This is a genomic window from Salibaculum halophilum (assembly GCF_002094885.1).
Taxonomy (GTDB): Bacteria; Pseudomonadota; Alphaproteobacteria; order Rhodobacterales; family Rhodobacteraceae; genus Salibaculum; species Salibaculum halophilum.
The window spans coordinates 1-56,961 of sequence record NZ_MSIT01000001.1 but is presented as its reverse complement, the minus strand read 5'-3'; the positions used below and the strand labels follow the sequence as shown (position 1 = coordinate 56,961).

The following is a 56,961-nucleotide window of genomic DNA, read 5'->3' as shown; positions in this document are numbered from 1 at the left end:
CTGGTCCTTGATGAACTGCACGAGGCCATCCGGCGAGGCGAAGGTGTCGTTGTGGAACCGGATCGTCGCGCCCTTGGGGCCGCCGTCGAGGTGGCTGATCCCCGCGCGCTTGCACATGGCCTTGATCCGCACCACCAGCATCAGCGTGTTGACCTCCTTGGGCAGCGGGCCGAAGCGGTCGATAAGCTCGGCCGCGAAGCCTTCGAGCTCCACCTTGCTCTGCAAGCCCGACAGGCGGCGATACAGGCCCAGCCGCACGTCGAGGTCAGGCACGTAGTCCTCGGGGATCAGGACCGGCACGCCGAGGTTGATCTGCGGTGCCCACTGGCCGTCGTCGACCATGGTGGTCTCGCCCGCCTTGATCTTGGCGATCTGCTCTTCCAGCATCGACTGGTAAAGCTCGTAGCCGACCTCGCGCATCTGGCCGGACTGTTCCTCGCCCAGCAGGTTGCCGGCACCGCGAATGTCCAGGTCCTGGCTGGCCAGCGCGAAGCCCGCCCCCAGCGTGTCGATCGTGCCCAGCACGCGCAGGCGCTTTTCGGCCTGCGGGGTCAGGCGCTGGCGCGGGCGGTAGGTCAGGTAGGCATAGGCGCGCACCTTCGACCGCCCCACCCGGCCGCGGATCTGGTAGAGTTGCGACAGGCCGAACATGTCGGCGCGGTGCACGATCATCGTGTTGGCGGTGGGGATATCCAGCCCCGATTCCACGATCGTCGTGGCCAGCAGCACGTCGTACTTGCCGTCGTAAAAGGCGTTCATGCGGTCGTCGAGCTCGCCGGCGGCCATCTGGCCATGCGCGGTGACGACCGTCACCTCGGGCACCTCGTCGCGCAGGAAGGCCTGGATCTCGGGTAGGTCCGAGACCCGCGGCACCACGAAGAAGGACTGCCCGCCGCGGTAATGCTCGCGCAGCAGCGCCTCGCGGATCGTGACAGTGTCGAACTCGCTGACATATGTGCGGATCGACAGCCGGTCGACCGGCGGGGTGCCGATCACCGACAACTCGCGCACCCCCGACAGAGACAGTTGCAGGGTGCGCGGGATGGGCGTCGCCGTCAGGGTCAGCACGTGGATATCCGTGCGCAGCTGCTTGAGCCGTTCCTTGTGCTGGACGCCGAAGTGCTGTTCCTCGTCGATAATCAGCAGCCCGAGGTTCTGGAACTTCACGCTCTTGGCCAACAGCGCATGGGTGCCCACGACGATATCGGCCGTGCCCTTTGCCATGGCATCGCGGGTCTCGGCGGCCTCCTTGGTGCCGACGAAGCGCGACAGCGCCCGCACGTTGACGGGAAAACCGCGGAACCGCTCGGCAAAGCTCTGGTAGTGCTGGCGCGCGAGCAGCGTTGTCGGCGCGATCACCGCGACCTGCACCCCGGACATGGCGGCCAGGAAGGCGGCGCGGATAGCCACCTCGGTCTTGCCGAAGCCCACGTCGCCGCAGATCAGCCGGTCCATGGGCCGGCCTGATTCCAGGTCCTCGGTGACGTCCTCGATGGCCTGCAACTGGTCCTCGGTCTCCTGGTAGGGAAAGCGCGACAGGAACTGATCCCACATGCCCTCGGGCGGGGTCATGGCCGGGGCGGTGCGCAGCTCGCGTTCGGCGGCGACCCGGATCAGCCGTTCGGCCATCTCGCGGATGCGTTCCTTGAGCCGCGCCTTCTTGGCCTGCCAAGCGCCGCCGCCCAGCTTGTCGAGCAGGCCCTCCTCGTGGCCGTATTGCGACAAAAGCTCGATGTTCTCGACCGGCAGGTAAAGCTTGGCGCCCTCGGCGTATTCCAGCACCAGGCATTCATGCGCGGCCCCGGCGGCGCTGACCACTTCGAGCCCGAGATACCGCCCGATCCCGTGATCGACGTGAACCACCAGATCGCCCGGGGTCAGCGCCTGGGATTCGGTCAGGAAATTCTCGGCCTTGCGCCGGCGCTTGGTCTGGCGGATCAGACGGTCACCAAGGACGTCCTGTTCCGAGATCACCGTCAGGCGGCCCGCGTCCTGCGGCGCCTCGAAGCCGTGTTCCAGCGCCCAGACCACCAGGTGCAGCCCCCGCGGGCCGACCCGGGTGAAATCGCCGATGGGGATCGCCTCGGCGAGGTTCTCGTCCTCGATCAGGCCGGTCAGCCGCTCACGCGCACCATCGGAATAGGAGGCGATGACGACCGGGCCCTCTTGAAGTTTCGCGCGAATATGATCGGCCAGGGCCCCGAAAAGGCTTGCGCTTTCCTGCTGGCGCTCGGGCAGGAAATCGCGGCCCACACGCCCGCCCGCGTCGATCACCCCCGGCCCGGTCGCCTGTGGCAGGGCCGAGAACTGCAGAACGCGCATCGGGGCGGTGGCGGCCGCCCAGGCGTCGGGGTCGAGGTAGAGCGTTTCCGGCGGGGCGGGCTTGTAGACGGTATCAACCCGGCCCTTGGCGCTCATGGCTTCGCGCCGGGCGTCGTACTGATCGGCGATCGTGTCCCAGCGCGCCTGCCGCTGGGCTGCGTTGTGCTCGTCCAGCGTGAGCGTGGCCTCGGGCAGGTAGTCGAACAGCGTCTCCAGCCGCTCGTGAAAGAAGGCCAGCCAGTGCTCAAGGCCCTGATGCTTGCGCCCCGCGCTGACCGCCTCGTAAAGCGGGTCGTCGTTGCCGGCCGCCCCGAACTCCAGCCGGTAGTTCTGCCGGAACCGGGTGATCGCGGCCTCGTCGAGGATTACCTCGGACACCGGGGCGAGGTCGACCTTGTCGAGCTTTTCGGTGGTGCGCTGGCTGGCCGGATCGAAACGGCGCGCCCCGTCGAGGACATCGCCGAAGAGGTCCAGCCGCACCGGCCCGGTATGGCCCGGCGGGTAGATGTCGATGATACCACCGCGGATCGCGTAATCGCCCGGTTCGGTCACCGTGGGAGCCTGGGCAAAGCCCATCCGCACGAGGAACCCGCGCAGGGCCTCTTCGTCGATCCGCTCGCCCACGCGGGCGGTAAAGGCGGCCTCTTGCAGGACCGCACGGGCAGGGATGCGCTGGGTCGCGGCGTTCAGCGTCGTCAGCAGCACGAACCGCGCGGGCCGTTCGTGGACCAGCGCGGCCAGCGTGGCCATGCGCGCGGCCGAGATATCGGCGTTGGGCGACACCCGGTCGAAGGGCAGGCAGTCCCAGCCGGGGAAATGCAGCACCGGCATGCCGGGGTCGAAGAAGGCCAGCGCGGCGCGCATGGCTTCGAGCCGCTTGTCGTCGCGGGCGACGTGCAGCACCGGGCCGTCGCGCCGGGCCACTTCCTGCAGGATCAGGCGGGCGTCGAACCCCTCTGGGGCGCCGCCAACGGTGATATGTTCGGGTGCACTCATCAGCGCCTCACCTACCCCGCTGCCCTGCGGTGTCAATTCGCAATGCCTAGAAGCCGGGGCTGACGGCGAGGTTCTGATACATGCCGAACATGGCCGTGACGAAGATCGACACCATGCCGATGACCTGGGTCTTCAGCCGGTGGCGCCCCAGGTGCCGGTGCAGATCGGCACCTGCCGGATTTTCCTGCGCGATCCGCCGGGCCGCGGCAAGGCTGAGCGCCCCGACCATCGACAGCGGCAGCGCCAGCAGGAAGATTGCCTGCGCAAATTCGACTCCGTACCAGAAGGCGAGGATCGCCAGCGAGGTCAGGACGAAGGCCAGGAACCCCAACGTCACCGTCCCCGAGACGCGGCCGATATGCAGCAGGCGGTCGGCGTTGATGCGCACCAGTAGCTCCAGATCCTCCTGCGCCTTGCCACCGTGGCGCCGGGCGCGGGTGATCATGTCGTAGGGCACGCCCAGCACCCAGTGGTTGACCGAGGACCATATCACCGCAAGCCCGATCCAGAACCAGAGGTTCGAGAACGAGCGCATGTCGATGACTTCGAAAAGGGTGGATGTCCAGTTCACGGGGGATGGCAGCCTGTCGTGTTTTGCGGCAACCTATAGGCGCGCCCCGGCAATGCCCATACCCCGGTCCGGCAAAAAATCGGGGCGCGACCGCAGGTGTGACTGAAAGGCCAAGACCATGACCCAGCCCCGATTTCCCGCCGCCCGGCCGCGCCGGTTGCGGGCCACGCCGGCCCTGCGCGCCATGGTGCGCGAAAGCGCGCTGTCGCCGGCCGATTTCATCTGGCCGATCTTCGTCATGGCCGGTCAAGACGCCGAGGAACCGGTGCCCTCCATGCCCGGTGTCGTGCGCCGCACGGTGGACCGTGTCGCGCGGGCCGCCCGGCGGGCCGAGGCGCTGGGTATTCCGGCCATCTGCGTCTTTCCCTATACCGCGCCCGAGGACCGGACCGAGGATTGCGCCGTCGCCTGGTCGACCGACAACATCGCCAACCGCGCGATCCGCGCCATCAAGGACGCCGCGCCAGGGATCGCGGTGATGACCGATATCGCGCTCGATCCCTACAACATCAACGGCCAGGACGGCTATGTCCGGGGCGGCGAGGTGGTCAACGACGAAACCGTCGCCGCGCTTGTCCGCATGGCCCTGGCCCAGGCCGAGGCGGGGGCCGACATCCTCGGCCCCTCCGACATGATGGACGGCCGCATCGGCGCGATCCGCGATGCGCTGGAATCCGAGGGCCACCAGAAGGCAACCATCCTGTCCTACACCGCCAAGTATGCCAGCGGCTTCTACGGCCCGTTCCGCGATGCCGTGGGCGCCTCCGGCGCGCTCAAGGGCGACAAGACCACCTACCAGATCGACCCGGCCAATTCCGAAGAGGCGCTGCGCATGGTCGCCCGCGACCTGTCAGAGGGGGCCGACATGGTCATGGTAAAACCGGGGATGCCCTACCTGGATATCTGCCGCCGGGTGAAGGATCGCTTCGGCGTGCCGACCTTCGCCTACCAGGTGTCCGGCGAATACGCGATGCTGCGGGCGGCGGCGCAGAACGGCTGGCTCGACGGGCGCGCGACGATGATGGAAAGCCTGATGTGCTTCAAGCGGGCGGGCTGCGACGGCATCCTGACCTACTTTGCCCCCGAAGCGGCCGAGGTTCTGGGCGGCTGATTCTCGCGCAGGCCGGCGTCCGGGCATCTTTGTGCTGACAGGCGCGGCCCATGCGCCTATGCTAAGCCGCAAAAGCGGCAGAGACCGCCCCACAGGCACGAGGCGATATTATGAGCACCTATTCCCGACGCGGGTTCGCGCTTGGCGCACTGGCCACAACCGGTCTTGCCGCCTGCGGCAACGGCATCGGATCACGCGGCGGCGACCGCATCGACTCCCGCGTCGATACCACGCTGAATTTCATGTACGAACGTTTCCCCGGCACGCGTGACTTGGCCGAGAAGGCCTCGGGAATACTTGTCATGCCGCTGGTGACCGAGGCCGGATTCGGTCTGGGCGGCTCCTACGGGCGCGGCGCCCTTCGCATCGGCGACAGCACCGTCGACTACTACGCTATCGCGGGCGGCAGTGCCGGCTTGCAGATCGGCGCGCAGCAGTATTCCCACGTGCTGTTCTTCATGACCGACGAGGCGCTGATGGAGTTCCGCACCTCGCCCGGCTGGGCGCTGGGGGCCGATGCCGAGTATGCGGTCCGGTCCGAGGGCGGCAACCTGCGGGCCGAGACCACCACCCAGCTCGCGCCGGTCATCGCTGTGATCTTCGCCCAGGCGGGCCTGCGCGTCGGCGCCACCCTCGAAGGAACGAAGTACACCCGTATCATCCCCTGACATCAGGGGCCTGGCGCGCGCAATTCACGCCCGAAGGCGCGCGCCTGCGGGATCGAAGGGGGGCTCGGCCAGCACCACGCCGCGATGCGGCCGGCCAAGTATCATCACATCGACGGCCTGCCCTGGCGTGACATCGCTCAGGTAGGCCAGCGCCAGCGACATTCCCACCGAGTAGCCGTAGGCGCCGCTGGTCACGCGGCCCACGGGCGTGCCGTCGGGCAGAAAGATCGGCTCGCCGCCGGTGGCGTCGGCGCTGTCCACCTCTTGCACATGGACCAGTCGAAGTTCTTCACGCGGCGCATTATCCTTGACCTGCAAGTAGGCGGCCTTGTTCAGGAAATCCTTGTCCAGCTTGACCAGGCGATCCAGCCCGACCTCCTGCGGCCAGTATTCCGGTGAATACTCGCGGCCCCAGCTGCCATAGCCCTTCTCGACGCGCAGCGCCATCAGCGCGCGGCTGCCCACCGGCCCGCCGTCCTCGGCCTTGGCCGCGTCCAGCAGCGCCGCGTAAAGCCTGGGCTGATCCGCGGTGGCGCAGTGCAGCTCCCAGCCGAGGTCACCGGTGAAGGACACCCGCAGCGCCAGGCAGGTCACGCCGGCTACCTCGATCCAGGCCGAGCGCATGAAGGGCATGTCCGCAGTTGCCAGCGACGCATCCGTCAGCCTCTGCAGCGCCCGGCGCGACCCCGGCCCGGCGATGTTGAAACCGCACCAGCCCTCGGTCATGACCTCGAAGGTCGTCCCGGCGGGCCGCGGCACCATCTCCCAGAAGCGCTGGTGATAGCGTTCGGCCATGCCCGAGCCGATGACCCAGAACTCGTCGTCGCCCGGGCGTGTGACCGTGAAATCCCCCGCGATGCCACCGCGCACCCCGATCAGCGGCGTCAGGCAGGACCGGCCCACGGCGCGCGGCATCCGGTTGGCGAAGACGGCATTCAGCCAGTCCTCGGCCCCCGGGCCGGTGACGCGGTATTTCGCGAAGTTGGAGATGTCGATCACGCCGACGCTCTCGCGCAGCATCCGCGCCTCGCGCCCGACGCTGTCGAACCAGGGCTGGCGGGTGAACCCGGCGCTGTCGGGGGTCGCCGCGTCGAAATAGGCGGGATGTTCCCAGCCGTAGTTCAGCCCGAAAACCGCGCCGAGGTCCGTTTGCATTGCGTGGACGGGCCGTGTGCGCACGGGCCGGCCCGCGCTGCGTTCCTCGCCGGGGAAATGGACGGCGAAGCGGTGGGCGTACTGGTCGGCGACCCGCGCCTTGGTGAAGGCCGCATCGGCCCATTTGCCGAACCGGGCCACGTCCCAGGCGAACATGTCGTAGCGGGCCTCGCCGGTGGTGATCCAGTCGGCGGCCATCAGCCCCATGCCCCCCGACTGGCTGAAGCCGGGGATGATGCCGTTGCAGCAGAAGTAATTGCGCAGGTCCGGGTGCGGGCCGAAGAGGACATTGGCATCGGGCGACCAGATCATCGGCCCGTTGATGACGCGCTTGATCCCGGCCTCGGCCACCGCCGGCACGCGGTCGATGGCGCGCATCATGTTGTCCTCGATCCGGTCGAGGTCATCGGGAAAGAGGTCATGGGCGAAATCCGGCGGCGTGCCGTCCTCGGCCCAGAAGCGCACGTCGCGTTCATAGGCCCCGATCAGCAGGCCCTGGCCCTCCTGCCGCAGGTAGTATTCGCCGTCGCGGTCGGCCACCGACGGCAGGCGCCGGTCCAGCCCGGCGATCCGGTCCATGGTCTCGGTGACGAAATACTGGTGCTCGGTCGGTTGCAGCGGCAATTCGATCCCCGCCAGCGCGGCGACCTCGCGCCCCCAGAGGCCGGCGGCGTTCACCACCCAGTCGGTGCGGATCTCGCCCTTGGGGGTCTCGACGATCCAGCTGCCGTCGGGTTGCGGCAGCGTGGCGGTGACGGGCGTGAAACGCAGGATTTCCGCCCCCGCAGCCCGGGCGCCCATGGCATAGGCATTGGTCACGCCCGAGGGGTCGACGTTGCCGCCCTCGGGTTCGAACATGATGCAGCGCACCCCGTCGAAATCCACCAGCGGGTGCAGGCGTTCGGCCTCGTCGCGGCTGACCTCGTGGAAATTCATCCCGTAATAGCGCGCCTTGGCCGCCTGCAGCCGCAGCTGGTGTTCGCGCGCCTCGGTCTGCGCGAGGTAGAGCGAGCCGGGCTGGAACACGCCGCAGCCCTGCCCCGTCTCGGCCTCGAGATCCTTGTAAAGCTGCATCGTGTAGTGCTGGATGCGGCTGATGTTGGTGCTGTCGTGCAGCCCGTGGATGTTGGCGGCCGCGTGCCAGGTCGAGCCGCTGGTCAACTCGTCGCGTTCCAGCAGCACCACATCGGTCCAGCCCGCGCGGGTCAGGTGGTAGAGGATGGAACAGCCGATGACGCCACCCCCGATGACGACCGCCCTTGCATGAGTGCGCATGTTGTCTCTCCTTCGGCGCCAACCTGCGCGCGGGCGGTCACGATTCCTTTTCGCTTCGCGACGAATCCTGTCGCAACTGGGCTTTGGCGTGCGTTGGCGCGTCGCGCGCAGGTCGCCCGAAAGCGGGTCGCGGTTTTGCCCGGCTCGGCCATGCGGTATCAAAACGTGGAGTGAGGGGGAATGCGACGGAACACGACACGGTCTCGGCTCGGAGCGGACGCGGGAGCCCTCATGAAGAGCGCGACACAGCCTCCGCTGATCGGCGGCGATCCCGGCTTCGACGCGACCGCGGCGCGGAGGCACGGGTGAGCGTGGCGATCCTGATACCGGCGGCGGGGGCCTCGTCCCGGATGGCCGGGCGTGACAAGCTGCTGGAACGGGTGGACGGCCAGCCGCTGCTGCGCCGGATTGTGGCGCTTTGCATGCCTCACGGGCCGGTCTTTGTGACCCTGCCGGAGGCGGACCATCCGCGTGCCGCGGTCCTGCCGCAGGGGGCCCGCATCGTCGCGGTGCCCGATTGGCAGGAGGGCATGTCGGCGAGCTTGCGCGCGGGCAATGCCGCAATCCCGGCGGCACACGACCTGATCGTCCTGCCCGCCGACATGCCCGAGATCACCGGCGCGGATATCGCCCGCGTTGTCGCGGCGCGGGTCTCGGCTCCAGACGCCCTGATCTGGCAAGCCACGACGCAAGACGGCACACCCGGTCACCCGGTGCTTTTCGACGCCTCGGTGCGGGACGGCTTTGCCGGGTTGGGCGGCGATACCGGGGCGCGGGCGATCCTCTCGGCCCATGGCGGCCGGCGCCACCTCGTCCCACTGCCCGGCCAGCGCGCGCGCGTCGACCTCGACACCCCCGAGGACTGGGCCCGCTGGCGCCAAACCCGCCAATGAAATGAACCGGGGCGCCACATCGCGCCCCGGTCCGGTCTTGCGGCCCCGGGCGTGGACCCGGGGCGCAGCTGCATATCACTTCACGAGCAGTTTGGCCTCGTGCTTCTTGAGGGCACGGCGCGCGGACTGGTAGCCCTCCAGCCCCGGCTTGCCGGCCAGCTCCGGGAACAACTCGAAGATCTCGTTGCGCTGGCTGTTGCCAAGACCTTTGAGGCTGTAGTCGCCGGGCTGGAAGCTCTCGGTCCAGCAGCCGTTGGACAACACCACCTCGTGCCGGTCGAACATGAAATGGATGTAGCTTGTCTGCATCGCGTCCAGTTCATGCACACCCTCGCTGCCCACCAAGTGCTTGGCCGCGGCCAGAACCTCGCGCTCTTCGAAGTAGAGCTGCGTCAGGTCGCTGGCCACCAGCACGCGGTGGTTGGGCGAGACGACGGTGTCGCGCTCGGGCAGACCGTTGCCCAACGCCCCGGCCCTGATCAGGATCGGCTTGAGATGCGGATTGCGCGCCAGTTGCTGGCCCGTCATGTCCTTGCGGCCGACCCAGCGGATCTCCTGAATGCCGTTGTCACGGGTTATGATCCGGTCGCCCGCGCGCAAGTCCTCGACCAAGCGCTCGCCGCGCGGGGTGGCGATGGTGGTGCCGGGCGTGAAGCAGGGGATGACATTCTCGATCTCCTCGAAGGTCATCGTGGTGCCGTCCTGGAAGAACACGCGCCCGGATTCGGAATCCCCGGCCCCGCCGCCGACGCCGGGATCGGTATAGTCGATGTTCAGGACATTGGACCCGGTCAGGTCGAGCACGTCCACGTCGTCGGACTCGCCGTCGCCGTTCAGATCGGGGTCTTCGCCGCCAATGACCATGTCATCGGCACCATCGCCGGCGGTGTCCACGATGAAGAGATCATCTCCGAGGCCACCGTCCTGTTCGTCGGCACCCTGGCCACCGGTGAGGGTGTCCTCGCCCTCGCCGCCGGTCAGGTGGTCGTCGTCGACCCCGCCGTCGAGCGTGTCATCCCCGGTGCCGCCGACCAGCGTGTCGTCGTCGTCGGCCCCGAAAATCGTGTCGTCGCCCGCACCGCCGACCAGCGTGTCGTTGTTGTTGTTGGTGACGAGGTCTTCACCCGGGTCGTTGCTGTCGCCGTCGCCGTCCAGATCGTCGGGAAGGTTCAGCGCATCCGTCGGCCCCGGCGGCAGCCCGCCGTAGATGGTATCGTCACCATCGCCGCCGTAGATCTCGTCGTTGCCTTCGGACCCGGTGATCGTGTCGTCGCCTGCGCCGGCCTCGACGTAGTCGTCGTCGAAACCGGTGCTGATGTCATCATCCCCGGCCCCGCCAAACACAGTGTCGTCGTCATCCCCGGTGATGATGGTGTCATCGCCCGCGCCGCCCGAGACGATGTCCTTGTCGTCATTCGGGTCGGCATCCGCATGATAGATCCCGGGATAGCCGACATCCGGGCTGGGCAGGACCACGTCGGAACTGGTGTCGATGATATCGTCGCCGTCACCGCCATCGACGGTGTCGCTGCCGTTGCCGCCGGAGATCGTGTCATCCCCGTCGTTGCCCTCGATCACGTCATCGCCATCGCCGCCGACGAGCACGTCATTGCCCTCGGGGCCGGTCCCGGTCACCGGGATGGTCTCGAAGGTGACGTCCGAAACGTTGACCTGCTGGTCCGTGAATGCCTCGTTGTCATAGTCGATCGAGAGGTTGGACACCGGCCCGGCGATCGACACGAGGATCGAGCCCTTTTGCGCGGCCGGGATCACACCATCGTCGTGCTCGATGTCGCCGGTGGCCTGGTTGTCATCGACGATCTGGTCGCCGGTCTCCGAAGTGATCTCGACATCGACGGGATTGCCCTCGGCGTCCACGGCATTGATCGTGACGCGGTCGACATGCGTGTCGTGAGGGTTTGTCGCCAGGTCCACATCGTTGATGCGGAAGGTCACGTTCTGGACCTCGTCCCCGTAGGCCGGCGAGGTGGACGAGAAGTCGAGCGTGGTCGTCGACGTGTCGTCCCAGCCGCCTTCACCGCCCTTGCCGTAAAGCTCGAGGCTCGAGTCTGCGTCGAAGCCCTCGCCCGTCTCGACATACATCTCCTCGTCGGAAATGGTCGCCGTGGCGCCGTGGTCCTGCGGGTTATAGCCGATATCCACCGTGATGCCGCCGGCATCGTAGGTCGTGGTGCCGCTCAACTCGGTATGATCCGGGGCCACATCTTCCCAGACCAGCGTCTTGGCCTCGGGGGCGGGGTTCGCCACCCCGTCGGGGCCGTCCCCGACGATCTTGTCGTTGCCGGTGCCGCCGAAGATGGTGTCGTTGCCCGACCCGCCGGTCAGGTCATCATCGCCCGACCCGCCGTAGACCTCGTCGTCACCCTTGCCGGCCAGGACCGTGTCATCCCCGCCGTAAGCTTCGATCAAGTCGTCATCGCCGACATCTCCGGGCAGGATCGCGTCGTCATTGTCGACCATGTCGCCCTCGGGGTCGCCGGTGTAGGCCACGTCGATCACGTCGTCGCCGGCGGTGCCCTCTACGATGCCGTCGAGCTCGGCGGGCGTGTCGAAGTTCACGTTGTCAAGCGCGCCCGACCCGTAGAAGGTGACATCCATGGTCGCGACGCCCTCGATGCCGCCGAAATCGATGTCTTTCTGGCCGTTGTTCGAGGTCCCGTGGGTCTCGGCATAGAGGACATGGCCGTCTTCATCCTTCAGCTCGATACGCGCGCATTCCTCGACGTCGAGCAGGGTCAGCGAATTCATCGTCGAGGGATCCGAAAAGTCGAACCGGAGTGTGCCGCCGTCGGCCCGGTCGTCGGGCTCTGGGTGGTCGCTTCCCTCGTCGTCTCCTTCGTCGTCCTCTTCGTCGTCTTCTTCGCCGTCCTCCTCGTCGTCTTCCTCGCCGTCTTCTTCGTCGTCTTCCTCGCCGTCCTCTTCGTCGTCTTCCTCGTCGTCTTCCTCGTCGTCCTCCTCGTCGTCTTCTTCCTGGATGATCAGGACGTTGCCGAGGTTTTCGGTGGCCAGGTCGTCGTCGCCCCCGGTCGGATGGCTGGTGTCGAAGACCATTGCAGGCGTTTCATCGTCATTGACGTCGTCGTTCACGATCGACGAGATCGTGACCCCCTGCGCCTGGTATTCATCATCCACGACCGTTCCGGCATTCAGGTCATCGAAAGTCAGGTTCACGTTTGTCATCTCGGCGTCTCCCGTAAGCCACGCGCGCGGCCACTTGTCCAAAACATCCCCTCCGGAACACAGCCCGGATGGTGCCGACCCCAACGGGGCCAGCTGATCAATCATTGTCTTGTCACGACAGTGGAGCTGACACCCCAAGCTGCAGACAATCTGAAAACCGACTGTAGCATCGGCACGGTGCACCACGGCACCTCAGCCCCCGGGTTGAATGAGTAAACCCACGGCACGCTTTGAGAAAGGGAAAAATGTCGGAAAGATGTCCGCAACCGCCTGATTATGGTCGCGATTGGCTCTGGGCGACGGGCAAAAATCGCCGCTATACAAGTGGATTGTTTCGATTACGGAAATAACGACTGCCCAAAAGGACAGCCAACCCTCAAATCTGGCCCGAATTTTACCACCTGAAGGCGAGTTCACCGGTGATCGCGTCAGTCAGGCCGGGTGGGCTGGTGTCCTGGCTTTCTTCAAGTCGAGACAGAGCGGCCCGGCAACGGAAGTAAACAAGCCGTTATCGAATGCAGATCAATCCACGTGGCAATCCCGTATCTTTCTGCAAACGCGAACAATTTGATTCGCCTTCCGTAGGTTCCGCATCGTGAAATGTGGCGGGATCGTGATGGCGCGCCCCTGTCAGCGGCTGCTGTATTAACGCCGCGGACCCTGTGCGGCGCTGGTGCCGGTGGAGGGAATCGAACCCTCACGATGTTGCCATCGGGGGATTTTGAATCCCCTGCGTCTACCGTTCCGCCACACCGGCCGCCGAATTGGTCGATAACCGCGCGCCCGCGCGCGGTCAACGCGGAAACGGGGCCTCCACCTCTATTGACCCCCGGGGGGTTCCGTGGCCTAAGACGCTGCAACGATGCCTGCCATCCCGGACACCCGTATGATCCGCCGCCTATACGACTGGACCATGTCCATGGCCGACCACCCGCGCGCGCTCTGGGTGCTGGCCCTGGTGTCCTTCGTAGAAAGCTCTGTCTTTCCGATACCGCCGGATGTGCTGATGATCCCGATGATCCTGGCCGCACCGCGCCGAGCCTGGCTCGTCGCGGGCGTCTGCCTGGTGTCCTCGGTGCTGGGCGGGATGCTGGGCTATGCCATCGGGGCCTTCGCCTACGATTCCGTCGGCCGGCCCATCCTCGAGGCGCTGGGCAAGACCGAGTCCATGGCCGCCTTCAACCAGCGCTTCAACGACGTGGGCTTCTGGGCGGTGCTGGTCGCCGGGCTGACCCCTTTTCCCTACAAGGTCATCACCATCATGTCGGGTTGGACGGCGATGCCGCTGGGCACCTTCGTGGTGACCTCGATCCTCGCGCGCGGGCTGCGGTTTTTCATCGTCGCCGCGCTGTTGTGGAAATTCGGCGCCCCGATCCGCGATTTCATCGAGCGGCGCCTCGGGCTGATGTTCCTGCTGTTCTGCCTCGTGCTCATCGGAGGCTTTTACGTGGTGCGATACCTATGACCAGATCCGGATTGACCCTCGTGGCCGCCGGCGGATCATTCGCGTTGCTGGCCGGCGCCTTTTTCTTTCAGGCGCTGGGCTATCCGCCCTGCGCGATGTGCCTGTGGCAACGCTGGCCGCATGCGGCGGCGATCGTGATCGGGGCGGTCGCGCTGGTGGTCTGGCGCCCGGCGGGGCCCCTTCTGCTGCTGGGCGCGCTGGCGGCGGCCACCACGGCGGGTCTCGGTGTCTACCATACCGGCGTCGAGCGCGGCTGGTGGGAGGGGCCTGCCAGCTGCACCGGGGCGGGCGCGGGGCTGGGCGGCGACCTGCTGTCCACCGATATCGCGCCGGTGGTGATGTGCGACGAGGTGGCCTGGTCGCTCCTGGGGCTGTCCATGGCCAGCTACAACGCGCTGCTTTCCTTCGCGCTGGCCGCGCTGTGGGTGCTGGCAGCGCGCCGCTAACCGCGCCGCGTGGACAGCAGCAGGTTGGTTTCCGAGCGGGTGATGCCGTCCATCCGGCGGATGCGGAACAGGGTGTTGTCCAGTTCCACCAGCGTGCGCGCGCCAATCTCGGCGATCAGGTCCCAATGGCCGTTGGTCGAATGCACAGCCCGGACCTCGGGCATGACGGCAAGGGCACGCATCACCCGTTCGGTGCCGCGCCCCTCGATGCCCAGCATCATCAGGCCCCGCACCGGGTGGGGCGAGACGTCGGCGCGGGTCAGCACGGTGAAGCCGGCGATCTCGCCGCTGGCGCGCAGCTTGTCCAGCCGCGCTCGAACCGTGGCGCGCGTCACATCCAGATCATGCGCCAGTTCCGACAGGCTGGCGCGGCCGTCGCGTTGCAGGGCGGCGATCAGCTCATTGTCCAGATTGTCCATGATGTCTTACAGTTTTGTGCAATGATAACCCACTTTGCGCAATTTGACCAGTTCATGTCTGTGGTGTTCCGGGCGATCATGTCGGCATGGATCAAACGCACTGTATTCTCGTCGGCGCCCCCGTGGACAGCGGCAAGCGCCGCGCCGGCTGCCTCATGGGGCCCGACGCCTATCGCGTGGCGGGCCTGCCAGAGCAGTTGACCGCCCTTGGCCACAGTGTCGAGGACCGGGGCAACCTCTCACCTGAAACCCCGGCCCTGCCCGAGCACCCGCATATCCACGACCTGGCCGCCAATGTCGGCTGGACCCGTACCCTGGCGCACGCCGCGCGGCAGGCCGCGGCCGAGGGTCTGCCAATCTTCCTCGGCGGCGATCACGCGCTGTCGCTTGGGTCTGTCGCCGGCATGGCCGGTCACGCGGCAGAAGAGGGCCGGCCGCTGTTCCTGCTCTGGCTCGATGCGCATTCTGATTTCAACACGCCGAAATCGACCGAGACCGGGCACCTGCACGGCACGCCGGTGGCCTATGTCACCGGCCAGCCGGGATTCGATGACTTTCCACCGCTCGCCGCGCCCATCCCCACCGACCGCGTCGCCATGATCGGCCTGCGCTCGGTCGATCCGGCCGAACGGGCCCTGCTGGCCAAGACGGACATTGCGCTGACCGACATGCGCGCCATCGACGAACACGGCATCGCCGGGCCACTGGCGGCCTTTCTCGACAAGGTGCGCGCCGCGAATGGGCTGCTGCATGTCTCGCTCGACGTGGATTTCCTGGACCCCGGCCTCGCCCCGGCCGTGGGCACCACCGTGCCCGGCGGGGCCGGTTTCCGCGAGGCGCACCTCGTCATGGAGCTGCTGCACGACAGCGGCTGCCTCGCCGCGCTGGACCTCGTTGAACTCAACCCCTTCCTCGATGAACGCGGCCGCACGGCCAGCGTCATGGTGGACCTGGTGGCCTCACTCCTGGGGCGGCGCATCTTCGACCGCCCGACACGGAGCTACGCATGACCGATCCCTCCGAAAGGGCCCTCGTGCCTTTCGTTTCCGTCGAGAACATGATGCGCCTGGTCCACGAGACCGGGCTGGACGAGATGCTGCGCCGCCTGGCGGGCGCCATCGAGGCCGACTTCCTGCGCTGGGAAAGCTTCGACAAGACGCCGCGCGTGGCCAGCCATTCGCCCCTCGGCGTGATCGAACTGATGCCAACCGCGGACGGCACGCTCTACGGCTTCAAATACGTCAACGGGCACCCCAAGAACACGCACACCGGGTTGCAGACCGTCACCGCCTTCGGCCTGCTGGCCTCGGTCGAGACGGGCTATCCGGTGCTGCTGACGGAAATGACCCTGCTGACAGCGCTGCGCACCGCGGCCATGTCGGCGCTGGCGGGCAAACACCTGGCACCGCGCGGCGCCACCACCATGGCGATGATCGGCAACGGCGCGCAGTCCGAGTTCCAGTGCCGCGCCTTCGGCGCGATCTGCGGCATCGACACCGTGCGGCTGTGGGACAAGGACCGCGCGGCCACCGAGAAATGCGCCCGCAATCTGGCGGGCAGCGGGTTGACCGTGTTGCCCTGCGCCAGCGCCGAAGAGGCGATAGAGGGCGCGCAGATCCTGACCACCTGCACCGCCGACAAGCAATACGCCACGATCCTGTCCGACAACATGGTCGGCCCCGGCGTGCACATCAACGCCATAGGCGGCGATTGTCCGGGCAAGACGGAACTGGCGCCGGGCATCCTCGACCGGGCCTCGGTTTTCGTGGAATACCCGCCCCAGACCCGCGTCGAGGGCGAGATCCAGCAGATGGCAGAGGATCACCCCGTCACCGAGCTCTGGCAGGTCTTGGCCGGCAAGGCCGCAGGCCGCAAGGAAGCCGCGCAGATCACGCTGTTCGATTCCGTGGGCTTCGCGATCGAGGATTTCTCGGCGCTCAAGGTGGTCCGCGACGCCATAGCGGGCAGCGATCATTACCAGTTGCTGGACCTGTTGGCCGACCCGGACGACCCGCGCGATCTTTACGGGATGCTGGCCCGGGCCGTCTAAAGGGTTACAGCGACCTACGCGGTCTGACCGGCCTCAGTGGCAGGTCATCTCGCCCACGACGTTGCGCCATTCGCCCGGCGCGATCAGCTTGCGATGGGTAAACCGGACCGAGTGCAACCGGCCCTCTATCTCGGCCTTCCAGAAGTCGATGAACCCCATCAGCCTGTCGTGATCCGGCGCCAGGTCGTAGTCCTGCCAGATGAAGGTGTTGAGCACGCTGGGATAGTCCGGCATGCGGTAGAACATCTCTGCCGTGGTCAACCCGTAGCCGCGCAGCATCAGCTCCGTTTCTTGTGTCATATCCTGCTCCGCTGTCGTCATGGCCACTATGTGACGGCACCAGCGGTTAACCTGTCAATGAAAACAGGCTGTTGGCAGGGGTGCGCGGTGGCTGACAGCCGCGCGCCCCGGCCCCCATTGCACCCCATCCCTCGGGGGTGATATACCCTTTCAAACAATATCTTGACGGGTCCTGAAACGCGCGGCCCCAACAGGCAGACAACATGAGCGATACGCCCGAACCCCCGGAAAACGAAGACGAAAACCGGCCCGAGGGGCCGGGGAACGATGGCCCGTCGATCTCGATCTCGGACGAGATGAAGACCGCGTATCTCGATTACGCGATGAGCGTGATCGTCTCGCGCGCGATCCCCGATCTGCGCGACGGCCTCAAGCCCGTGCACCGGCGCATTCTTTACGCCATGCACGAGGCCGGCAACACCCACGACAAGCCCTATCGCAAGTCGGCTCGCGCCGTGGGCGACGTCATGGGGACCTATCACCCTCATGGGGACAGCGCGATCTACGACGCGCTGGTGCGCATGGCGCAGCCGTTTTCCATGTCGCTGCCGCTACTGGACGGCCAGGGCAACTTCGGCTCGATGGACGGGGACAACCCGGCGGCGATGCGCTACACCGAGGTGCGCATGGACAAGCCCGCCGGCGCGCTGCTCTCGGACATCGACAAGGACACGGTCGATTTCCAGGACAACTACGACGGCCGCGACCGCGAGCCCAGCGTGCTGCCCGCGCGCTTTCCCAACATGCTGGTCAACGGCGCGGGGGGCATCGCGGTGGGCATGGCCACCAACATCCCGCCGCACAACCTCGGCGAGGTCTGCGAGGCCACGCTGGCGCTGATCGAGGACCCCGACCTGTCGAGCGAGGCGCTGATCGACTACGTCCCCGGCCCCGATTTCCCGACAGGGGGCACGATGCTGGGCCGGTCGGGCGCGCGCAAGGCCTACCTGGAGGGGCGCGGCTCGGTCGTGGTGCGCGCCAAGGCACAGGTCGAGGAGTTGCGCAAGGATCGCTGGGCCATCGTCGTCAACGAGATCCCCTTTCAGGTGAACAAGGCGACGATGATCGACCGCATCGCCGAGGCTGCCCGCGACCGCAAGATCGAGGGCATTGCCCACGTGCAGGACGAAAGCGACCGGTCGGGCGTGCGCGTGGTGGTCGAGCTCAAGCGCGACGCCACCGCCGAGGTCGTGCTCAACCAGCTTTACCGGTTCACGCCGATGCAGACCTCGTTTGGTTGCAACATGCTGGCGCTGAACGGGGGCCGGCCGGAAACCCTCACCCTCCGCAAGTTCCTGAGCTATTTCATTGACTTCCGCGAGGATGTTGTCGCGCGCCGCACGGCCTACCTGCTGCGCAAGGCGCGCGAGCGCAGCCACGTCCTGTGCGGGCTGGCGGTGGCCGTGTCCAACGTCGACGAAGTGGTCGCGACGATCCGCTCCTCGGCCGACGCCCCCGAGGCGCGGCGCCGCCTGATGGAGCGGCGCTGGCCCGCGGACGATATCGTTGAATACCTGCGCCTGATCGACGACCCGCTGCACCCCGTCAACGACGACGGCACCTACAACCTGTCGGAAACCCAGGCCCGGGCGATCTTGGACCTGCGCCTGCAGCGCCTGACCCAGCTGGGCGTCAGGGAAGTGACCGAGGAGCTCGAGGACCTGGCCGGCAAGATCAAGGACTACCTCGATATCCTGGGCAGCCGCGACCGCATCATGGGCATCATCGCCGAAGAACTGCGCGAGGTGCGCGACCAGTTCGCCGTGCCGCGTCGCACCCAGATCACCGAGTGGTCCGGCGACATGGACGACGAGGACCTGATCGAACGCGAGGACATGGTCGTCACCGTCACCCAGGGCGGCTACATCAAGCGCACCGCGCTGGCCGATTTCCGCGCCCAGAAGCGCGGCGGCAAGGGCCTGTCGGGCGGCAGCCTCAAGGAGGACGATGTCGTCACCACGCTTTTCGTGGCCAACACGCACACCCAGCTGCTGGTCTTCACCACCGACGGGATGGTCTACAAGCTCAAGACCTGGCGCCTGCCGCAGGGCGGGCGCACTTCCAAGGGCAAGGCCATCGTCAATATCCTGCCGATCCCGGCCGGGGTTTCCATCGCCGCCATCATGCCGGTGGACCGCGACGAGAAGGACTGGAACGACCTGCAGATCGTCTTTGCCACCAGCGCGGGCGACGTGCGCCGCAACCGTCTGTCGGATTTCACCAATGTGAAATCCAACGGCAAGATCGCCATGAAGCTGCCCGAGGGCGTTAGCCTGGTGACCGCGCGCATCGCCTCGGAGGACGACGATGTCATGCTGGTCACCGACGCGGGCCGTGCGATCCGGTTCCGCGCGACGGATGTGCGCGTCTTCCAGAGCCGCGATTCGACCGGCGTGCGCGGCATCCGCCTGCCCGCCGGGGCGAGCGTCGTGTCGATGTCGGTGATCCGCCACCATGCGGCCAGCAGCGAGGAACGCACCACCTACCTCAAGATGCGCCGCGCCATGGCCGGGCTGACCGACGAGGCCGAGGTGGACGAGGACGAGGTGGCGCCGAACGCCCCGGCCGAAATCGACTACCCGGCGATGTCGGCTGCCGAGGACCTGATCCTGACCATCACCGCCAAGGGTCTGGGCAAGCTGTCGTCGTCGCACGACTACCCGGTGCGCGGGCGCGGCGGCCAAGGTGTCACCGCCTGGGAAAAGGCCATGCGCGGTGGCGATATCGTCGCCTGTTTCCCCGTCGACATGGACGACCAGATCATGCTGGCCACCTCCAAGGGCCAGTCGATCCGGGTGCCGGTGGACGGCATTTCCTTCCGCTCGCGCAGCGCCGGCGGCGTCAAGGTCTTCAACACCGGCAAGGGCGAAGAGGTCGTGTCGGTGGCCTGGATCGCCGACCAGGCCGCGGATCAGGCCACGGGCGAGGACTGACCACGCGGCCCCGGGGTTTCCCGCGGGCCGCGGCAACACTATTTGAGTGCGCATGACACAAACACTTCACATCGTCGGCGGTGGCATGGCCGGGTCCGAGGCCGCCTGGCAGGCGGCCAACGCGGGCCGCCGCGTGGTCATCCACGAGATGCGCCCGGGGGTCGAGACCTTCGCCCATCGCACCGGCCACCTGGCCGAGATGGTCTGTTCCAACTCCTTCCGCTCGGACGACGACGAGCAGAACGCTGTCGGCCTGCTGCACTGGGAAATGCGCCAGGCGGGCGGGGTCATCATGACCACCGCCGACGCGCACAAGCTGCCCGCGGGCGGCGCGCTGGCCGTGGACCGTGACCCCTTCGCCGAGGCCGTCACCGCCAAGCTGACGGCGCATCCCAATATCAGCGTCTCTTACGAGGAGATCGACAGCCTGCCCGACGACGGCCACTGGATCATCGCCACCGGGCCGCTGACCTCGGGCCCGCTGGCCGAGGCGATCCGGGCCGAAACGGGCGCCGAGGCGCTGGCCTTCTTCGATGCGATCGCCCCCATTGTCTATGCCGAGACCATCGACATGGGGCAGGCCTGGGAACAGTCGCGCTATGACAAGGGCGAAACCGAGGTCGAGCAAAAAGCCTACATCAACTGCCCGCTGTCGCGCGACCAGTACGAGGCCTTCATCGATGCGCTGCTGGCCGCCGACAAGACCGCCTTCAAGGAAGGCGAGACGGCCGGCTACTTCGACGGCTGCTTGCCGATCGAGGTCATGGCCGAACGCGGCCGCGAAACCCTGCGCCACGGCCCCATGAAGCCCATCGGCCTGACCAACCCGCACGCGCCCGCGGAAAAACCTCATGCAGTGGTTCAACTTCGCAGGGATAACGCGCTGGGAACGCTCTATAATATCGTCGGCTTCCAGACCAAGATGAAGTATGGCGCGCAAGGGGATGTCTTCCGCATGATCCCGGGCCTGCAGGACGCGAAGTTCGCCCGCCTCGGCGGTATCCACCGCAACACCTTCCTCAATTCGCCGACGCTGCTGGACGGGCAGATGCGGCTGAAATCACGGCCCAACATCCGGTTCGCCGGCCAGATCACGGGCGTCGAGGGCTACGTCGAAAGCGCGGCCATGGGCCTTCTGGCCGGGCGACTCGCCGTGGCCGAGATGACCGGCACCGCCCTGCCGCCGGTGCCCCAGACCACCGCCATGGGCGCGCTGGTCACGCATATCACCGGCGGGGCCGAGGCCAAGACCTTCCAGCCCATGAACGTCAATTTCGGGCTGTTCCCCCCGGTCGAGGGGCTCAAAGGCGGGCGGCGCGGCCGCAAGGACCGCTATCGCGCCTACACCGACCGCGCCAAGGCCGACTGGCGGGCCTGGCTGGCGGCTACGGCACTGGACGCCGCCTGACCCTGCCACTAGCCTGCCCGTCATGACCGATGACACTTCAACCCCCGCCAACCTCTGGACCCCGCGGCCCGTCGAGGAGACGATCGACGTCTACCGCGACTGGGCCGGGGCCTACGACTCCGATCTGGAAACCTTCGACTATCGCACGCCGGACCGGCTGACCGCGGCCTTGGCCCGCCATGTGGCCGCGGAGACCACAGTGCTCGATTTCGGCTGCGGCACAGGCATTTCCGGCGCCGCCCTGCTGCGGGCCGGGTTCGCCCACCTGCACGGCACGGATGTCGTGGCCGAAATGGTCGAGATCGCCCGCGACAAGAACCTCTACGACGACCTCTGGGTCGGCGCCCCCGGCGCGGCCCTGCCACGCAATTATGACGCCATCGTCGCCGTCGGCGTGGTCAGCCTCGGCGCCGCCCCGCCCGAGACGCTCAGCCTGCTGATCAGGCACCTGACGCCGGGCGGTATCCTGGCCATGTCCTTCAACGACCCCACGATCGAGAACGGCACATATGACGCCGTGCTCGACGCCCATGTCGCCGCCGGGGACGTCGCGCTGCTCTCGCGCGAGCACGGCCCGCACCTGGCGGCCAAGGACATGGGCTCGGACGTGATCGTTCTGCGGCGGGGATGATCACGCGCTTTGCGCCCTCGCCCACGGGGCGGCTGCATCTGGGCCACGCCTTTTCGGCGCTGACCGTCTTGCAGGTGGCGCGTGACATGGGCGGCACGGCGCTGTTGCGGATCGAGGATACCGACAGCACCCGCTGCCGCCCCGAGTACGAGGCCGCGATACAGGAGGATCTGCGCTGGCTTGGGCTGGACTGGCCCAACCCGGTGCGGCGGCAGTCCGACCACCTGGCCGAGTACACCGCCGTGCTTGATGCCATCGCGGCGCGCGGGCTGCTCTACCCCTGTTCCTGTTCGCGCTCGGCCATAAAGGCGGCGGGCGCGCGGCCCGGGTGGGACGGGCTGGTCTATCCCGGCACCTGCCGCCACCGCCCGCTGTCAGATGCGCGGCCCGGCGACGCGCTGCGGCTCGACCTCGCCCGCGCGCTCGACCAGGCCGGCCCCCTGCCCGCCTTTACCGAGATCGGCCCGCTGCACGCAGGCCGGCACACCCCCGACCCGGATCAGCTGATCGGCCTGATCGGTGACCCGGTGCTGCGGCGCAGGGACAGCGGCGATCCGGCCTATCACCTCGCCTGCCCCGTCGACGACGCGGCGCAGGGCATCACCCACGTCGTGCGCGGGGTCGACCTCTGGCACGCGACCTTCCTGCACGTGGCGCTGCAGGCGCTGATGGGTTGGCCGGTGCCCGTCTATCACCATCACGGGCTGATCCACGACGCCAGCGGCAAGCGCCTGGCCAAGATCGACTCCGCGACATCGCTTGCCAGCTTGCGCGCCGCGGGCGCGACCCCGGCCGACATCCGCGCGCGCGTTGGACTCTGACACCGCATCATCCGGGCCGATAAACGCCAGACCAAGGCACCCTAGCCGTCAACCGGGCGCATCAGCTCCCGCTCCGCCTCGCCGGTGACAGAGGTATAGAAACACGACCGCCGGTTGGTGTGGCAGGCCGGCCCGGTCTGGCGCACCACCGCCAGCAGGCAATCGCGGTCGCAATCGACGCGCAGGTCGACAAGCTCCTGCACGTGGCCGCTGCTCTCGCCCTTGGCCCAGAGGGCCTGCCGCGAGCGCGACCAGTAGGTGACGCGGCCGGTGGCCAGCGTGGTCTCGACGGCCGCGCGGGTCATCCAGGCCATCATCAGTACGGTGCCGTCCGTGGCATCCTGCGCGATACAGGGGACAAGCCCGTCGGCGTCAAAGGTCAGCGTCGCGGGATCGAAGGCCATGTCGAATTTCCTTTGGCATCTGGGATCGGCCAGCCTATTTATTGGGCAAGACAGCCGAGGGCAAACCCATGACCGCAGAAACCGACATGATCAAGCTCTACTCCACCCGGATTCTTGGGCTGGCGGCGGAGATTCCACGGCTAGGGCGGCTGGACGCCCCCGACGGCAGCGGCCGGGTGCGCTCACCGCTTTGCGGGTCCACCGTGTCGGTGGACCTGCGTGTCGCCGAGGGCAAGGTGACCGACTACGGCCAGGACGTGAAGGCCTGCGCGCTGGGCCAGGCCGCAGCGGCCGTGGTGGCTGCCAATGTCATCGGCACGACCGAACCGCAGGTGCAACAGGCGCGCGACGCGCTGCACGCCATGCTCAAGCAGGACGGCCCGCCGCCGGCGGCACCCTTCGACGGGCTGGAAGTGCTGCAACCGGCGCGGGACTACAAGAACCGTCACGCCTCGATCCTGCTGGCGCTGGATGCCACGCTGGAGGCCTTCAAGGCCGCGCGCGAGGCCGACTGCGCCTGACAGGCGCTTCCCCGAACAGAAAAAACCGCCGCGCCCCGGGACAGGGGAACGCGGCGGCAGGTGTGCGCCCCGAAAGTCCGGCCGCGGTCGGGAGAGGCAGATCCCGGGCGGTGTGCGGCGGAGGCAGAGCCGCCGTGGAGGGCCGTCATGGCATCGCGGATGGGACAGGCGATGCGGAACGACCGGCCCGGGGCGCGCGGCAGATCACAAGAACGCGGGCAGGTGCAGCGACACAACCAGCAGGACCATCAGTGCGGCCGCGCCAAAGGCATCGGCCACCAGTGTGTCACGCGAACGGGCGATCGCCTGTCTGATTTCCCGGGCCATTTCGGTGCTCCTTCTCACATCTTTGTTGCCACTTTGTTCTCATTAACCACGCCTTAACGCAAGAACTTTTTAAGAACATTCGTGAACAAAAAGACCAGTTTGCAGCTAACCCACTGATATCAAACGGATCGCCCGGTCTTGTTCCATGAGCCAGAGCAGCACGCGCGCGGCCTGTCCCCGTTCACTGCTCAGATCCGCGTCGTCGGCCAGCAGCTTGCGCGCGTCCTGCTGGGCCAGCGCCATCAGGGCCGACTGCCGCTCGATATCGGCGATGCGGAAACGGGGCAGCCCGGATTGCGCTGTGCCGATCACGTCGCCCGCGCCGCGTATGGCCAGGTCCTCTTCCGAGATGCGGAACCCGTCCTCGGTCTCGCGCAGGATCTCCAGCCGCCGCCGGCCCGGCTCCGACAGGGGCGGCTGATACATCAGCAGGCAGGTGGACTGCGCCGCGCCACGCCCGACCCGGCCGCGCAATTGGTGCAACTGGGCCAGGCCGAAGCTCTCGGCGCGTTCGATCACCATGATTGAGGCATTGGGCACGTTCACCCCCACCTCGATCACCGTGGTCGCCACCAGCACGCCCGTCTCGCCGGCCACGAAGCGGGCCATGGCGGCGTCCTTGTCGGCCGGGTCCATGCGGCCGTGAACCAGCCCGACGACACCTTCGCCCAGCGTGGCGCGCAACCGTGCGAACCGGTCCTCGGCGGCGGTCAGTTCGCTGACCTCGGATTCCTCGACCAGCGGGCAGACCCAGTAGGCCTGCCGCCCCTCGGACACGGCCTTGCGCAGGTGCTCGGTCACCTCGTCCAGGCGCCCGGTGCTGACCACGCTGGTGGTGACCGGCGTGCGCCCGGGCGGCTTTTCGTCCAGCACCGAGACGTCCATGTCGCCGAACTGCGCCAGCGCAAGGGACCGCGGGATCGGCGTGGCGGTCATGACCAGCACGTCGACCGCGGCCCCCTTGGCCCCCAGTTGCATGCGTTGCGAGACGCCGAAGCGGTGCTGTTCGTCCACGATGGCCAGCCGCAGGTCGTGAAAGGCGACGTCCTGCTGGAACACCGCGTGGGTGCCCACCAGGATGCCGATCTCGCCGCTTTCGAGCGCGGCGAGCTTGGCGCGCCGCTCAGCGCCCTTGTCGCGGCCCGTCAACAACGCCAGCCGCACACCGGCCGAGCGGGCCAGGGGCGCCAGCCCCTCCATGTGCTGGCGCGCGAGGATCTCGGTCGGGGCCATCATCACGCCCTGCCCGCCCGCTTCGACCGCCGTGAGCAGCGCCAGCAGCGCCACCAGCGTCTTGCCCGCGCCCACGTCGCCCTGCAGCAGCCGGTTCATGCGCTTGGGAGCGGCCATGTCGGCGGTGATCTCTTCGACCGCGCGGGTCTGCGCGCCGGTTGGCGCATAGGGCAGATCGGCCAGCACCGTGGCGCGCAGCCGGCCGTCGCCCTGCGTCACCCGCCCCTTGCCGCGCCGCTGCGTGGCCCGCGCCAGCGCCAGCGTCAGTTGATGCGCCAGCAACTCATCATAGGCCAACCGCTGCCGCGCGGGCGCGGTCGCGGCCAGTTCGGCCCCCGACAGCGGCGCATGGGCTGCCTCCAGAGCGGCGCGCCACTCCGGCCAGGCCTCGCGCGCGCGCAGGGCCGGGTCGATCCATTCGGGCAGGTCCGGCGCCCGAGCCAGTGCCGCCCCGATCGCCTTGGCCATCACCCGTTGGGTGACCGAGCCGGTCAGCGGGTAGACGGGTTCGAACGCGGGGATCTGCCCGGCCTCGTCGGGGCGCAGGATATGGTCCGGGTGGACCATCTGGGCGATGCCATCGAAATGTTCGACCTTGCCCGAGATCACCCGCCGCTGGCCGCTGGGCAGGATGCGGCGCAGATACTCGCCCCGGGCATGGAAGAAAACCAGTTGAAACGAGGTCTGCGCGTCCTCGACCGTCACGCGGTAGGGCCGGCCGCGCTGGGCCGGCGGGCGGTGCTCGCCCACCACCACTTCGACGGTGCAATGCGCCGGCGGGACAAGATCGCGCACGCTGGCCCGGCGCGACCGGTCCACGCCGCTGTAGGGCAGCGTGAAAACCATGTCGCGCGGTTTCTCGATGCCGCCCGCCTCCAGTCGCTGGGCCAGTTTCGGGCCGACCCCGTCAAGCGTCGTCAGCCCGGCAAAGAGCGGAAACAGAATTTCCGGGCGGCCGCTCATGCCGCGCCGATCAGCGCCAGCCAGCCGTCCTCGTCGAGCGTCTCGACGCCCAGCGCGGCGGCCTTGTCGGCCTTCGAGCCGGCGCCCGGCCCGGCCACGAGCAGGTCTGTCTTGGCGCTGACCGAGCCCGCGACCTTGGCCCCCAGCGCCTCGGCGCGGGCCTTGGCTTCGGCGCGGGTCATCTTTTCCAGGCTGCCGGAGAAGACCACCGTCTTGCCCGCCACGGGGCTGTCCCCGGCGCGGCGCTCCGGCGGCGTGATCTCTATCAGTTCCGCGATCAGCCGGTCGATGGCGGCGCGTTCGTGGGCATTGGCAAAGGCATCCGACAGCGACAGGGCCAGCACCGGGCCGATGCCGTCGGCGCCGATCAGGTCGTCCCAGGCCTCGGATGCCGCAACCGGGGTCTCGGCCGTCTCGAGGGTGCGTCGGCGCGCTTCGGCAACGCGGGCCCGGCGGCCCTCCTCGGCTGCACGGCGGCGTTCGGCGTCGGCGGCCTCGTCGGCGGCGCGATGGGCCAGCGCGGCGGGTCGGGCGCTGTCCAGTGCCGCCGTCATCGCCGCCCAGCCGCCGTAGTGCCGCGCGAGGTCCTGCGCGGCGACCTCGCCCACGTGTCGGATGCCAAGCCCGAACAGCAGACGGGCCATCGGGATTTTCCGCTTTTCCTCGATGGCCTGGAACAGGTTATTCGCGCTCGTCGCGCCCCAGCCGTCGCGGTTGGCCAGTTTCGAAAGGTTCTGCGAATCGCGGCGTTGCAGCGTGAAGATATCCGCCGGCTCTTTCACCGGCAGCTGGTCGTCGTGGTAGAAGGCCTCGACCTGCTTGGCGCCCAGCCCTTCGATGTCCATGGCCCCGCGCGAGACGAAATGTTTCAGCTTTTCCACGGCTTGCGCGGGGCAGATCAACCCGCCGGTGCAGCGGCGGACGGCGTCGCCCTCTTCGCGGATCGCGGGCGAGCCGCACTCGGGGCATGTGTTGGGCAGGCTGTACGGCACCGCGTCCGCGGGCCGCTGCGACAGGTCCACGTCCGCCACCTTGGGGATGACGTCGCCGGCGCGGTAGACCTGCACCCAGTCGCCCGCGCGGATGTCCTTGCCGCCGCGGATCGCCTCGCCCGAGGCGCCGCGCCCGGCGATGTAATCCTCGTTGTGCAGCGTCGCGTTGGAGACGACGACACCGCCCACCGTCACCGGCTGCAAGCGCGCCACCGGCGACAGCGCCCCGGTGCGGCCGACCTGGATGTCGATCCCCTCCAGCCGGGTCCAGGCGAGTTCGGCGGGAAACTTGTGCGCGATGGCCCAGCGCGGCGTGGCCGAGCGATAGCCCAGCCGGTGCTGCAACGCCAGATCGTTGATCTTGTAGACCACGCCGTCGATGTCGTAACCCAGCGTCGCGCGTTGCGCCTCGATCTCGCGGTAATGGGCCAGCATGTCCTCCACCGTCTCGCAGATCCGGGTCAGCGGGTTGGTGGAAAAGCCGAAACCGGCCAGCCGGTCGAGCGCGCCTTTCTGTGTCTCGGCCAGTGGTGCCGACAGCTCCCCCCAGGCGTAGGCGAAAAAGCGCAGCGGGCGTGATTTCGTGATGCCCGCGTCGAGCTGGCGCAGCGACCCGGCGGCGGCGTTGCGCGGGTTGGCGAAGGTCTTGCCGCCCATGTCGGCCTGCCGCGCATTCAACGCCGCGAAATCGTCGTGGGCCATGTAGACCTCGCCGCGCACCTCCAGCACTTCGGGCGCCGCGTCCAGCCGCGTGGGGATCTCGGCGATGGTGCGGGCATTGGCGGTGACATTCTCGCCGGTCGCGCCGTCGCCGCGCGTGGCGGCATGGACCAGCGCGCCCCCCTCGTATCGCAGCGACAGGCTGAGCCCGTCGATCTTGGGTTCGGCGGTATAGGCCAGCGGGGCGTCGGGGCCGAGGTTGAGGTAACTGCGGATCGACTGGTCGAAATCGGCGACATCGCCGGCGTCGAAGGCATTGGCCAGCGACAGCATCCGCACCGCATGGGTAATCTTGCCGAAGGCCTCGGCCGGGGTGGTGCCGACCTTGTCGGAGGGGCTGTCGGCGCGCTTGAGCGCCGGAAAGCGCGCCTCGATCGCTGCGTTGCGCTGCTTGAACGCGTCGTACTCGGCGTCGCTCATCTCGGGGGCATCGTCGCCGTGATAGGCGGCGTCGGCCCGCGCCAGCAGCCCGGCCAGGCGGGCCAGTTCCGCCGCCGCATGCGCCTCGGTCAGGGCCTCGGGCGCGAGGGTCGCCTCGTCGCCTGTCGCGGTCGTGTCACTCACCGTCGGTCCCCCGTCGTTCACCTGCCGTAAGTGATAGGGGGGCGCCCCGGCATCGTCCAGCCCGTCGCCGCCGCCGCGGCGTCAGGCCCCGACAGCGACCTGTTCGGAATCCGCGCCCTGATCGGGGTCGCGCAGGACATAGCCGCGGCCCCAGACGGTCTCGATGTAGCTGTCGCCGCCCGTCGCCTCGGAGAGCTTCTTGCGCAGCTTGCAGATGAAGACGTCGATGATTTTCAGCTCGGGTTCGTCCATGCCGCCGTAAAGGTGATTGAGAAACATTTCCTTGGTCAGGGTGGTGCCCTTGCGCAGGCTCAGAAGCTCCAGCATCTGGTATTCCTTGCCGGTCAGATGCACGGGCTCGCCCCCGGCCTCGACCGTCTTGGCGTCCAGGTTCACCGAGACCTTGCCGGTGCGGATGACCGACTGCGCGTGCCCCTTGGAGCGGCGGATGATGGCGTGGATCCGCGCGATCAGTTCCTCGCGGTGGAACGGCTTGGTCAGGTAGTCGTCTGCCCCGAAGCCGAAGCCCTTGAGCTTGGACTCGGTCGCGTCCTCGCCCGAGAGAATCAGGATCGGCGTCTCGATCCGGGCCAGGCGCAGCTGGCGCAGGACGTCGTGGCCGGGCATGTCCGGCAGGTTCAGGTCCAGCAGGATAAGGTCGTAGTCGTAGAGCTTGGCCAGGTCGATGCCCTCTTCGCCCAGCTCGGTGGTGTAGACGTTGAGGTTGGCATGGCCCAGCATCAATTCGATGCTCTTGGCGGTGGTCGGATCATCCTCGACGAGCAAGACGCGCATGACTGTTCTCCGTTCGTTCGTGCGTTAACCAAACCTAGGGGGCAGAAGGTTAACCACACGTTACCGTCCGGTTGTCAGTTTACGAATCTACCTAAGGTTGTCTATATTTTCGAAGTGCGGTGGCCTTGAGCGCCGCTTCCCCATGTCTGAGGACGGCCGACTCCCACTCGGCCAGTTCCTCTTCGGACAGGCCGTAGGTCGATTTCGCCCACTCCCGCGTGATCAACCCATGGGCCACCGCACGCACCACGGCCGCCTTGCGCGACGCCACCCAGCGCCGCGTCGTCGCCTCGGGCAGGTCGGCGCGCGTCATCACCGTGCCGTCCGGCAGGGTGACCGCGCGCGGCCCCTCCGTCTTGCGCAGATACATGTCCTCACCCCTCTGTCGTGACTGAACATGCCGTTCAGGTGCCGCGATCTCGGCTAAGGCGGGGTAAAGGCGCCCCTTGAGAGTATCTTGCATTTTCCTATATTGCGCCCGTCTCCGGCAAAGGTCGCTTCCATGTCCCTCGACACCGCGCTCAACTCGCTCGGCCTGCCCAAGGCCCCCGCAGACACCCGTGTCGTGGTGGCCATGTCCGGCGGCGTCGATTCCTCGGTCGTGGCGGCCATGCTCGCCGACGAGGGCTACGACGTGGTCGGCGTGACCCTGCAGCTTTACGATCATGGCGCGGCGCTGGCCAAGAAGGGCGCCTGCTGCGCGGGCCGCGACATCCACGATGCCCGCCGCGTGGCCGAGGAGATGGGCTTTCCCCACTACGTTCTGGATTACGAAAACATCTTCCGCGAGGCGGTGATGGACGAGTTCGCCGACAGCTACCTTGGCGGGGCGACGCCCGTGCCCTGCATCCGCTGCAACGAGCGCGTCAAGTTCAAGGACCTTCTGGAGACGGCCAAGGACCTGGACGCCGACTGCATGGCCACGGGCCACTATATCCAGCGCCGCATGGGTGCGCGCGGGGCCGAGCTGCACAGTGCGGCGGATGCGACCCGCGACCAGTCCTATTTCCTGTTCTCGACCACGCAGGACCAGCTGGATTTCCTGCGCTTCCCGCTGGGCCACCTGGCCAGCAAGGACGAGACCCGCAAGCTGGCCGCGCGCTACGGCCTGCGCGTGGCCGACAAGCCTGACAGCCAGGATATCTGCTTCGTGCCCGACGGCGACTATGCCGGCGTCATCGAAAAGCTGCGCCCCGGCGCGGCCGAACCGGGCGAGATCGTCGATCCGGCGGGCAAGGTGCTGGGCACGCACAAGGGCGTCATTCATTACACTATCGGCCAGCGCCGCGGGCTCGGGATCGGCGGGCTGAGCGAACCGCTCTACGTGGTCCGCCTCGACGTGGAAAACCGCCGCGTCGTGGTCGGCCCCAAGGACATGCTGGCGACCCGCACCGTGCCGGTGCGCGAGGTCAACTGGCTGGGCGATGGCGGCTTCACGGATGCCGGCGAACGCGAGATCGCGGTCAAGGTGCGCTCCACCCGGCCGCCGGCCCCGGCGGTGCTGCGCCCCCTGTCCGACGCGCAGGCCGAGGTCGAGCTGCTGACCCCCGAGGAAGGCGTCAGCCCCGGCCAGGCCTGCGTGTTCTACGACACCGAGAGCACCCGCATCCTCGGCGGCGGCTGGATCTGGCGGGGGTAACGGCGCGTGCGGCGGCGAAATGCGCGCCTCTGCCGCGCGCAGCGGGTGCGACAGCTGCATTGGTCGAAGCTCAAGCCGCGGACTTGACGGTGTCGGTGAGTGCGGCCGGCTTGGGGCGATGCAAACCGCTACCGTCGCGTCCGAACCCACGACACTTCCGGCAAATTCACACCGCTCAACCACCTTTGCCGACGCGCTTGGGCAGACCCCGTCCAAACCGCCGGCAGGTCGCACATGAGGTGCACCGGCACGCCGGGTTGATCCGTGCCGGGGTGATCCGCAAGCATGGGGTCGATTCGATCCTCCGGGGGCCTGTCCCAATCGGCCGGCCGCGTCGGCCGCCTCCGGCTTCAACACTGGGAGCCTTACCATGAAACCTATTGCCGATCTCGTCCGCCTCACCGCCGCCGTCACCCTCGCCGCCACCCCGGCCGCCGCCCAGGAGAGCGGGGCGCCGTCCACGATGCTAATTCTCGACGGATCGGGGAGCATGTGGGGCCAGATCGACGGTCAGGCCAAGATCGGGATCGCCCGCGGGTCGATCGACCGGATGCTGTCGGACTGGCCCGAGGACCGCGCCCTCGGCCTGATGGCCTACGGCCACCGGCGCGAGGGAGATTGCGACGACATCGAGGTGCTGGCCGCCCCCGCCCCGCTGGACCGTGACACCCTCGGCAGCCTGATGGACGGCATCAGCCCGCGCGGCAAGACCCCCATCGGCGCGGCCGTGCGCGCCGCGCGCGACAGCCTTGGCGCGAACGACGCCGGCGCCTCGGTGGTGGTTGTCACCGACGGGCTTGAAAACTGCGGCGCCGATCTCTGCGCGCTGGGCGACGAACTGGCGCAATCGGGCACGCCCCTGACCGCGCATGTAATCGGATTCGACGTGGCGGATGCGGATGGCCAGCTTGCCTGCCTCGCCGAGGCGACGGGCGGGCAGTATCTCAGCGCGAACAACGCCGCCGGCCTGACCGATGCCCTGCAGACGGTCAGCCAGCCCGCGCCGGACCCGGCGGGGCCGCTTTACGTCGATGACTTCGACCGCGCCGAGCTGGGCAGCGACTGGGCGGTTCAACAGCCCGATCCGAACGGCTTTATCCTCGACAAGGGTGCGCTGATGACCATGACCGTCGCCAACGGCTATCTGGGCAAGCCCGACCAGCCCAACGTCTTTTCCTGGACCGCCGCCGAACTGCCCGGGGGCGACTGGGAAATCGCCGCCGACTTCACCGCCCGCATGGGCGAGGTGAAGACGCTGGGCGGCCGCCGCGCGATCCTGCAGGTCGGCCGCTATGCCGACCCCGACAACTACGTCGTGGCCGAGGTCTACCGCCAGGGCAATTCCAACGACGACATGTGGCTCAAGCTGCTGGCCGTCACCGGCGGCGACGAAACGAGCGATGGGCTGGAGATCGCCAGCGATTCCTGCTGTCCGCGCGATTACGACCTCGGCCGCATCCTGTCCGACTTCGAGGAAAAGGGCGCCACGCTCAGCCTGGTCAAGAGCGGCCGCGACTATCGCGCGCGGCTCGAAATGAACGGCTGGTCCATGCAGCCGGACGGCCCCGAGGTGCTGGAGACCGAGCCGGTCACCGTGCTGCGCACGCAGGGGCCGCCCGCGATCTTTGCCGGCACCATGGGCCCCGAACAGACGGTCGCAGAGTTTGACCGCGTCGAGATTACGGAGGTGCAATGACGCCGGTCGCGCGTTTCCCCGTCCTTTTCGCCTGCGCCTGTGCCGTCCTTGTTTCCACAGGCCCCGGCGCGGCGGCGCAGCCCTGCTCGTCGCCCGGCGATGCGGACGCGGCCGGGCTTTACCCGTTGCCGGAGGGGGACGAATGGGGCTTTGTCGGACGCGACGGCGAATGGCGGCTTGCGCCGGCGTGGCGGCGGGTCAGGCCCTTTTCGGAAGGTGCTGCAGCGGTCGAAACCGCCGCGGGCTGGGGCCTTATAGACCGCAATGGCGATTATATCGTTGAGCCGGGCGCGCAGGATGCCGACCGCGTGGTGATCGCGGGGCAGGATTACGCGCTGTCACCCTACAAGCCGATGTCGCAGGGCTGCAGCGCGGCCACGCCTGCCGACGGCATGCCCCACTATGTCAGCGCGGCCGGCGGCACCTGGACGCCGCCCGCACTGGCGGATGCCGAGGTCCTGGACCTGGGCAGCTTTTCCGAGGGCTTGGCCTGGGTGCGTGTCGCAACGGACGACGGCTCCAAGGTCGGGTGGATCGACACGTCCGGTGACTGGGCAATTGCCCCTGAGTTCCACGCGGGCGGCGATTTCTCGGACGGGCGCGCGGCCGCCGCGATCAACGAAGGCTTCTGGGGCTATATCGACACCTCCGGTGAGTTGGCTTTCCCCCGCAAGTTCGTCTTGCAGGAAGCAGGTCCATACGCCGGCGGCCTTGCGCCGGTGCGCCGAAAGAGCACTGTCGGCTACATCGACACATCGGATTGGGCGATCGAAAAGATGACACTGGCCGATGGCGGCACGCGCGAGATCGAGGCGGCCGCGCCCTTCTCGAATGGGCGCGCAGCCGTGCAGCCCGGCCCCGTCTGGATCGACACCGAGGGCAGGGTCGCGGTCGATCCGCAAGCGGGATCGCGTCTGACGATCTGCAACGAGGCCCGTCTTCCATCCTATCACCGCGGGCTGTTGCCTCTGGTTGTCGGTGACGGGACCAATATCTGCGGCAATACCCCCGACATCAGTTACGAAGGGCCGGGCGACCCCCGCATCGGCCCGGAAACCATGCTCTGGCACTTGCCGTGGGCGCGCGACAAACTGGTCTGGCTCGACACCGATGGCGCGACGGTCATAGATTCGACCGCCTGTCGTCGCGCGCCGGGTGTGGCCGCATTGCCAACGACCACGGACAGCGGCGATCTTGCGCCCGGGGCCTATCGCATGGCGCTTTCGGGGGCGGTCGAGGGCGATGTCGCCCCGCGCCGTTCCGATGCACCGTGCAATCTTTCGGATTTCGAAATGGACGGCACGGAAGGCGCCACGAATGCGGGTGGCCCCTGGAGCCTGTCGCTTTCGCTGGGAGCGGCAAAGTGGCAGGGCAAGACAGTGGGTGGCTCGCTGAGCCTCGGCCTGCCTGCCGGTATCGGGCCCGGTCAGCATGCCCTCGGTCCAACCAGTGCAGATGACAAACCCTCGGCTTATTTGTGGTTGGGCGTCCGGGACGCTGGCCCGAACGCCCCGCAGCCGGCCACTTACACCTCCGAAGGCGGCGGCAGCCTGACCTTGACGCGCCGCGACCAAATGGCGATTTCCGGCGAGGTCGACATCACGTTTGTCTCGCGCGATGACCCGGCCGACACGATCACGCTTTCGGCCGCGTTCAACGCGATCCCCTATGAGGTTGGCCCCGAGGTCGCGCTGGTCGAAACGACCGGGGCCGTCACGGCGCTGGACGAGTCGATGCCGGATGATCCGCTGATCAACTTCTTCACCCCCGCGAAAGCCGTCGAGACAGCTGATGGCCTCGTGCTTTCCCTTGGCGAGTTCGGCCCCAAGCTCGAGCTGCGCCTTCCCGCCGGAGCGCGCGGCGCCTTCACCGCCGGGCCGGATGCGCCCGCCTCGATCAGCTTCGCCGGTGTGGCCGTGCGGGGCCAGGGCCACCTTGAATACCAGGATGGCCGCCTGTCCGGCAACGTAACGGCACATCTGGATGCGCATGATCAAGTCGACGGGGCGGGCAGCGTGACATTGCGCTTTGCCGAGGTCCCGCTGGAGCGCGACGAATGATGCGGCTGGCGCTACTCGTCCTGGCGCTCCCTGCTGGTGTGCAGGCGCAGGATATTGACAGCGTCTACACGAGTTACGATTGGGCCGAGGATTGCCGGACCCTCGATCAGGACGTGCCGCCCGACGCGGCCGGCATGGGCTTTCGCATGGTCTGCCCCGGCCCGGACGGGATGTATGTTATGCTGACCGACGGGGATGCGCGCATCTCGATGGATTACGGAAGCACGCCCGACTTCGGCCCGTGGGAAAGCTTCGCCAGTTTCAGCAGCGTGCATGACACCGTGGAGTGGCGCCGCCACGAAACGGATGGCACACCGCGTATCGTGGCCACGATCCATCGCTGGTTCGTCGGGCCAGACCCCGATCCCCGCGAGATCCTGATCGTCAGCACCGCTGCGGGGGGCGCCGCCGAGGAAAGCTGCATGGTCGGCGTGGTGGACGCCAGTCGCACCGCGGGGGCCAATACTGTGGCTCGAAAGGTGGCCGACGCCCGGGCGCCCGGTTTCCGCTGCGGCCAGGACAGGGTCCGCGCCTATGGCGACGTCGGGCTGGACACGCCCCTGCCCCGCCGCGCGGCCCCCTCGCCCCCGGAGCCGCAGTGACTGACCGGGCCAGCGGCGCGCCCCTTTCAGACCCTCACGGCGCGACATAGGTGGAAGAAGGCTGAAAGGAGGTGCGCCCATGAAAATGCCGCACACGACCGCCGCCGATCGACAGGCCATCATCGCATCCGCGGGGGCCGAGGTCCGCCCCCTCGACCCCATCGGCGCCGAGGTTCACGGCGTCGACCTGTCCGCCGAGCAGGTCCCGCCCCGCGAGGTGCTTGATGCCCTCGAACACGAGATGGCCCTGCACGGATTCCTCGTCTTCAATAACGATCGGCCCGTAGATCCCGAGGACTTCCTGCGCGCCTCGTGCTGGTGGGGCGGACGCGAGTTGCACAGCACGCATGGCGTTCACCCGGCCACGCCCGGCGGCAATCCGCACATCTTCCGGCTGTCCAACGACCGCCGCCATGGCATCCCCGGTGTCGGGCCGCAATGGCACAACGACGGCAGTTTCCTGCCCGCGACCTTTTCGCATTCGGGCTATCATATCGTGCGCCCGGCCGAGAACGGCGGCGGTACCTGGTTCGCGCATCAGGGGCTGGCCCATGACGCCCTGTCGCCCGAAACGCAGTCCTACTGGGCGCGGCTGGCCTCGGTCAACTCGGCCTCGGGCGTGGTGCACCCGCTGGTCCATCGCCACCCGGTGTCGGGACAGTCCTGCATCTGGCTGCACCTCGGCATGACTGGCGCGGTTGTCGAGGTTCTGCCCGGCGCCGAGGGGGCACGCCTGCTGGATGCCGACGCGCTCAAGGCCCTTTGTCACAGCTACAACGATATCCTGAACGCCGGGTTCGAGCGCGGCTATGCCACCGCCTATGAGTATCGCGAAAACGACTGCGTCTTCATCGACAACCTGGCCGTGGCCCATCGCGCGGCCCCCGAAGCGCATATGCCCGCCGAGGACCAGGGCCTGCGGATCATGCATCGCAGCACCGTGCGGGGCACGCATGACCTGGTGCCTGACACCGGGTTGCCGCCCACCCTGCCGATCGACGGGTCCAGCCCATTCGGCGACGGGGTCTGGCAGGGCGGCGGCGTGGGATTCCGCTGGGAGGACGGCATCCCGATGCAGAACTGACCGGCCCGGCGCGCGACAGGCGGGACACTGCCACGAAATTGCCGCATTTCGGCCCTTTCCCCGCCCACTGCGCATGCTTGCGTGATGCTACGGCCCACCAAGAGGCCCCTTGAAAGACCGGCGAGGCAGACCGCAAGACGCAGAGCAGGTGACCGTCATGGCACAGGACAGCGCAGAGGACCCGAGGAAAGGGTCCACACCCCCCGTGGCGCCGATGCCCACTAACGCTGGCACACGGCGGCGCCCCGGCCCCCCGAAACCGGTGGTGTTCCGCGATTTCGCCAGCATCTGAGGGGCTTTGCACCCGCCCGCGTGCCTTTTCCTCCTTTCGGGGCACGCGGCAGACCCGCGGATCGGCGGCCGGGCGCGCGGCCTTCTCCCACCGCGCCGCCCGGCGCCGGTTCGCCTTTTTCTCTGCACTCGGTCGTGGCCATTGCGCGCAGGCGCGGGATCACGGGCCCGAAACAGTTTCCGGTACCGCAGCGCCGGCGGCCGCGACGGGATCGACAGCCGCGGCGACCGCAATGCTGCCATCGCCCGGATGGCAAAGCCTTGCCGACCCGGCCCGACCGGGCTTTGCGCCCCCGGCGCCTTCGAGCTACGATGTCGCATGCGTTTGATCCGGGTCCTGTGTCTTTTCGCCCTTCTGTCGGCCTGCGGCACCGGCCCGCCGCCCGCGCCCCAGATGGCGGACTCCCCGGCGCTCCATCCCGGCGAGACGCCGGAAATGCGGGCACTGATCGTCGAGTATGCCGAGATCCACGATATCCCCGAGGCATTGCTGCACCGGGTCATCCAGCGCGAGAGCGACTACCGCCCGCGGGCGCGCAACGGCCCCTATTGGGGCCTGATGCAAATCCTGCCCGAGACCGCGGCGCAGATGGGCCATGACGGCCCGCCCGAGGCGCTGCTCGATGCCGAGACGAACCTGGAATACGCGGGCCGTTACCTGCGGGGTGCCTGGATCGTGGCCGACCGCGACATCGACGCGGCAGTAAAATGGTATGCGCGCGGCTACTACTACGCGGCACGCGACCGCTGCCTGCTGGTGGAAACCGGGCTGCGTGACCGCGAGGTCGCACGCCATTGCCGCGCTTGAGGCCCGGCCCCGCGCGCCCTAGGCTGCTGCCATGACACCGGAAATCGTGATGCTTGCCGTGGGGCTGCTGTTCCTCGCCGGGCTGGCGCTGGACGCGGTCGGGCACCTGGTCCACGTCCCCCGCGTGACGCTGCTGATCCTGCTGGGCGTGCTGGTCGGCCCGCCGGGCCTGAACTGGCTGCCCATCGACATCGAGTCGGCGCACGAGGTGCTGGCGCCGACGGCGCTGACCATGGTCGCCTTCCTGATGGGCGGCAGCCTCGACCGGGGCACGCTGGCCGCCCGGGGGCGCGCGATCCTGGTGCTGTCGCTGGCGGTCGTGGCGGGCACCGCGCTGGTGGTCGGGCTGGGGCTCTGGGCGCTGGGCACCCCCCTGGCGGCGGCGCTGCTGCTGGCAGGCATCGCCACCGCCACGGCCCCGGCGGCCACGCTGGACGTGATCCGCGAGAGCGGCGCCCAGACCAGCCCCTTCGGCAAGCTTCTGATCGGCATCGTGGCCATCGATGACGCCTGGGGGCTGCTGGCCTTCTCGCTGCTGCTGACGCTGGCAGCCATGCTTGGCGGAGACGGCGACACCGCCGCGCTGGCCCATGCCGGTTACGAGGTCGGCGGCGCCGTCGTGCTGGGCCTCGTGCTGGGGCTGCCCGCCGCCGCCCTGACCGGGCGCGTGAAGCCGGGCGAGCCCACCCTGATCGAGGCGCTGGGGCTTGTCCTGGTCATCGCCGGCCTGGCGCTCTGGCTGGAGGTGTCCTTCCTGATCGCGGGGATGACCACGGGCGCGCTTGTCACCAACCTTGCGCGCCACCACGACCGCCCCTTTCACGAGATCGAGCGGATCGAATGGCCCTTCCTGCTGCTGTTCTTCGTGATGGCCGGGGCCTCGCTGGATGTCTCCGCGCTCGTCGCGGCAGGTGGGACCGGAGTGGCCTACATGATCCTGCGTGTGCTGGGGCGCCTGGCCGGCGGCGCGCTCGGCGGGCCGCTGGCCGGAATGCGCCCGGCCCGCGGTGCGCGCACCGCCGCCGCCCTGCTGCCGCAGGCCGGGGTGGCCGTGGGCATGGCACTGGTCGCCGCGGAGCGGTTTCCGCAGGCGGGCGAGGTGGTGCTGGCCGTCACCATCGCCGCGACGGTGGTCTTCGAGGTGATCGGCCCGCCCCTGACGCAATGGGCGCTGGCAAAGGAAAACCGCCCGGACGGGTAGGTCCGGGCGGCAACAAAATTCTGGAATTTTGTTCGCGCTCAGCCGACCAGTTCGAGGCCAGAGAAGAAAAAGGCGATCTCTTCCGCGGCCGTTTCCGGCGCATCGGACCCATGGACCGAGTTCTCGCCCACGGAGGCGGCGAATTCCGCGCGTATTGTGTCCGCGGCGGCATCCGCCGGATTGGTCGCGCCCATGACCTCGCGGTTGCGGGCGATGGCGCCCTCGCCCTCGAGCACCTGCACGACCACCGGGGCCGAGGCCATGAAGCCCGTCAACTCGTCAAAGAACGGGCGTTCGGCGTGGACGGCATAGAACTGCTCGGCCTGGGCCTTCGTCAGCAGGATGCGCTTCTGGGCGACGATGCGCAGGCCGGCCTCCTCGAACTTGGCGTTGATCTTGCCGGTCAGGTTGCGGGCGGTGGCGTCGGGCTTGATGATCGACAGGGTGCGTTCGGTGGCCATGGGTCTTTCCTCGATGGTCGGTGAATATCGCCGCGCCGATAGCATGGGGGGTGCGCCTTGAAAAGGCGCGATTGACGCCGCCGGCACCCTCTGGCAGGCCCTTCGCCATGCTGCGTATTTCCGACATCACCTACTCGGTCGAGGGCCGCCCCCTGATCGAGGCCGCCAGCGCCGTCATCCCCACCGGCCACAAGGTCGGCGTGGTGGGCCGCAACGGCACCGGCAAGACCACGCTGTTCCGCCTGATCCGGGGGGAACTGACGCTCGAGGGCGGCACGATCGACCTGCCAAAGGGGGCCCGCATCGGTGGTGTCAGCCAGGAGGTGCCGGGCTCGGACACCTCGCTGCTCGACACGGTGCTCGCCGCCGATACCGAACGGCTTGCCCTGATGGCCGAGGACACCGACGACCCCCACCGCATCGCCGAGATCCAGACCCGGCTGACGGATATCGACGCCTGGTCGGCCGAGGCGCGCGCCAGCGCCATCCTCAAGGGCCTGGGCTTTTCGGACGCCGAGCAGCGCATGCCCTGTTCGGGCTTCTCGGGCGGCTGGCGAATGCGCGTCGCATTGGCGGCGGTCCTGTTCTCGGCCCCCGACCTGCTGCTGCTGGACGAGCCGACGAACTACCTCGATCTTGAAGGCGCGCTCTGGCTGGAAAGCTACCTGGCGCGCTATCCGCACACGGTGCTTGTCATCAGCCACGACCGCGGGCTCCTCAATCGCGCGGTGGGCGGCATCCTGCACCTGGAGGACCGTAAGCTCACCTATTACGCCACGCCCTACGACCGCTTTGCCGAACAGCGCGCCGCCCGGCTGGCCGTGGCCGAGGCGCAGAACCGCAAGGCGCAGGAACGCAAGGCCCACCTGCAAAGCTTCGTCGACCGGTTCCGCGCCAAGGCCTCCAAGGCGAAACAGGCGCAATCGCGACTGAAGATGATCGAACGGATCACCCTGACCGCGACCCCGCAAGAGGCCGCCCTGCGCGCCTTTTCCTTTCCCGAACCCGAGGAGCTGTCGCCGCCCATAATCACCACCGATGGCGTCGCCGTGGGCTATGGCGACACCACGGTTCTGGATCGGCTGTCGCTGCGCATCGACCAGGACGACCGGATTGCACTTCTGGGCCGCAACGGCGAGGGGAAATCAACGCTTTCCAAGCTCTTGTCGGGCAAGCTTCAACCCCAGACCGGCACGTTCACCGCGCATGGCAAGCTGCGCGTGGGCTATTTTGCCCAGCACCAGCTGGAAGAGCTGCGCCCTGACGAGACTCCGCTGGATCACCTGCGCCGCGAGCGCCCCGACGAGGCCCCGGGCCGGCTGCGCGCGCGGCTGGCCGGCTTCGGGCTGACGGCCGATCAGGTCGAGCTACCCGCGGCAAAGCTGTCGGGCGGACAGAAGGCGCGGCTGTCGCTTCTGCTGGCCACGCTCGACGCACCGCACCTGTTGATCCTCGACGAGCCGACTAACCACCTCGACATCGAGAGCCGCGAGGCCCTTGTCGAGGCGCTGACCGCCTATTCCGGCGCGGTGGTGCTGGTCAGCCACGACATGCACCTGCTCAGCCTCGTGGCCGACCGGCTCTGGCTGGTCAAGGGCGGCCGCGTAACCGCCTTCGACGACGATCTGGAGGCCTATCGCAAGCTGCTGATCTCGGGCGACAAGCCGGCGAAACCCGAAAAGCCGAAAGCGCCCCGCCCCTCGCGCGACCGCATCCTCGAACTGCGCGCCGAGGTGCGCAAATGCGAGGCCCGCGTCACCAGGATCGAGGAGATGCGCGAGAAACTGGCCGCCAAGCTGGCCGACCCCGCGCTATACGAGGCGGCGCAGGCCAATGAACTCGAGACCTGGAACCGCAAGTATGTCGAGGTCATGGAGGGGCTGGAGCGTGCCGAAACCCTCTGGCTGGCCGCGCAGGAAAAGCTCGACGCCGCCGAAGCCGGCTGAGCGCGGCGCGGCTGCCCCGCCGTCGTCGTGATCAGCCCATCGGGACGGTGGATGGCGCCGGCGCCCCGGACTCGGGGGTGAAGATCGCGCGGCTGTCGCGCAGGTCCTCGGGCCGGATCGACACACGCCCGGCCCGGACCCAGGCCCGCTCGTTGTCGACATCGAGCGTGATCCGGGCCTTGGCCCCCGGCGCCAGCCTGTCGAGGGTCAGGCCAAGACGCTGCGCGCCATCGGCAACGGGCCGCGCCAGCCGGACTGGCCCGGTGAAGACCCGAACCGGCCAGGCGTCCTTCGTGCCGCGTCCACCCACGGCCGTGTCGATCCCCACGCTACCCCGAGAGGCGCGCATGTCCAGCACCAGGTGCCCGCTGGCCAGCGCGCAATCGCCGGTGTTGCGCAGGACGATCTGGTCGACCGCGTCACGCTCCTGAACCGCCACTAAGAGACGGGGCGCCGGGTCGGCACGCCCGAGCCCCGGTATCGCGGCCAGAACCAATACAACGATTACACGCACCATGTCAGACACCCGATTACCTGCACGCACAATAGCGACCTACAGCCCCCGGGCCGCCGGCGGAACCGCGGACCGCGCGCACCGTCCCTGCCGCCCCTCACCGTGGCTAGCGCGCCACGAGCCCGACGCCGGTATGCCGACCGTTGTCGCCCGCGCGACACCCCCCGCTTCTTTGGGTGTCAAATACCGCGGGGGTGAATGCCGAAGGCAGAGGGGGCGGCGCCCCCTGGACCCGGCTGCGGCCAGGCGCAGGCCGGTGACACCTGCGGGAGCCGCGACAAGGCCCGCCCGAACGACGTAACGCCGCTCCGGGGCGTCGCGACGCGGTTCACAGCATCGCCCGCCGCCCGCGCGCACCGCCCCGACGGCCCGGGCGCGGCGGGATCAGCGTCAGCGGCACCAGCGGGCGGTTGAGGCTGTCCTCCAGCAGGCGGCAGAACTCGGCCACGGCCGGGTCATCCTCGCGCAGGGGGGCCGCGGCCGCCAGCGCGCGCACCGCCGCCTCGGGGTAGTTGGCCCCGCCGGGCAACGCGCCCAGCCATTCGACATAACCCATGTGGGCGAGTTGCCGCGCCCGTGCCTCCGAGCTGTTCGGCACCCGCATGGCCGTCAGGATATCGTTCAGGGTCATCGCGCCCTCCGCGCCTGTGAACGGGGCTGGCGCGGCGCTGGTCGGACGGGTCGTGTGTCGTCGCAGACGCCGTGCCGGGGCACCCCGCCCGGGTTGACAGTCATGACGGCAGGTCTCCTGGCTCGCGGGTCGGGGCGGGCACCGGACCTTCCCGGGGCATGCCCCAGTGGTCAGCATCGGTGCCGCTCGCCGCTTACAGTTGCGGGGACAGCCGCGGATTTGCCCGGTTCGGGCGCACCGCGTTCCCTTTTCACCCGATGGCGCGCGGCCACCGGAAACCGTCTTCTAATGGGTAGGCGCGCGGGCAACCCGCTGTCAATGCCGGCGCGCCTCGCCAGGGCTGGTCATGCGGGCCGTGGCCGCCTAGGCTCGCGCCCATGATCGACCCGGCCTTTCTCGTCACCGCCTTCGCGGCCCTCTTCGTGGTGATCGACCCGATCGGGCTGACCCCGATCTTCGTGGCCCTGACCCGGGGCATGAGCGCGACCCGGCGCCGGGCGCTGGCAGTGCGCGCCTGCGTCATCAGCTTCGCGATCCTGCTGGTATTCGCGCTGTTCGGCGAGGCGGTGCTGGGCTTCATCGGCATCTCCATGCCCGCCTTCCGGGTCGCCGGCGGCATCCTGCTGTTCCTGACCGCGCTGGACATGCTGTTCGAGCGCCGCCAGAAACGCCGGCGCGACCAGGCCGACGAGGACGACGACGAGGAAGAGGACGACGAGGACCCGTCCGTCTTCCCGCTGGCCATTCCGCTGATCGCCGGGCCGGGGGCGATCGCGACGATCATCCTTCTGGTGGGCCAGAGCACGGGTCCGCTCGGCTTCGTCGCCACCATGGGCGTGCTGTTGGCGGTGCTGGCGCTGGTGCTGGTGCTGTTCCTGGGTGCAGGGCTGCTGGAACGGCTTCTGGGCAGGGTCGGCATCAATGTCGTCACCCGGCTGCTGGGGATGCTGCTGGCCGCGCTGTCAGTGCAATTCGTGCTCGACGGGCTGAGGTCTTTCGGTCTGGGCGGATAACCCCTATCTCTTGCCAATGACCGGAGACCAGATCGCATCCTTCGTATTCCTGGCGCTGCTGGGGGTGGCCATCCTCGGGTCCTACCTGGCGCACAGCCGGTTGCGCGCCTCGCAGATGGCGCAGCAGGCGATGATCTGGGTGCTGATCTTCGTGGGCGCCGTCGCCGCCGCCGGGCTCTGGCAGGACATGCGGGGCGACATGCGCGTCTCGCAGGCGGTCGTGGCCGAGAACGTGGTCGAGGTGCCGCGCGGCCGCGACGGGCATTTCCACCTCGACCTGCAGATCAACGGCGTCACCGTCCCCTTTCTGGTCGATACCGGGGCCACGCAGGTGGTGCTGACACGCCAAGACGCCGCGCGCGTCGGGCTGGAACCGGCGGATCTTAACTTCATCGGCACCGCCCGGACGGCCAACGGCGAGGTGCGCATCGCGCCGGTGGTGCTGGACCGCGTCGCGCTAGGCCCGATCGAGGACCGCGACCTGCGCGCCTCGGTCAACGGCGGGCAGATGGAACAGTCGCTGCTGGGCATGGCCTACCTCAACCGCTTCGACCGGATCGAGATCGAGAACGACCGGCTTCTGCTCACGCGATAGGGTGGCAAACCTCGCGCTGGCGCAGCTACATGGGGTTGTCGCGCCGCTGCCGATCGCGCCCGGTCGCGGCGTCGTCACAGCGTGACGATGTGATTGTCCCAGGCCACGTCCTGTCGGGCCAGGGCGCGCGTGCCGTCCGGCCCCAGGGCAATTAACCCGCCCAGACCGTCGCTGGCGAGGTAGCCCGTGTCGAGCGGGGCGAGCCCGCAGATATCCGCGCGCGTCACCGCCCCGATGAAGGCCCCGTCGGGGGCGAACCGGTGCAGGCGGCCGCCCCGCGGCGAGGTGATGGCCAGTTCGCTGCCGTCGCCGCCGAAGGCGACGCTGCCCGCGTAGCCCTGCATGGCCAGTTCATCGGCCAGCGGCGCCGGGGCGAGACCCGGCGTTTCGCCCATCCGGTGCAGGCCCAGCAGCGGCGTCGCCGCCCCGGAGGCGCCCTGCCATTGCATGGCGAAACCCACCAGCCCGTCCGCGCGGACCGCGAGATGCCGGATCGAGTTGCGGTGAAGCTCCGCGGGCAGGTCGACCTCGTCCTTACGGTCGCCGTCGAGCGACAGGTAGGCCAGGCTGGGCCGCATGGTGTCCACGTTTTGCTTGCTGCGGTCGGTGGGGTCGGTGGCGATCCCGCCATTGGCGACGACCAATGTTTCCCCGTCGGGCATGAGCCGGATCTCGTGCGGGCCCAGCCCGCCGGTCGCAAAGGCCCCGATGCGGGCATAGCCCGCGCTGACATCCCATATCCCGATGCGCCCGTCGCTTGTCTCGGCGACCTGCTCGCTGGTCAGCAGCAGCGCGCCGCCCTCGGCGAAAACCCCGTGCCCGTTCAGGTGATGCCCCGCGGGCGGCGTCAGCCGGTGCAGGACATCGCCGGTCGCGCAGTCGATCACCAGCGCGAAGTCGCCGGGGCGGCGCGCAAAGGCCACCGCCTCGGCCCGCGTCGGATGGGCCGCCCCGGCATGGCCGCGCGCGGGCAAGGCGACGCGAAAGGTCGTGGCCCCCGTGGCGGACAGGCCGTAAAGGGCGAAGCGCCCGTCAGGGTCTTTTGCCGCGGCCAGAAAGTCGGGGTTGCCGACCGCCGCCCAGCCCAGGCGCGGGGCGGTGCCGACCGCCATGAGCGAGGCGAGAAAGCCGCGGCGCGTGGTCATGGGTCAGTCTCCGTCCTGTGAATTGAACCCCGGCGCGATCCCGTAGCGGGCGCCGATTTCCGTGGCGATCGCCGCGCGCAGCCCGGTGACAGCCTGTTGCAGAACCTCGGCGCGCAGCCGCCCCTGCGGCGTATCCACATCCTGAAAGGCCGGGTCCTCGATCCGTGCGGCCGCAGCCTGCAGCGCGTCTAGGGCGGCATCGCTCTGCGGGGTCGGCCAGTCGGCCAGCGCGGTGGCAAGTCCGTGCGCGGCCTCGGCCGCAAGACGCGCGTTGCGCAGCGACCGCCCCGAGCGCCACGCCTCGGCCCGCGCCGGCCGAGGGCGCTCGAAGGTGCCCATCGGCGCGCCGAGCCGCTCCTGCGCGGTGAATTCGAGTGACGAGGCCACCTGCGTGTAGAGCGCGCGAAGGGCCTCTTGCCCGCTCAGGAAGGTCGCGTTGTCCGGTGTCCCCGCCGTGCGCAGGGTCTCGGCGAAATCCTCGCGCCAGCCCGCGTCCAGCGCGGCAGCCTGATTGGCCAGGTCCGCGGCGATGGTGGTGACAAGCGCGCAGGTATAGCTGCCGCGGGCATAATCCGAAAAGCCCGGGTCGAAGATCAGCCGCTCCAGCGCGAAGAAACCGCGCGCCGCGACCGAGACATCCGAATACCCCTGCGGGTCGCGGGCGATCGGGTCCTGCGACGCGATGAACTGGGTCAGCTTGCGCGGGGTGAACCCGCGCGGGTCGGGCCAGAAGCCGACCGAAAGCGCCCCGGTTTCGGACGGGCCGAGGCGCAGGTCGGCCACGGGCATCCAGGCGTCGAAGGCCGCGTGGTAGGCCGGGCGAAGGGCCTGCGGCCGGCAGTCCTCGGCGGCGGTGTCTGCAAGGTCCGCGCTGCGGCTGGCGAATACCGCGAACCCGGGCAGGATATGGTCGTCGAGCGCCGCGTCGACGCCGGCGCCGGCCGGTGGCGCAAGGCCCAGGGCCAGGGCAAGGATGGCGAACAGTCTCATAGGCTCTCCAGGTAGCGGATCAGGGCGTCGCGGTCCTCGGGCGGCATTTCGACCACGCGGTCACGGGCGGCCTCGGCCTCGCCGCCGTGCCAGAGCACCGCCTCCAGCAGCGACCGGGCGCGGCCGTCGTGCAAAAAATAGCTGTGGCCAGAAACGGTTTGGGTCATGCCGATCCCCCAGAGCGGCGCAGTGCGCCATTCGCGCCCCGAGGCGCGGCCCTCGGGGCGGTTGTCGGCCAGCCCCGGCCCCATGTCGTGCAGCAGCATGTCGGTGAAGGGCCAGATCAACTGGAAACTGGCCGGATCGTCGCCCTCCAGCCTGTGGGTGACGTAGTTGGGCCGGTGGCACTCGGCGCAGCCGGTCTCGAAAAAGACCTCGCGCCCGCGCAGGACCTCGGGATCGTCCACGTCCCGCCGGGCCGGAACGGCCAGCGTCCGGCTGTAGAAGGTCACGAGGTCGAGCCCCACCTTGTCGATCTCGAACCCGCTTTGTTCCGGGTCGCCGCCATGCAGCGCCGCGGTGCAATCGGTCTGGGCATCCGTGCACTCGCCTGCCCCGGCCGGATGGATGGGGTTGGAGATGCCGATATCGCCCGCAAAGGCGCTTGCGGTCTGTTCCAGCACCGTCGGGTTGCCGGCCTTCAGGCCGAAGCGGCCCAGCATGGGCCGGTCGTGCACGTCGGACCGGACCACCTGCGCCCGGCCGGAGATGCCATCGCCATAGGCATCCTGCGGGTCGGCCCAGGCCAGGATATCCTGCGTCGGGATCGCCTCCAGCAGGCCCATCCCGATCATCTGCGGCGCCACGCGCGGGGACAGCATCGCCCTGTCGTGCAGCGGGCCATACCCGAGGTCCGCGGCGGTGTAGGTCGGCTCGCGCAGGGTGGCAACCTGCCCGCCCGACAGCGGCACCTCTATCTCCTCGTAGTCGACCTGAAGCCGGTATTCGGGCGCGTGGCCCGGCAGGCTGAAATCCTGCATCTGCGTGCCGTAGGTCGGCTCGGGCGCCGTCACCTGCGTGCCCGCGATATAACCCTCGATCGCGGCGGTATCGACCCGTGGCGCCGGCACCGAAACGCGCAGGAACATCGACACGGCGCTGTCGTCGGGGCCTTCGGGCGGGTGGCCGCGCCCGTCCTTGAGGTGGCAGCGCTGGCACGAGCGCGCATTGTAGAGCGGCCCCAGCCCGTCAGAGGCCAGGGTCGAGGCCGGGGCCGAGACCCAGACGCGGTCGAACATGCCGTTGCCGAGCCGGAAGTCCATCTGCTGTTCGAATGTCAGGTTGCCGGCGGGCTGGGAAAAGGCATCGGCAGTATCGCGCGCGCGCACCGTCTGGCCACCGGCGGGGTTCGTCTCGAAGGCCCAGGGCGCCGAGAAATCCGTCGGCGGCGCGGTGACATCGGCGATGCGGGCGCGCTCCTCGTCGGTTCGGGGAATGACGTCAAGGTGGTGATCGGCCAGCCCGTCCCAGGGTGGCGCGGCCTCTTGCGCCATGGCCGACACGGAAAGGGCCGCGCAGAGCGGCAGCAGGACTGGAAGGACCTTTTGCATCGGGCTCACGTCGGATGGCAGGGGCGCGGCCGAGCCACGCCCCCGGGGGAAGGTTACTGGAACACGGCGTCGGGGTTGTCGAGGCTGTCCGAGCCCATGACCTCGATCCCGCCGAGGTCGAGCGCGGCGACCACCCGCTCGATGGACCGGGTCTGGTCGATCAGCCCGTTCACGCCGCCCATGATCAGCGCCTCGCCGCCGTCATTGCCGCGCGCCAGCATCTCGTCATAGGCAAAGCCCGCCTCGGCGGCCCGCTTGATCTGGCCCAGTTCCATCACGGTGTTGTTCAGCCGCCCGCGCATCTCGGCGTCGAGCGCGGGATCGTCGGCGGCCACCAGGTCGGACAGCGACGGCCCGCTGACGGTGGTGCCATCGGTGCGCACATAGCGGCCGAGGTAGATGTTCCGGATGCCGACGCCGTTGTAGTAATGGTCGTTGTGGGTGTTGTCGGCAAAGCAGGAATGTTCCTCCTCGGGGTCGTTCAGCATCAGGCCGAGGCGCATCCGCTCGCCGGCCGTCTCGCCATAGGACAGGCTACCCATGCCGGTCAGGATCGCCGTCAGCCCGGCCTCTTCGTCGGCCATCAGGTCTTCGCGGGCGGCACCATCCTCGGCCCATTGCGCGGTGATCCATTCCAGATCCGAGATCAGCAGGTCCGTCGCGGCAGACAGATACTCGGCCCGGCGTTCACAATTGCCGTTGGTGCAGTCGTCACCCGGCGCATAGTCGGTCCAGGGCCGGTTGCCGGCGCCGTCGCCATGACCGTTCAGGTCCTGCCCCCAAAGCAGGAACTCGATGGCGTGATAGCCGGTGGCGACGTTGGCCTCGATCCCGTCGGCCTCGTGCAGGGTGTCCTGCAACAGTTCCGGGGTGATCTCGGTCGCGTCGATCTGCTGGCCCGAAAGGGTGAAGCTGGGGTTGGCGATCACGTTCAGCCCGGCCAGTTGGTTGGCGTCGGAGGGCCCGGCATAGGCGCCGTCGACATAGTCGATCAGGCCCTCGTCCAGCGGCCAGGCGTTCACCTTGCCTTCCCAGTCGTCGACGATCGGATTGCCGAAGCGGTAGACCTCGGTCTGCTGGTAGGGCACGCGCGCCTCCAGCCAGGCCGCGCGCGCGGCGGCCATGGCCTCGGCCGAGGGGCTGTCGATCAGGGTGTTTACCGCCTCTTGCAGCGCGCGGGCCGCCTCAAGGCTGTCGCCGTAGTTGGCCTCGGCGATATCGGCGTAGGTGTCGAGCACCTCGGTGGCGGTCTGCGCCTGGGCTGCGCCGGTCAGGGCCGTCGCCAGGGCGGTGGTGGTCAATACGGTGCGGAGCATCTCTCTGTCCTGTTCTGTGGTCCGGGATCGCGCATGCCGGCGGGGCCGGGATCACCGGACTCTGCCACCCGATCCAGCAGACGCTCGACAGACAGATCCGGCCAGGCAAGCCCGTCGAAGGCCAGCTGCAGCAGGTCGCATCGGCAAAGGTCACCGGGGTCCGAAAGCCTGTCCGTCATTCTGCATCCCGTTGTGAATCGGCTACGCTGAGAGAAAGATGACCAAAACAGTCGGGATTCGCAATACCTGAGTATTGAGCTCGGAAATCACCCCGCGACCCATGGTGTTGCAGGGTGCCGCGGCTGACCGCGCGCGTCGGACCGGATGTTCGCCGCGCGCCCGGCAACATCCGCACCCGCCGTCTGCGCCGGGTCGGCCCCTTTTGGCCCGGTCAGCCGCCCGCCTGGGCCTTCATGGCCCATTGGCCGCTGTCCTGCGCCCAGTATTGCGCGGCGCAGCCGGCCTGCGTCAGGGCCTTCCACTGATCACGGGCCACCTGCACCGCCTCTGGATCGTGACCGTCGAAGATCAAGCAGACGCGCTCCATCGCCTGCACCTCGGCCGCCGCGACATCGGCGCCGTCCACGGACATGATGCAGGCGGGGGCGTTGGTCGCCCCGCCGCCGGTGGTCAGCAGGATCGGCTGGTCCGCGTCATGCGGACCGCCGGCCAACCCGTGCGGCAGGAACCCCTCTTCGGGGCCGGCCCAGAGGGCGGCATCCAGCGCCGCCATCCGGTCGGCGTCGTGGCCGCGCACCTCGACGCGCCACCCCGCGCCGCGCGCCTTGCCCAGCAGCATGGGCAGGGCCCGCTCCAGCGGTTGCGTCGTCAGGTGATAGAAGTAGGCCGCGCCCATCGGCCTAGCCTTCGTAGCGATCCGCGATCAGGCGGTTGAGCGTCAGCACCCCCCAGCCGGTGGCCCCCTTGGGTGCCAGCGTGGTGTCCTTGGTCTGCACGGTCACGCCCGCGATATCGAGGTGGCACCAGGGCACGCCCTCCTGCACGAAGCGGCCCAGGAACTGCGCGGCGGTGATCGACCCGGCGGTGCGGCCGCCGACGTGCTTCATGTCGGCGATGCGGCTTTTGAGCAGGTCGTCGTAGGCCTGGCCCATGGGCAGGCGCCATGCGCCTTCGCCCTCGGCCCCGGCGGCCTTGAGAAAGGCCCCGGCGAGCGCATCGTCATTGGCAAAGACGCCCGCGTTCTCGTGGCCCAGGGCAACGATCATCGCCCCGGTCAGGGTGGCCAGGTCGATCAGGCCGGCAGGCTTGAACCGGTCCTGCGCGTACCAGAGCACATCGGCCAGTACCATGCGCCCCTCGGCGTCGGTGTTGATGATCTCGACGGTGTCGCCCTTCATCGTTTTCACCACGTCGCCGGGGCGCGTGGCCGTCCCCGAGGGCATGTTCTCGACCAGCCCGACAAGGCCCACGACATTGGCCTTGGCCCCGCGCAGGGCAAGCGCGCGCATGACACCGGCGACGACGCCCGCGCCGCCCATGTCCATGGTCATGTCCTCCATGCCTGCGGCCGGCTTAAGGCTGATCCCGCCGGTGTCGAAGACAACGCCCTTGCCGACCAGCGCCAGGGGCGGCTCATCGTCGCCGCCCCGCCACTGCATAACGACCACCTTGGAGGGGCTGGCGCTGCCCTGCCCCACGGACAGCAGCGCGCCCATCCCGAGCTTTTCGAGATCCGCCTCTTCGAGGATCTCGACCTCCAGCCCGAGGTCCTGCATCGCCGCGAGGCGCGCGGCGAAATCGTCCGTGGTCAGGACGTTGGCCGGCTCATTGACCAGGTCGCGGGTAAAAAAGACACCCTCGGCCACGGCGGCCATGGGGGCGGCGGCGCGGGCCAGATCCTCGGGCTTGGCGGCCATGATGTCCACCGCGCCGGGGGCCTCGGCGGGGTCGGTCTTGTGAGTCTCGAAGCCGTAGCCGCGCAGGGCAAGGCCCAGCGACAGGTCCGCCCCGCGCCCGGTGCTGCCCAGCAGCACCAGCAGCGCGCCCGTGCCTCGCGCCTTGGCCAGTTCGGCGCCGGCGCGGCGCGCCTCGTCCACCGCTGGCCGGCGCGGCAGCTTGACCACCAGCACCGCCTCGGCGGTTAGCCCGGCGGGCCAGTCCAGCGCCATCACGTCGCCCGTCTTCGCCTTTTCGAAACGGTCGCTCTCGGCCAGCCGCGCCACCGCCTTGCGGGTCAGGCTGTTGACCCGCCGAGCGCCGCGGTCGAGCTTGCCGTCGGGGGTGACGATCACCGCGATGCGGCCCTCGCGCGCGGCCAGCCCGTCCAGGTCGGTCTCGTGAAAGCGGATTTCGGCGGGTCGGGACATGGGGCGCTCCTTGGTGTCTTGTGTCCTGCGGTCGCGCAAGACCTAGCCTGCCCCTTGCCCGATGGCCAGAGAGCACTTGGGTTGCCCCGCAAACTGGGATAGCGTGCCGTGACTGCCAGCGGCCCGGGACACGCACGACACGGGGCCAGCACGACACGGGGGAAGCCAGGTGCCGCGATTCGACCGCTACATGCTGTCGCAGTTCCTGACCGTCTTCGGCTTTTTCGCACTGGTGCTGGTGCTGATGTACTGGGTCAACCAGGCGGTGCAGCTCTTCGACCGGATCATTGCCGACGGGCAGTCGGCCTGGGTCTTTCTTGAGCTCACGGCGCTGTCGCTGCCGGCGCTGATCCAGATCGTGCTGCCGCTGGCGGCTTTCGCATCGGCCGTCTACGTGACCAACCGCATGGCGTCGGAAAGCGAACTGGTCGTGGTCCAGGCCACCGGCTTTTCCGCCTTCCGGCTGGCCCGGCCCGTCGTCGTCTTCGGCACGATCGTCACCGCGCTGATGCTGGTGCTGACCCACGTGCTGGTCCCGCTCAGCCAGGGCCGCCTCGACGCGCGCGAGGCCGAGATCTCGCGCAATCTCTCGGCGCGGCTGCTGACCGCGGGGCAGTTCATGTCGCCCGCCGCGGGGGTGACGCTCTTCGTGCGCGAGGTCACCGAACAGGGCGAGCTGCGCGACGTCTTTTTGTCCGACAGCCGGCGCGACGACCGCCACATCGGCTACACCGCCAGCCGGGCCTTTCTGGTGCGGGCCGAGGCCGGCCCGCAACTGGTGATGATCGACGGGCTGGCGCAGACCCTGATGCACGGTGATCAGCGCCTGTTCACCACCCGTTTCGACGATTTCGCTTATGATGTCAGCGCGCTGGTGCCCGACGTGGGTGACCGCGACCGCGCCGCGCGCGAGCTGACCACCGCCGAGCTTCTGTCGCCCACCCCCGCCTTGCAGGACGAGACCGGCCGAAGCGCCGCTTACCTGCTGCACGCCGGCCACGACCGGTTCGTGCAGCCTCTCACGGCCCTGGTCGGGGCACTTCTGGGCTTCGCCGCCTTGTTGGTCGGCGGGTTCAGCCGGTTCGGGCTGTGGCAGCAGATCCTGGGCGCGGTTGCGCTGGTGGTGGTGATGAAATCCGCCGAAAGCGCCGGCATGGGCGCGGCCCGCGCGGCGGTGAGCGCCTGGCCGGCCGCCTATGCAGGGATCGCCTTCGGCCTGGCGGCCAGCCTGGCGCTGCTGCTGGTCAGCAGCCGCCCCGCGCTGCTGCGCCGCCGCCCGCGCCAGCCCGCCGGGGGCGCGGCATGATCCTGCACCGTTATTTCTCGCGCCGGTTCGTGATCAGTTTCGCCAGCACCTTCGGCATCTTCCTGTTGCTGCAGGGGTTCATCGACCTGGTCGAGCAGGGCCGCCGGTTCGCCGGGACCGAGGCCGGCACGGCGCAGGTGGTGGCGCTGACCCTGCTGAACCTGCCTCAGGCCCTCTACGAATTGCTGCCCCTGATCACGGTGCTCAGTGCCATCGCGCTTTTCCTCGGGCTGGCCCGGTCCTCGGAACTGGTGGTGACACGCGCCGCGGGGCGGTCGGCCCTGCGCGCCTTCGCGGGGCCGCTGCTGATGACCCTGCTGATCGGGGGGCTGGCGGTGGCGGTTTTCAATCCCATCGTCGCCGCGACGCTCAAGGAATACGAGGACCGCTCGTCCAGCCTGCGCGACAACCGTGCCAGCATCCTGTCGATCTCGGACGACGGGCTCTGGTTGCGCCAGGGCGATGCGGCGCGGCAGACGGTGATCCGGGCCGCGGCGACCAACCTCGACGGCACCGTGCTGCAAGGCGTGAGCTTCATCACCTTCACGCGCGAGGGCGGGCCGATACGCCGGATCGAGGCCGACAGCGCCGCGCTGGTCCGGGGGGCCTGGGTCCTGAGCGATGCCAAGTCCTGGCCCCTGTCGGAGGCCCGCGTTGCCGAGCAGTGGGCGACCACCCATGCCAGCCTGCGCATCCCCTCGACGCTCTCGGCCGACCGGATCCGCGACAGTTTCGGCACCCCCAGCTCGATCCCCGTCTGGGACCTGCCCGCATTCATCGACCGGCTGGAGGCCGCCGGCTTTTCCGCCCTGCGCCACCGGGTCTGGTTCCAGATGGAACTGGCACAGCCGCTGTTTCTCTGCGCCATGGTGCTGATCGCCGCCGGCTTCACCATGCGCCCCCAGCGCGGGCGGCGCGTGGGGCTGCTGGTGCTCACCGCGGTGGTTCTCAGCTTCGGCCTCTACTTTCTGCGCAACTTCGCCCAGATCCTTGGCGACAACGGCCAGATTCCCGTGGCCCTTGCCGCCTGGGCGCCGCCCGTCGCCGGGATCGCGGCCGCGCTGGGCCTGCTGCTCCACCTGGAGGACGGCTGATGCCGCGGCTTGCGCTTATCCTCCTTCTGTGGCTCTGGCCGCTGTCGCTGGCCGCGCAGGCCCCCGCCACGCTGCTGGCCGACCGCGTGACCGTCCCGCCCGGAAGCGACCGACTGGTCGCCGAGGGCAACGTCGAGGTGGTGTTCGAGGGCACGCGGCTGTCAGCCGCGCGCATAACCTATGATCGCGCCGCCGACCGGCTGCAGATCACCGGCCCGATCTTCATCCGCACGCAGGCGGGCGAGGTTCTGACGGCCGAGCGCGCCAGTCTCGATCCGCGGCTGGAAAACGGGCTGCTGCGCGGGGCGCGGCTGATCCTGGACGACCGGCTGCAACTTGCCGCCGACCGCATCGACCGGGTCGGCGGGCGCTACACGCAACTCAGCCGCAGCGCCGCGACCTCCTGCAAGGTCTGCGACGACGGCCGCCCGCCGCTCTGGGACATCCGCGCCGCCCGCGTCATTCACGACCAGCAGGCGCGCCGGCTTTATTTCGAGAACGCGCGGTTCCGGGTCCGCGGCGTGCCGATCCTCTGGCTGCCGCGGCTGCGCCTGCCCGAGCCCGGTGTCAGCCGGGCAACGGGGCTGTTGATCCCCCAACTGCGGACCACCGACCAGCTGGGGCCGGGCCTCAAGCTGCCCTATTTCATTCGCCTGGGGGACCATCGCGACCTGACCGTGACACCCTATCTGACACCCGAAAGCGCCACGCTGGAGGCCCGCTACCGCCAGGCCTATCTGCGCGGCGAGATCGAGGTCAGCGGCGCCATGACGCGCGACAGCCTCGTCGGCGGCACGCGGGGCTATTTCTTCGCCGACGGGGCCTTTCACCTCGCCGGCGGCACGCGGCTGCGCTTTGATGTCGAGACTGCCTCGGACGATGCCTATCTGCTGGACTACGGCATCGACGACTCGGACCGCCTCGACAGCGAGATCAGCCTGTCGCGGATCACCGACCGCGAGATGCGCCGCGCCCGGTTGACCGTCTACCAGAGCCTGCGCGCCGCCGAGGACAACGACCGCCTGCCCCCCGTCGTGGCCGAGGCGCGCGGCGAAAGGCGTGCCACCCCGGCCATCGGCGGCACGCTGAGCTATGGCGCGGGTCTGCAGGGCCACCTGCGCACGCTGGACGCCGGGCCCGACGGGCTGGGCGACGCGCTGCGCGCCGGGGTCTGGGCCGACTGGCACCGCGCCCGTGTCACCGGCCCCGGCCTGGTGGTCGAGACCCGCACGGGCCTGCGGCTGGACCACTACGCCTTCTCGCCCGACGCCCTTGCCCGGGACACCACGCGCGCAACGGCCCAGGCCGCCGTGACCCTGCGCTATCCGCTGATCCGGCAAGGGCCGCGGGCCGCGCATGTGCTCGAACCCGTGGCGCAACTGGCCTGGTCGGACACCACCGGCGGCCCCGTGCCCAACGAGGACAGCAGCACGGCGGAATTCGACGTCGCCAGCCTGTTCGCGCTGTCGCGCTTTCCCGGCGAGGACGCCACCGAAACCGGCCCGCGTGCCGCCCTCGGGCTGACCTGGACCCGGCGCGGGCGGGACGGGCTGAACAGCCGGCTGACCTTCGGGCGGGTGCTGCGCGGGGCGGAGAACCCCGCCTTCACAAGGACCTCGGGGCTGGACGGCACCGCCTCGGACTGGCTGGTGGCCGGCGCGCTGGACACCGGCAGCGAGCTGGGCCTGCGCGGCCGGGCCCTGATCGACGATGATATCGCCGTGACCCGCGCCGAGGCCCTGCTGGACTGGCGCACGGACCGGCTGACCCTCGCGGCGGGTTACATTTTTCTGCCGGAAGATGCCGAGGAAGACCGCTCCGGCGCGGTGCGCGAGATCACGCTCGACAGCCGCTACCGCGTCAACGAGCGCTGGGCGGCGGGTCTCGACATGCGCTACGATCTGGCCGACGGCGAACCCTCCACCGCCGGGCTGGAGCTGGGCTGGCGCAACGAATGCATCACGGTGGATTTTTCGGTGTCGCGCCGCTTCACGTCTTCGACTACGGTGCAACCGACGACCGATTTCGGCCTGGTCGTGGGGTTGGACGGCTTTTCCGCGGGGCGCACCGGGGCGGGGGCCGCCCGACGCTGCCAGGACTGAAACACAAACCAAAGCCAAGAGGTTCCGATGCGTGCCGTTCCGATCCTGTTCGCCTTTCTCGTTTCCCTCGCCCTGCCCGCGCAGGCGCAGTTCTCGCCGGCGATCACGGTGAACGACGCGGTCATCACGCCCTTCGAGATCGAACAGCGCGAACGGATGCTGGAGGTCTTCGGCACCCCGGGCAACCTGTCCGAGGTGGCGCGGGACCAGTTGATCGAGGAACGTCTCAAGGCCCAGGAGCTTAACCGCGCCGGCCTGCGCCTGAACGAAGAGGGCCTGCAACGGGCCATGACGGACTTCGCCGCGCGCGCCGACCAGGACCTCGACCAGTTCCTTGCCGGGCTGCGCCAGAACGGCATCGCGGAAGAAACCCTGCGCGACTTCGTACGGGTCAACGCGACCTGGCGCGACTACATCCGCCAGCGCTACGGTTCGCGGGCCGAGGTCACCGAGGCCGAGGTCGACCGCGCCCTGGGCCAGTCCGAGGGCGGCGCCGGCATCCAGGTGCTGCTGAACGAGATCATCATCCCCGCCCCGCCCGACCGCGCCGAGGCGGCCATGCAACGGGCCGAACAGATTAGCGCGCTGACCTCCCAGGCGGCCTTCGAGGCCGAGGCGCGCCGGGTGTCGGCGCTGCCCTCGCGCGAGTCTGGCGGCCGGCTCGACTGGCTGCCAATCAGCAATTTCCCCGCCCCGCTTCGCCCGATCTTCCTCGGCCTCGCCCCGGGCGAGGTCACCGATCCGCTGCCCATCGAGAACGGCATCGCCCTGTTCCAGCTGCGCGACGTGCGCGAGGTGGCCCGGGCCACCCCCGCCCCGGCCGAGATCGACTACGCCGCCTATTACATCGACGGCGGCCGCGCACCGGCGGCGCAGGAGCGGGCCGCGCGCGTGGCCGGCCGTGTCGACACCTGCGACGACCTCTACGGCGTGGCCCGGGACCAGCCGCCACGGGTTCTCGAGCGCAACACCCTGCCCCCGGCCGAGATCCCGCAGGACGTGGCGACGGAACTGGCCAAGCTCGACCCCGGCGAGACCTCCGCGGCGCTGACCCGCGCGGGCGGCGACACGCTGGTGTTGCTGATGCTCTGCGGGCGCACCCCCTCCGAAGCGGGCGCGCAGGATCGCGACGCGGTGCGTAACCAGCTGCGCTCGCAGCGGCTGTCGGGCTATGCCGAGGCCTTGCTGGCCGAGCTGCGCGCCTCGGCCCGCATCACGCGCAACTGATGCGCCCCATCGCGGTCAGTTGCGGCGAGCCGGCCGGCATCGGCCCCGAGATCGCCGCAGCCGCCTGGCAGACGCTGAAGGACACCGTGCCGATCCTGTGGATCGGCGACCCCGCGCACCTGCCCCGCGACACGCCCTGGCAGGCGGTCGCGACCGCGGCCGAGGCCGCGACCGCGACC

The 56,961-nt window shown here is 68.8% G+C and carries 47 protein-coding genes, 1 tRNA gene, 1 pseudogene and 1 riboswitch (1 of these 50 only partly in view); of the genes and pseudogenes, 27 read left to right on the top strand and 22 right to left on the bottom strand.

Annotated features, from left to right (window positions below; genetic code table 11):
- Positions 1-3,318, bottom strand: partial view of a transcription-repair coupling factor gene (gene mfd / locus BU124_RS00235; protein WP_084860435.1) — the 5' portion only. Its footprint begins 135 nt before the window's first position; the window shows 3,318 of its 3,453 coding nt (coding positions 1-3,318); the start codon lies at positions 3,316-3,318; its stop codon lies beyond the left edge, outside the window.
- A 46-nt stretch (positions 3,319-3,364) separates the two neighbouring features.
- Positions 3,365-3,889 carry a component of SufBCD complex gene (locus tag BU124_RS00230; protein ID WP_084860434.1) on the bottom strand — a complete coding sequence of 175 codons (525 nt, stop codon included), beginning with the start codon at positions 3,887-3,889 and terminating at the stop codon, positions 3,365-3,367.
- A gap of 118 nt (positions 3,890-4,007) precedes the next feature.
- Here BU124_RS00230 and hemB point away from each other — a divergent pair, with 118 nt between their 5' ends.
- The gene (gene hemB / locus BU124_RS00225) at positions 4,008-5,000 is read left to right on the top strand and encodes a porphobilinogen synthase (protein ID WP_084860433.1); all 993 of its coding nucleotides are present in this window, start codon (positions 4,008-4,010) and stop codon (positions 4,998-5,000) included.
- A gap of 110 nt (positions 5,001-5,110) precedes the next feature.
- Positions 5,111-5,668: a lipid-binding SYLF domain-containing protein gene (locus BU124_RS00220; RefSeq protein WP_084860432.1), complete on the top strand. Its 558-nt coding sequence runs from the start codon at positions 5,111-5,113 to the stop codon at positions 5,666-5,668.
- 24 nt (positions 5,669-5,692) lie between these two features.
- Here the strand turns inward: BU124_RS00220 and BU124_RS00215 are convergent, their stop codons facing one another.
- Positions 5,693-8,098 carry a GcvT family protein gene (locus tag BU124_RS00215; RefSeq protein WP_084860431.1) on the bottom strand — a complete coding sequence of 802 codons (2,406 nt, stop codon included), beginning with the start codon at positions 8,096-8,098 and terminating at the stop codon, positions 5,693-5,695.
- Positions 8,099-8,403: 305 nt separating this feature from the next.
- Between BU124_RS00215 and BU124_RS00210 the strand changes: the two genes are divergently transcribed.
- Positions 8,404-8,991, top strand: coding sequence for a nucleotidyltransferase family protein (locus BU124_RS00210; protein WP_245831552.1), 588 nt, complete (start codon positions 8,404-8,406; stop codon positions 8,989-8,991).
- Positions 8,992-9,066: 75 nt separating this feature from the next.
- Here BU124_RS00210 and BU124_RS00205 read toward each other — a convergent pair whose 3' ends face one another.
- Both BU124_RS00205 and BU124_RS00200 read right to left on the bottom strand, forming a co-directional pair.
- Complete coding sequence (locus BU124_RS00205; protein ID WP_245831550.1) at positions 9,067-12,192, bottom strand: Hint domain-containing protein; 3,126 nt, start codon at positions 12,190-12,192, stop codon at positions 9,067-9,069.
- Between the two features lie 671 nt (positions 12,193-12,863).
- Positions 12,864-12,949 (bottom strand) — tRNA-Leu (locus BU124_RS00200).
- A 129-nt stretch (positions 12,950-13,078) separates the two neighbouring features.
- Here BU124_RS00200 and BU124_RS00195 point away from each other — a divergent pair.
- Both BU124_RS00195 and BU124_RS00190 read left to right on the top strand, forming a co-directional pair.
- Entirely contained in the window at positions 13,079-13,657 is a 579-nt protein-coding gene (locus tag BU124_RS00195) for a YqaA family protein (protein WP_084860430.1), read from the top strand.
- Positions 13,654-14,103, top strand: coding sequence for a disulfide bond formation protein B (locus tag BU124_RS00190; RefSeq protein ID WP_084860429.1), 450 nt, complete (start codon positions 13,654-13,656; stop codon positions 14,101-14,103). The genes BU124_RS00195 and BU124_RS00190 overlap by 4 nt, the downstream gene beginning before the upstream one ends.
- On the opposite strand, the gene BU124_RS00185 is transcribed toward BU124_RS00190, so the two are convergent.
- The gene (locus tag BU124_RS00185) at positions 14,100-14,522 is read right to left on the bottom strand and encodes an Lrp/AsnC family transcriptional regulator (RefSeq protein ID WP_084860428.1); all 423 of its coding nucleotides are present in this window, start codon (positions 14,520-14,522) and stop codon (positions 14,100-14,102) included. The genes BU124_RS00190 and BU124_RS00185 overlap by 4 nt on opposite strands.
- A gap of 86 nt (positions 14,523-14,608) precedes the next feature.
- Here BU124_RS00185 and rocF point away from each other — a divergent pair, with 86 nt between their 5' ends.
- Positions 14,609-15,532 carry an arginase gene (gene rocF / locus BU124_RS00180; RefSeq protein ID WP_084860427.1) on the top strand — a complete coding sequence of 308 codons (924 nt, stop codon included), beginning with the start codon at positions 14,609-14,611 and terminating at the stop codon, positions 15,530-15,532.
- A complete protein-coding gene (locus BU124_RS00175) occupies positions 15,529-16,572 on the top strand; it encodes an ornithine cyclodeaminase (protein WP_084860426.1) in 1,044 nt (347 codons plus the stop codon). The genes rocF and BU124_RS00175 overlap by 4 nt, the downstream gene beginning before the upstream one ends.
- A gap of 33 nt (positions 16,573-16,605) precedes the next feature.
- On the opposite strand, the gene BU124_RS00170 is transcribed toward BU124_RS00175, so the two are convergent.
- A complete protein-coding gene (locus BU124_RS00170) occupies positions 16,606-16,872 on the bottom strand; it encodes an usg protein (RefSeq protein WP_084860425.1) in 267 nt (88 codons plus the stop codon).
- 203 nt (positions 16,873-17,075) lie between these two features.
- Here BU124_RS00170 and gyrA point away from each other — a divergent pair, with 203 nt between their 5' ends.
- The 4 genes from gyrA to gluQRS are packed head-to-tail and all read left to right on the top strand — an operon-like array spanning position 17,076 to position 22,665.
- Positions 17,076-19,805, top strand: a complete 2,730-nt coding sequence (gene gyrA / locus BU124_RS00165) for a DNA gyrase subunit A (protein ID WP_084860424.1) — start codon at positions 17,076-17,078, stop codon at positions 19,803-19,805.
- 52 nt (positions 19,806-19,857) lie between these two features.
- Positions 19,858-21,213, top strand: coding sequence for a methylenetetrahydrofolate--tRNA-(uracil(54)-C(5))-methyltransferase (FADH(2)-oxidizing) TrmFO (gene trmFO, locus BU124_RS00160; RefSeq protein ID WP_084860423.1), 1,356 nt, complete (start codon positions 19,858-19,860; stop codon positions 21,211-21,213).
- 22 nt (positions 21,214-21,235) lie between these two features.
- On the top strand, positions 21,236-21,844 hold the full coding sequence (locus tag BU124_RS00155; RefSeq protein ID WP_084860422.1) for a class I SAM-dependent DNA methyltransferase: 609 nt from the start codon (positions 21,236-21,238) through the stop codon (positions 21,842-21,844).
- Entirely contained in the window at positions 21,841-22,665 is an 825-nt protein-coding gene (gluQRS, locus tag BU124_RS00150; protein WP_084860421.1) for a tRNA glutamyl-Q(34) synthetase GluQRS, read from the top strand. Before BU124_RS00155 ends, gluQRS begins: the two co-directional genes overlap by 4 nt.
- Before the next feature lie 41 nt (positions 22,666-22,706).
- Here the strand turns inward: gluQRS and hisI are convergent, their stop codons facing one another.
- The gene (gene hisI / locus BU124_RS00145) at positions 22,707-23,069 is read right to left on the bottom strand and encodes a phosphoribosyl-AMP cyclohydrolase (RefSeq protein WP_084860420.1); all 363 of its coding nucleotides are present in this window, start codon (positions 23,067-23,069) and stop codon (positions 22,707-22,709) included.
- A gap of 68 nt (positions 23,070-23,137) precedes the next feature.
- On the opposite strand from hisI, the gene BU124_RS00140 reads away from it, so the two are divergent.
- Complete coding sequence (locus BU124_RS00140; RefSeq protein WP_084860419.1) at positions 23,138-23,590, top strand: iron-sulfur cluster assembly scaffold protein; 453 nt, start codon at positions 23,138-23,140, stop codon at positions 23,588-23,590.
- Positions 23,591-23,794: 204 nt separating this feature from the next.
- On the opposite strand, the gene BU124_RS15110 is transcribed toward BU124_RS00140, so the two are convergent.
- The 5 genes from BU124_RS15110 to sciP all read right to left on the bottom strand — a co-directional run bounded on the left by BU124_RS15110 (position 23,795) and on the right by sciP (position 29,554).
- On the bottom strand, positions 23,795-23,917 hold the full coding sequence (locus BU124_RS15110) for a hypothetical protein (protein ID WP_281250886.1): 123 nt from the start codon (positions 23,915-23,917) through the stop codon (positions 23,795-23,797).
- Between the two features lie 105 nt (positions 23,918-24,022).
- Positions 24,023-26,113 (bottom strand): ATP-dependent DNA helicase RecG, encoded by a 2,091-nt coding sequence (recG, locus tag BU124_RS00135; RefSeq protein ID WP_084860418.1) that lies wholly within the window; start codon positions 26,111-26,113, stop codon positions 24,023-24,025.
- Positions 26,110-28,389, bottom strand: a complete 2,280-nt coding sequence (gene ligA / locus BU124_RS00130) for an NAD-dependent DNA ligase LigA (RefSeq protein WP_425442430.1) — start codon at positions 28,387-28,389, stop codon at positions 26,110-26,112. The genes recG and ligA overlap by 4 nt, the downstream gene beginning before the upstream one ends.
- Before the next feature lie 81 nt (positions 28,390-28,470).
- Complete coding sequence (gene ctrA, locus BU124_RS00125) at positions 28,471-29,184, bottom strand: response regulator transcription factor CtrA (RefSeq protein ID WP_084860417.1); 714 nt, start codon at positions 29,182-29,184, stop codon at positions 28,471-28,473.
- 91 nt (positions 29,185-29,275) lie between these two features.
- The gene (gene sciP / locus BU124_RS00120; RefSeq protein ID WP_084860416.1) at positions 29,276-29,554 is read right to left on the bottom strand and encodes a CtrA inhibitor SciP; all 279 of its coding nucleotides are present in this window, start codon (positions 29,552-29,554) and stop codon (positions 29,276-29,278) included.
- A 132-nt stretch (positions 29,555-29,686) separates the two neighbouring features.
- On the opposite strand from sciP, the gene mnmA reads away from it, so the two are divergent.
- From mnmA to BU124_RS00085, 7 genes are all read left to right on the top strand, one after another.
- Positions 29,687-30,823, top strand: a complete 1,137-nt coding sequence (mnmA, locus tag BU124_RS00115) for a tRNA 2-thiouridine(34) synthase MnmA (RefSeq protein ID WP_084860415.1) — start codon at positions 29,687-29,689, stop codon at positions 30,821-30,823.
- Between the two features lie 370 nt (positions 30,824-31,193).
- Entirely contained in the window at positions 31,194-32,519 is a 1,326-nt protein-coding gene (locus tag BU124_RS00110; protein ID WP_084860414.1) for a vWA domain-containing protein, read from the top strand.
- Entirely contained in the window at positions 32,516-34,579 is a 2,064-nt protein-coding gene (locus tag BU124_RS00105) for a WG repeat-containing protein (RefSeq protein WP_084860413.1), read from the top strand. Before BU124_RS00110 ends, BU124_RS00105 begins: the two co-directional genes overlap by 4 nt.
- Positions 34,576-35,181, top strand: a complete 606-nt coding sequence (locus BU124_RS00100) for a hypothetical protein (RefSeq protein WP_084860412.1) — start codon at positions 34,576-34,578, stop codon at positions 35,179-35,181. Before BU124_RS00105 ends, BU124_RS00100 begins: the two co-directional genes overlap by 4 nt.
- Positions 35,182-35,260: 79 nt before the next feature.
- A complete protein-coding gene (locus BU124_RS00095) occupies positions 35,261-36,265 on the top strand; it encodes a TauD/TfdA dioxygenase family protein (RefSeq protein ID WP_084860411.1) in 1,005 nt (334 codons plus the stop codon).
- 610 nt (positions 36,266-36,875) lie between these two features.
- Positions 36,876-37,364, top strand: a complete 489-nt coding sequence (locus tag BU124_RS00090; RefSeq protein ID WP_084860410.1) for a transglycosylase SLT domain-containing protein — start codon at positions 36,876-36,878, stop codon at positions 37,362-37,364.
- Between the two features lie 31 nt (positions 37,365-37,395).
- Positions 37,396-38,565 (top strand): cation:proton antiporter, encoded by a 1,170-nt coding sequence (locus BU124_RS00085; protein ID WP_084860409.1) that lies wholly within the window; start codon positions 37,396-37,398, stop codon positions 38,563-38,565.
- Between the two features lie 38 nt (positions 38,566-38,603).
- Here the strand turns inward: BU124_RS00085 and ndk are convergent, their stop codons facing one another.
- A complete protein-coding gene (gene ndk / locus BU124_RS00080; RefSeq protein ID WP_084860408.1) occupies positions 38,604-39,026 on the bottom strand; it encodes a nucleoside-diphosphate kinase in 423 nt (140 codons plus the stop codon).
- A gap of 107 nt (positions 39,027-39,133) precedes the next feature.
- Here ndk and BU124_RS00075 point away from each other — a divergent pair, with 107 nt between their 5' ends.
- Positions 39,134-40,972, top strand: a complete 1,839-nt coding sequence (locus BU124_RS00075) for an ABC-F family ATP-binding cassette domain-containing protein (RefSeq protein ID WP_084860407.1) — start codon at positions 39,134-39,136, stop codon at positions 40,970-40,972.
- A 31-nt stretch (positions 40,973-41,003) separates the two neighbouring features.
- Here the strand turns inward: BU124_RS00075 and BU124_RS00070 are convergent, their stop codons facing one another.
- Complete coding sequence (locus tag BU124_RS00070) at positions 41,004-41,411, bottom strand: hypothetical protein (protein ID WP_084860406.1); 408 nt, start codon at positions 41,409-41,411, stop codon at positions 41,004-41,006.
- A 403-nt stretch (positions 41,412-41,814) separates the two neighbouring features.
- Positions 41,815-42,117, bottom strand: coding sequence for a hypothetical protein (locus BU124_RS00065; RefSeq protein WP_084860405.1), 303 nt, complete (start codon positions 42,115-42,117; stop codon positions 41,815-41,817).
- Positions 42,118-42,207: 90 nt separating this feature from the next.
- A riboswitch (cobalamin riboswitch) is annotated at positions 42,208-42,413 on the bottom strand.
- Positions 42,414-42,497: 84 nt separating this feature from the next.
- Between BU124_RS00065 and BU124_RS00060 the strand changes: the two genes are divergently transcribed.
- Together BU124_RS00060 and BU124_RS00055 are read left to right on the top strand one after the other, a co-directional pair.
- Positions 42,498-43,130 carry a MarC family protein gene (locus BU124_RS00060; RefSeq protein WP_179141836.1) on the top strand — a complete coding sequence of 211 codons (633 nt, stop codon included), beginning with the start codon at positions 42,498-42,500 and terminating at the stop codon, positions 43,128-43,130.
- Between the two features lie 16 nt (positions 43,131-43,146).
- Positions 43,147-43,725, top strand: coding sequence for a retropepsin-like aspartic protease family protein (locus BU124_RS00055; RefSeq protein ID WP_084860403.1), 579 nt, complete (start codon positions 43,147-43,149; stop codon positions 43,723-43,725).
- 74 nt (positions 43,726-43,799) lie between these two features.
- Here BU124_RS00055 and BU124_RS00050 read toward each other — a convergent pair whose 3' ends face one another.
- From BU124_RS00050 to BU124_RS00025, 6 genes are all read right to left on the bottom strand, one after another.
- Complete coding sequence (locus tag BU124_RS00050) at positions 43,800-44,870, bottom strand: DUF1513 domain-containing protein (protein WP_084860402.1); 1,071 nt, start codon at positions 44,868-44,870, stop codon at positions 43,800-43,802.
- 3 nt (positions 44,871-44,873) lie between these two features.
- A complete protein-coding gene (locus BU124_RS00045) occupies positions 44,874-45,860 on the bottom strand; it encodes an imelysin family protein (protein ID WP_084860401.1) in 987 nt (328 codons plus the stop codon).
- On the bottom strand, positions 45,857-47,353 hold the full coding sequence (locus BU124_RS00040) for a di-heme oxidoreductase family protein (RefSeq protein WP_245831574.1): 1,497 nt from the start codon (positions 47,351-47,353) through the stop codon (positions 45,857-45,859). Before BU124_RS00040 ends, BU124_RS00045 begins: the two co-directional genes overlap by 4 nt.
- Positions 47,354-47,463: 110 nt before the next feature.
- Positions 47,464-48,726 carry an imelysin family protein gene (locus tag BU124_RS00035; protein ID WP_084860399.1) on the bottom strand — a complete coding sequence of 421 codons (1,263 nt, stop codon included), beginning with the start codon at positions 48,724-48,726 and terminating at the stop codon, positions 47,464-47,466.
- A gap of 391 nt (positions 48,727-49,117) precedes the next feature.
- A complete protein-coding gene (locus BU124_RS00030) occupies positions 49,118-49,582 on the bottom strand; it encodes a DNA polymerase III subunit chi (protein WP_084860398.1) in 465 nt (154 codons plus the stop codon).
- Between the two features lie 4 nt (positions 49,583-49,586).
- Positions 49,587-51,053, bottom strand: a complete 1,467-nt coding sequence (locus BU124_RS00025; RefSeq protein ID WP_084860397.1) for a leucyl aminopeptidase — start codon at positions 51,051-51,053, stop codon at positions 49,587-49,589.
- 169 nt (positions 51,054-51,222) lie between these two features.
- Here BU124_RS00025 and lptF point away from each other — a divergent pair, with 169 nt between their 5' ends.
- The 5 genes and pseudogenes from lptF to BU124_RS14490 form a co-directional block, all read left to right on the top strand.
- Positions 51,223-52,359, top strand: coding sequence for an LPS export ABC transporter permease LptF (gene lptF, locus BU124_RS00020; protein ID WP_245831548.1), 1,137 nt, complete (start codon positions 51,223-51,225; stop codon positions 52,357-52,359).
- Positions 52,356-53,453 (top strand): LPS export ABC transporter permease LptG, encoded by a 1,098-nt coding sequence (lptG, locus tag BU124_RS00015; protein ID WP_084860396.1) that lies wholly within the window; start codon positions 52,356-52,358, stop codon positions 53,451-53,453. The genes lptF and lptG overlap by 4 nt, the downstream gene beginning before the upstream one ends.
- Positions 53,453-55,555, top strand: coding sequence for an LPS-assembly protein LptD (locus BU124_RS00010; protein ID WP_084860395.1), 2,103 nt, complete (start codon positions 53,453-53,455; stop codon positions 55,553-55,555). The genes lptG and BU124_RS00010 overlap by 1 nt, the downstream gene beginning before the upstream one ends.
- Before the next feature lie 27 nt (positions 55,556-55,582).
- The gene (locus tag BU124_RS00005) at positions 55,583-56,782 is read left to right on the top strand and encodes a peptidylprolyl isomerase (protein ID WP_084860394.1); all 1,200 of its coding nucleotides are present in this window, start codon (positions 55,583-55,585) and stop codon (positions 56,780-56,782) included.
- Positions 56,782-56,961 (top strand): annotated as a pseudogene (locus BU124_RS14490) (4-hydroxythreonine-4-phosphate dehydrogenase PdxA); the annotation flags it as partial. The gene BU124_RS00005 and the pseudogene BU124_RS14490, both read left to right, overlap by 1 nt.

What these genes read in the sequence shown, in the direction of transcription:
- hemB (WP_084860433.1), top strand. Translation starts at nt 4,008, where the DNA reads ATGACCCAGCCCCGATTTCCCGCCGCCCGGCCGCGCCGGTTGCGGGCC.
- BU124_RS00220 (WP_084860432.1), top strand. Translation starts at nt 5,111, where the DNA reads ATGAGCACCTATTCCCGACGCGGGTTCGCGCTTGGCGCACTGGCCACA.
- BU124_RS00215 (WP_084860431.1), bottom strand. Translation starts at nt 8,098, where the DNA reads ATGCGCACTCATGCAAGGGCGGTCGTCATCGGGGGTGGCGTCATCGGC.
- BU124_RS00205 (WP_245831550.1), bottom strand. Translation starts at nt 12,192, where the DNA reads ATGACAAACGTGAACCTGACTTTCGATGACCTGAATGCCGGAACGGTC.
- BU124_RS00195 (WP_084860430.1), top strand. Translation starts at nt 13,079, where the DNA reads ATGATCCGCCGCCTATACGACTGGACCATGTCCATGGCCGACCACCCG.
- BU124_RS00190 (WP_084860429.1), top strand. Translation starts at nt 13,654, where the DNA reads ATGACCAGATCCGGATTGACCCTCGTGGCCGCCGGCGGATCATTCGCG.
- BU124_RS00185 (WP_084860428.1), bottom strand. Translation starts at nt 14,522, where the DNA reads ATGGACAATCTGGACAATGAGCTGATCGCCGCCCTGCAACGCGACGGC.
- rocF (WP_084860427.1), top strand. Translation starts at nt 14,609, where the DNA reads ATGGATCAAACGCACTGTATTCTCGTCGGCGCCCCCGTGGACAGCGGC.
- BU124_RS00175 (WP_084860426.1), top strand. Translation starts at nt 15,529, where the DNA reads ATGACCGATCCCTCCGAAAGGGCCCTCGTGCCTTTCGTTTCCGTCGAG.
- BU124_RS00170 (WP_084860425.1), bottom strand. Translation starts at nt 16,872, where the DNA reads ATGACACAAGAAACGGAGCTGATGCTGCGCGGCTACGGGTTGACCACG.
- gyrA (WP_084860424.1), top strand. Translation starts at nt 17,076, where the DNA reads ATGAGCGATACGCCCGAACCCCCGGAAAACGAAGACGAAAACCGGCCC.
- trmFO (WP_084860423.1), top strand. Translation starts at nt 19,858, where the DNA reads ATGACACAAACACTTCACATCGTCGGCGGTGGCATGGCCGGGTCCGAG.
- BU124_RS00155 (WP_084860422.1), top strand. Translation starts at nt 21,236, where the DNA reads ATGACCGATGACACTTCAACCCCCGCCAACCTCTGGACCCCGCGGCCC.
- gluQRS (WP_084860421.1), top strand. Translation starts at nt 21,841, where the DNA reads ATGATCACGCGCTTTGCGCCCTCGCCCACGGGGCGGCTGCATCTGGGC.
- hisI (WP_084860420.1), bottom strand. Translation starts at nt 23,069, where the DNA reads ATGGCCTTCGATCCCGCGACGCTGACCTTTGACGCCGACGGGCTTGTC.
- BU124_RS00140 (WP_084860419.1), top strand. Translation starts at nt 23,138, where the DNA reads ATGACCGCAGAAACCGACATGATCAAGCTCTACTCCACCCGGATTCTT.
- BU124_RS15110 (WP_281250886.1), bottom strand. Translation starts at nt 23,917, where the DNA reads ATGGCCCGGGAAATCAGACAGGCGATCGCCCGTTCGCGTGACACACTG.
- recG (WP_084860418.1), bottom strand. Translation starts at nt 26,113, where the DNA reads ATGAGCGGCCGCCCGGAAATTCTGTTTCCGCTCTTTGCCGGGCTGACG.
- ctrA (WP_084860417.1), bottom strand. Translation starts at nt 29,184, where the DNA reads ATGCGCGTCTTGCTCGTCGAGGATGATCCGACCACCGCCAAGAGCATC.
- sciP (WP_084860416.1), bottom strand. Translation starts at nt 29,554, where the DNA reads ATGTATCTGCGCAAGACGGAGGGGCCGCGCGCGGTCACCCTGCCGGAC.
- mnmA (WP_084860415.1), top strand. Translation starts at nt 29,687, where the DNA reads ATGTCCCTCGACACCGCGCTCAACTCGCTCGGCCTGCCCAAGGCCCCC.
- BU124_RS00110 (WP_084860414.1), top strand. Translation starts at nt 31,194, where the DNA reads ATGAAACCTATTGCCGATCTCGTCCGCCTCACCGCCGCCGTCACCCTC.
- BU124_RS00105 (WP_084860413.1), top strand. Translation starts at nt 32,516, where the DNA reads ATGACGCCGGTCGCGCGTTTCCCCGTCCTTTTCGCCTGCGCCTGTGCC.
- BU124_RS00100 (WP_084860412.1), top strand. Translation starts at nt 34,576, where the DNA reads ATGATGCGGCTGGCGCTACTCGTCCTGGCGCTCCCTGCTGGTGTGCAG.
- BU124_RS00095 (WP_084860411.1), top strand. Translation starts at nt 35,261, where the DNA reads ATGAAAATGCCGCACACGACCGCCGCCGATCGACAGGCCATCATCGCA.
- BU124_RS00090 (WP_084860410.1), top strand. Translation starts at nt 36,876, where the DNA reads ATGCGTTTGATCCGGGTCCTGTGTCTTTTCGCCCTTCTGTCGGCCTGC.
- BU124_RS00085 (WP_084860409.1), top strand. Translation starts at nt 37,396, where the DNA reads ATGACACCGGAAATCGTGATGCTTGCCGTGGGGCTGCTGTTCCTCGCC.
- ndk (WP_084860408.1), bottom strand. Translation starts at nt 39,026, where the DNA reads ATGGCCACCGAACGCACCCTGTCGATCATCAAGCCCGACGCCACCGCC.
- BU124_RS00075 (WP_084860407.1), top strand. Translation starts at nt 39,134, where the DNA reads ATGCTGCGTATTTCCGACATCACCTACTCGGTCGAGGGCCGCCCCCTG.
- BU124_RS00065 (WP_084860405.1), bottom strand. Translation starts at nt 42,117, where the DNA reads ATGACCCTGAACGATATCCTGACGGCCATGCGGGTGCCGAACAGCTCG.
- BU124_RS00055 (WP_084860403.1), top strand. Translation starts at nt 43,147, where the DNA reads ATGACCGGAGACCAGATCGCATCCTTCGTATTCCTGGCGCTGCTGGGG.
- BU124_RS00050 (WP_084860402.1), bottom strand. Translation starts at nt 44,870, where the DNA reads ATGACCACGCGCCGCGGCTTTCTCGCCTCGCTCATGGCGGTCGGCACC.
- BU124_RS00045 (WP_084860401.1), bottom strand. Translation starts at nt 45,860, where the DNA reads ATGAGACTGTTCGCCATCCTTGCCCTGGCCCTGGGCCTTGCGCCACCG.
- BU124_RS00040 (WP_245831574.1), bottom strand. Translation starts at nt 47,353, where the DNA reads ATGGCGCAAGAGGCCGCGCCACCCTGGGACGGGCTGGCCGATCACCAC.
- BU124_RS00035 (WP_084860399.1), bottom strand. Translation starts at nt 48,726, where the DNA reads ATGCTCCGCACCGTATTGACCACCACCGCCCTGGCGACGGCCCTGACC.
- BU124_RS00030 (WP_084860398.1), bottom strand. Translation starts at nt 49,582, where the DNA reads ATGGGCGCGGCCTACTTCTATCACCTGACGACGCAACCGCTGGAGCGG.
- BU124_RS00025 (WP_084860397.1), bottom strand. Translation starts at nt 51,053, where the DNA reads ATGTCCCGACCCGCCGAAATCCGCTTTCACGAGACCGACCTGGACGGG.
- lptG (WP_084860396.1), top strand. Translation starts at nt 52,356, where the DNA reads ATGATCCTGCACCGTTATTTCTCGCGCCGGTTCGTGATCAGTTTCGCC.
- BU124_RS00010 (WP_084860395.1), top strand. Translation starts at nt 53,453, where the DNA reads ATGCCGCGGCTTGCGCTTATCCTCCTTCTGTGGCTCTGGCCGCTGTCG.
- BU124_RS00005 (WP_084860394.1), top strand. Translation starts at nt 55,583, where the DNA reads ATGCGTGCCGTTCCGATCCTGTTCGCCTTTCTCGTTTCCCTCGCCCTG.